The 57671-nt window shown below is 41.5% G+C and carries 52 protein-coding genes, 1 other RNA gene, 3 pseudogenes and 1 other annotated feature (1 of these 57 running past the window's edge); of the genes and pseudogenes, 30 read left to right on the top strand and 26 right to left on the bottom strand.

Annotated features, from left to right (window positions below):
• Positions 1–293: 293 nt before the first annotated feature.
• A complete protein-coding gene (locus F895_RS11095) occupies positions 294–1463 on the top strand; it encodes a patatin-like phospholipase family protein (RefSeq protein ID WP_005240789.1) in 1170 nt (389 codons plus the stop codon).
• A 30-nt stretch (positions 1464–1493) separates the two neighbouring features.
• On the opposite strand, the pseudogene F895_RS11090 reads toward F895_RS11095, so the two are convergent.
• Positions 1494–2162 (bottom strand): annotated as a pseudogene (locus F895_RS11090) (hypothetical protein); the annotation flags it as partial.
• A 38-nt stretch (positions 2163–2200) separates the two neighbouring features.
• Positions 2201–3420, bottom strand: a protein-coding gene (locus F895_RS11085; RefSeq protein ID WP_107114716.1) for an IS3 family transposase whose coding sequence is annotated in 2 segments (ribosomal slippage) — positions 2201–3144 and positions 3144–3420 — 1221 coding nt in all. Because the reading frame shifts where the segments join, the coding sequence is not laid out codon by codon here.
• Positions 3029–3145: a sequence feature (AL1L pseudoknot), on the bottom strand. (Overlaps the previous gene by 117 nt.)
• 49 nt (positions 3421–3469) lie before the next feature.
• On the opposite strand from F895_RS11085, the pseudogene F895_RS11075 reads away from it, so the two are divergent.
• The 5 genes and pseudogenes from F895_RS11075 to F895_RS11055 form a co-directional block, all read left to right on the top strand.
• Positions 3470–3835, top strand: a pseudogene (locus F895_RS11075) (SDR family oxidoreductase); the annotation flags it as partial.
• A 9-nt stretch (positions 3836–3844) separates the two neighbouring features.
• The gene (locus F895_RS11070) at positions 3845–4636 is read left to right on the top strand and encodes an aspartate dehydrogenase (RefSeq protein WP_005240792.1); all 792 of its coding nucleotides are present in this window, start codon (positions 3845–3847) and stop codon (positions 4634–4636) included.
• An 11-nt stretch (positions 4637–4647) separates the two neighbouring features.
• Positions 4648–6114 (top strand): aldehyde dehydrogenase, encoded by a 1467-nt coding sequence (locus F895_RS11065; protein ID WP_005240794.1) that lies wholly within the window; start codon positions 4648–4650, stop codon positions 6112–6114.
• Positions 6115–6152: 38 nt separating this feature from the next.
• A complete protein-coding gene (locus tag F895_RS11060) occupies positions 6153–7793 on the top strand; it encodes a thiamine pyrophosphate-binding protein (RefSeq protein ID WP_005240797.1) in 1641 nt (546 codons plus the stop codon).
• A gap of 149 nt (positions 7794–7942) precedes the next feature.
• Positions 7943–9136: a hypothetical protein gene (locus tag F895_RS11055; RefSeq protein WP_005240800.1), complete on the top strand. Its 1194-nt coding sequence runs from the start codon at positions 7943–7945 to the stop codon at positions 9134–9136.
• Positions 9137–9206: 70 nt separating this feature from the next.
• Here F895_RS11055 and F895_RS11050 read toward each other — a convergent pair whose 3' ends face one another.
• A complete protein-coding gene (locus F895_RS11050) occupies positions 9207–10202 on the bottom strand; it encodes an AraC family transcriptional regulator (RefSeq protein ID WP_005240801.1) in 996 nt (331 codons plus the stop codon).
• Between the two features lie 362 nt (positions 10203–10564).
• Here F895_RS11050 and F895_RS20250 point away from each other — a divergent pair.
• Positions 10565–10752: pseudogene (locus tag F895_RS20250) on the top strand (cyclohexanone monooxygenase); the annotation flags it as partial.
• Between the two features lie 124 nt (positions 10753–10876).
• Here F895_RS20250 and F895_RS11045 read toward each other — a convergent pair.
• From F895_RS11045 to F895_RS11035, 3 genes are all read right to left on the bottom strand, one after another.
• Positions 10877–11806 (bottom strand): metal-dependent hydrolase, encoded by a 930-nt coding sequence (locus F895_RS11045; protein WP_005240803.1) that lies wholly within the window; start codon positions 11804–11806, stop codon positions 10877–10879.
• A complete protein-coding gene (locus F895_RS11040) occupies positions 11796–12659 on the bottom strand; it encodes an alpha/beta fold hydrolase (RefSeq protein WP_005240805.1) in 864 nt (287 codons plus the stop codon). Before F895_RS11040 ends, F895_RS11045 begins: the two co-directional genes overlap by 11 nt.
• Positions 12660–12840: 181 nt before the next feature.
• Positions 12841–13698, bottom strand: coding sequence for a LysR family transcriptional regulator (locus F895_RS11035; protein WP_005240807.1), 858 nt, complete (start codon positions 13696–13698; stop codon positions 12841–12843).
• A gap of 169 nt (positions 13699–13867) precedes the next feature.
• Between F895_RS11035 and F895_RS11030 the strand changes: the two genes are divergently transcribed.
• From F895_RS11030 to F895_RS11020, 3 genes are read left to right on the top strand one after another with little or no spacing between them, the layout of a single operon-like run.
• Positions 13868–14542 carry an ankyrin repeat domain-containing protein gene (locus F895_RS11030; protein WP_005240809.1) on the top strand — a complete coding sequence of 225 codons (675 nt, stop codon included), beginning with the start codon at positions 13868–13870 and terminating at the stop codon, positions 14540–14542.
• 13 nt (positions 14543–14555) lie between these two features.
• A complete protein-coding gene (locus F895_RS11025) occupies positions 14556–15017 on the top strand; it encodes a nucleoside deaminase (protein ID WP_005240810.1) in 462 nt (153 codons plus the stop codon).
• Between the two features lie 19 nt (positions 15018–15036).
• Positions 15037–16212: a cyanate transporter gene (locus F895_RS11020; protein ID WP_026040222.1), complete on the top strand. Its 1176-nt coding sequence runs from the start codon at positions 15037–15039 to the stop codon at positions 16210–16212.
• Positions 16213–16318: 106 nt separating this feature from the next.
• On the opposite strand, the gene thiM is transcribed toward F895_RS11020, so the two are convergent.
• On the bottom strand, positions 16319–17134 hold the full coding sequence (gene thiM / locus F895_RS11015; RefSeq protein WP_005240813.1) for a hydroxyethylthiazole kinase: 816 nt from the start codon (positions 17132–17134) through the stop codon (positions 16319–16321).
• A gap of 24 nt (positions 17135–17158) precedes the next feature.
• A complete protein-coding gene (locus F895_RS11010) occupies positions 17159–18319 on the bottom strand; it encodes a hypothetical protein (RefSeq protein ID WP_005240815.1) in 1161 nt (386 codons plus the stop codon).
• 372 nt (positions 18320–18691) lie between these two features.
• Here F895_RS11010 and F895_RS11005 point away from each other — a divergent pair, with 372 nt between their 5' ends.
• Positions 18692–19168: a DUF2147 domain-containing protein gene (locus F895_RS11005; protein WP_005240816.1), complete on the top strand. Its 477-nt coding sequence runs from the start codon at positions 18692–18694 to the stop codon at positions 19166–19168.
• A 216-nt stretch (positions 19169–19384) separates the two neighbouring features.
• Positions 19385–19858, top strand: a complete 474-nt coding sequence (locus F895_RS11000; protein WP_005240817.1) for a DUF2147 domain-containing protein — start codon at positions 19385–19387, stop codon at positions 19856–19858.
• A gap of 60 nt (positions 19859–19918) precedes the next feature.
• Here the strand turns inward: F895_RS11000 and F895_RS10995 are convergent, their stop codons facing one another.
• Positions 19919–20176, bottom strand: a complete 258-nt coding sequence (locus F895_RS10995) for a hypothetical protein (protein ID WP_005053401.1) — start codon at positions 20174–20176, stop codon at positions 19919–19921.
• A gap of 339 nt (positions 20177–20515) precedes the next feature.
• On the opposite strand from F895_RS10995, the gene pepN reads away from it, so the two are divergent.
• The 8 genes from pepN to F895_RS10955 all read left to right on the top strand — a co-directional run bounded on the left by pepN (position 20516) and on the right by F895_RS10955 (position 32347).
• Positions 20516–23122 carry an aminopeptidase N gene (gene pepN, locus F895_RS10990; protein WP_005240818.1) on the top strand — a complete coding sequence of 869 codons (2607 nt, stop codon included), beginning with the start codon at positions 20516–20518 and terminating at the stop codon, positions 23120–23122.
• A 111-nt stretch (positions 23123–23233) separates the two neighbouring features.
• Positions 23234–23920 (top strand): dienelactone hydrolase family protein, encoded by a 687-nt coding sequence (locus F895_RS10985; protein ID WP_005240819.1) that lies wholly within the window; start codon positions 23234–23236, stop codon positions 23918–23920.
• A 64-nt stretch (positions 23921–23984) separates the two neighbouring features.
• The gene (locus F895_RS10980; protein WP_005240820.1) at positions 23985–24422 is read left to right on the top strand and encodes an RDD family protein; all 438 of its coding nucleotides are present in this window, start codon (positions 23985–23987) and stop codon (positions 24420–24422) included.
• Positions 24423–24753: 331 nt separating this feature from the next.
• On the top strand, positions 24754–25458 hold the full coding sequence (locus F895_RS10975) for a hypothetical protein (RefSeq protein WP_005240821.1): 705 nt from the start codon (positions 24754–24756) through the stop codon (positions 25456–25458).
• Between the two features lie 103 nt (positions 25459–25561).
• Positions 25562–28318: a magnesium-translocating P-type ATPase gene (gene mgtA / locus F895_RS10970; RefSeq protein ID WP_026040232.1), complete on the top strand. Its 2757-nt coding sequence runs from the start codon at positions 25562–25564 to the stop codon at positions 28316–28318.
• 15 nt (positions 28319–28333) lie between these two features.
• A complete protein-coding gene (locus F895_RS10965; RefSeq protein ID WP_005240823.1) occupies positions 28334–29053 on the top strand; it encodes an MgtC/SapB family protein in 720 nt (239 codons plus the stop codon).
• A gap of 139 nt (positions 29054–29192) precedes the next feature.
• Positions 29193–31025 carry a monovalent cation:proton antiporter-2 (CPA2) family protein gene (locus F895_RS10960; RefSeq protein ID WP_005240824.1) on the top strand — a complete coding sequence of 611 codons (1833 nt, stop codon included), beginning with the start codon at positions 29193–29195 and terminating at the stop codon, positions 31023–31025.
• Positions 31026–31414: 389 nt separating this feature from the next.
• The gene (locus F895_RS10955; protein ID WP_000743262.1) at positions 31415–32347 is read left to right on the top strand and encodes an IS5 family transposase; all 933 of its coding nucleotides are present in this window, start codon (positions 31415–31417) and stop codon (positions 32345–32347) included.
• A 29-nt stretch (positions 32348–32376) separates the two neighbouring features.
• Here F895_RS10955 and F895_RS10950 read toward each other — a convergent pair whose 3' ends face one another.
• From F895_RS10950 to F895_RS10935, 4 genes are all read right to left on the bottom strand, one after another.
• Entirely contained in the window at positions 32377–33561 is a 1185-nt protein-coding gene (locus tag F895_RS10950; RefSeq protein ID WP_005240827.1) for a benzoate/H(+) symporter BenE family transporter, read from the bottom strand.
• Positions 33562–33668: 107 nt separating this feature from the next.
• Positions 33669–34319 carry a leucine efflux protein LeuE gene (leuE, locus tag F895_RS10945; RefSeq protein WP_005240829.1) on the bottom strand — a complete coding sequence of 217 codons (651 nt, stop codon included), beginning with the start codon at positions 34317–34319 and terminating at the stop codon, positions 33669–33671.
• Between the two features lie 72 nt (positions 34320–34391).
• Positions 34392–35381 carry a transaldolase gene (gene tal / locus F895_RS10940; protein WP_005240836.1) on the bottom strand — a complete coding sequence of 330 codons (990 nt, stop codon included), beginning with the start codon at positions 35379–35381 and terminating at the stop codon, positions 34392–34394.
• Positions 35382–35490: 109 nt separating this feature from the next.
• Positions 35491–36384 (bottom strand): HTH-type transcriptional regulator AceR, encoded by an 894-nt coding sequence (locus F895_RS10935; protein WP_005240837.1) that lies wholly within the window; start codon positions 36382–36384, stop codon positions 35491–35493.
• A gap of 87 nt (positions 36385–36471) precedes the next feature.
• On the opposite strand from F895_RS10935, the gene aceI reads away from it, so the two are divergent.
• From aceI to F895_RS10910, 5 genes are all read left to right on the top strand, one after another.
• The gene (aceI, locus tag F895_RS10930) at positions 36472–36900 is read left to right on the top strand and encodes a chlorhexidine efflux PACE transporter AceI (protein WP_005240838.1); all 429 of its coding nucleotides are present in this window, start codon (positions 36472–36474) and stop codon (positions 36898–36900) included.
• 186 nt (positions 36901–37086) lie between these two features.
• Positions 37087–37482, top strand: a complete 396-nt coding sequence (locus tag F895_RS10925; protein ID WP_005240839.1) for a tautomerase family protein — start codon at positions 37087–37089, stop codon at positions 37480–37482.
• A gap of 168 nt (positions 37483–37650) precedes the next feature.
• Positions 37651–41109, top strand: coding sequence for a transcription-repair coupling factor (gene mfd, locus F895_RS10920; protein WP_010589956.1), 3459 nt, complete (start codon positions 37651–37653; stop codon positions 41107–41109).
• Between the two features lie 197 nt (positions 41110–41306).
• Positions 41307–41741, top strand: coding sequence for an HIT domain-containing protein (locus F895_RS10915; RefSeq protein WP_005240841.1), 435 nt, complete (start codon positions 41307–41309; stop codon positions 41739–41741).
• Positions 41742–41792: 51 nt separating this feature from the next.
• Positions 41793–43229 (top strand): adenylate/guanylate cyclase domain-containing protein, encoded by a 1437-nt coding sequence (locus F895_RS10910; RefSeq protein ID WP_005240842.1) that lies wholly within the window; start codon positions 41793–41795, stop codon positions 43227–43229.
• Positions 43230–43787: 558 nt separating this feature from the next.
• Here F895_RS10910 and fdx read toward each other — a convergent pair.
• The 8 genes from fdx to F895_RS10870 all read right to left on the bottom strand — a co-directional run bounded on the left by fdx (position 43788) and on the right by F895_RS10870 (position 49919).
• Positions 43788–44126 (bottom strand): ISC system 2Fe-2S type ferredoxin, encoded by a 339-nt coding sequence (gene fdx, locus F895_RS10905; protein WP_004652975.1) that lies wholly within the window; start codon positions 44124–44126, stop codon positions 43788–43790.
• 17 nt (positions 44127–44143) lie between these two features.
• Positions 44144–46003, bottom strand: a complete 1860-nt coding sequence (gene hscA, locus F895_RS10900; RefSeq protein ID WP_005240843.1) for a Fe-S protein assembly chaperone HscA — start codon at positions 46001–46003, stop codon at positions 44144–44146.
• Between the two features lie 38 nt (positions 46004–46041).
• Complete coding sequence (gene hscB, locus F895_RS10895) at positions 46042–46560, bottom strand: Fe-S protein assembly co-chaperone HscB (protein ID WP_005240844.1); 519 nt, start codon at positions 46558–46560, stop codon at positions 46042–46044.
• 83 nt (positions 46561–46643) lie between these two features.
• The gene (gene iscA / locus F895_RS10890) at positions 46644–46964 is read right to left on the bottom strand and encodes an iron-sulfur cluster assembly protein IscA (protein WP_005240846.1); all 321 of its coding nucleotides are present in this window, start codon (positions 46962–46964) and stop codon (positions 46644–46646) included.
• A 29-nt stretch (positions 46965–46993) separates the two neighbouring features.
• The gene (iscU, locus tag F895_RS10885; protein ID WP_004652980.1) at positions 46994–47380 is read right to left on the bottom strand and encodes a Fe-S cluster assembly scaffold IscU; all 387 of its coding nucleotides are present in this window, start codon (positions 47378–47380) and stop codon (positions 46994–46996) included.
• 91 nt (positions 47381–47471) lie between these two features.
• Positions 47472–48689 (bottom strand): IscS subfamily cysteine desulfurase, encoded by a 1218-nt coding sequence (locus F895_RS10880; protein ID WP_005240848.1) that lies wholly within the window; start codon positions 48687–48689, stop codon positions 47472–47474.
• A 1-nt stretch (position 48690) separates the two neighbouring features.
• A complete protein-coding gene (locus tag F895_RS10875) occupies positions 48691–49164 on the bottom strand; it encodes an Rrf2 family transcriptional regulator (RefSeq protein ID WP_005240855.1) in 474 nt (157 codons plus the stop codon).
• Between the two features lie 107 nt (positions 49165–49271).
• Complete coding sequence (locus tag F895_RS10870) at positions 49272–49919, bottom strand: hypothetical protein (protein WP_005240857.1); 648 nt, start codon at positions 49917–49919, stop codon at positions 49272–49274.
• A 210-nt stretch (positions 49920–50129) separates the two neighbouring features.
• On the opposite strand from F895_RS10870, the gene F895_RS10865 reads away from it, so the two are divergent.
• The 3 genes from F895_RS10865 to F895_RS10855 all read left to right on the top strand — a co-directional run bounded on the left by F895_RS10865 (position 50130) and on the right by F895_RS10855 (position 53037).
• Entirely contained in the window at positions 50130–50585 is a 456-nt protein-coding gene (locus F895_RS10865) for a phasin family protein (protein WP_005240858.1), read from the top strand.
• A 168-nt stretch (positions 50586–50753) separates the two neighbouring features.
• On the top strand, positions 50754–51026 hold the full coding sequence (locus F895_RS10860; protein WP_004639426.1) for an HU family DNA-binding protein: 273 nt from the start codon (positions 50754–50756) through the stop codon (positions 51024–51026).
• Between the two features lie 139 nt (positions 51027–51165).
• A complete protein-coding gene (locus F895_RS10855) occupies positions 51166–53037 on the top strand; it encodes a SurA N-terminal domain-containing protein (protein WP_005240859.1) in 1872 nt (623 codons plus the stop codon).
• Positions 53038–53100: 63 nt separating this feature from the next.
• On the opposite strand, the gene F895_RS10850 is transcribed toward F895_RS10855, so the two are convergent.
• The gene (locus F895_RS10850; protein ID WP_005240860.1) at positions 53101–53958 is read right to left on the bottom strand and encodes a YbgF trimerization domain-containing protein; all 858 of its coding nucleotides are present in this window, start codon (positions 53956–53958) and stop codon (positions 53101–53103) included.
• 323 nt (positions 53959–54281) lie between these two features.
• On the opposite strand from F895_RS10850, the gene ffs reads away from it, so the two are divergent.
• An RNA gene (gene ffs, locus F895_RS19445) (signal recognition particle sRNA small type) lies at positions 54282–54378 on the top strand.
• A 10-nt stretch (positions 54379–54388) separates the two neighbouring features.
• Here ffs and F895_RS10845 read toward each other — a convergent pair.
• The 4 genes from F895_RS10845 to F895_RS10830 all read right to left on the bottom strand — a co-directional run bounded on the left by F895_RS10845 (position 54389) and on the right by F895_RS10830 (position 57255).
• Positions 54389–54877: a regulatory protein RecX gene (locus F895_RS10845; protein WP_005240861.1), complete on the bottom strand. Its 489-nt coding sequence runs from the start codon at positions 54875–54877 to the stop codon at positions 54389–54391.
• A gap of 47 nt (positions 54878–54924) precedes the next feature.
• Positions 54925–55971: a recombinase RecA gene (gene recA, locus F895_RS10840; protein WP_005240862.1), complete on the bottom strand. Its 1047-nt coding sequence runs from the start codon at positions 55969–55971 to the stop codon at positions 54925–54927.
• Positions 55972–56141: 170 nt separating this feature from the next.
• On the bottom strand, positions 56142–56570 hold the full coding sequence (locus tag F895_RS10835) for an RNA-binding S4 domain-containing protein (RefSeq protein WP_004652990.1): 429 nt from the start codon (positions 56568–56570) through the stop codon (positions 56142–56144).
• Positions 56554–57255 (bottom strand): HAD-IA family hydrolase, encoded by a 702-nt coding sequence (locus F895_RS10830; RefSeq protein ID WP_005240863.1) that lies wholly within the window; start codon positions 57253–57255, stop codon positions 56554–56556. The genes F895_RS10835 and F895_RS10830 overlap by 17 nt, the downstream gene beginning before the upstream one ends.
• A gap of 11 nt (positions 57256–57266) precedes the next feature.
• On the opposite strand from F895_RS10830, the gene F895_RS10825 reads away from it, so the two are divergent.
• Positions 57267–57671, top strand: partial view of a 3'(2'),5'-bisphosphate nucleotidase CysQ family protein gene (locus F895_RS10825; RefSeq protein ID WP_005240864.1) — the 5' portion only. The gene runs 453 nt beyond the window's last position; only the first 405 of its 858 coding nucleotides appear in the window; it begins with the start codon at positions 57267–57269; the stop codon falls past the right edge of the window.

Consider the following 57671-nt stretch of genomic DNA (forward strand, 5'->3'; position numbering starts at 1 on the left):
CCATCATGCGGTATTGGGTCCACTGACCCTGGTGATGAAGGGTGAGAACATTCCAGCTAAATCGGCTTGGATTGGTTCACCTGCTGTGCCTTGGAAATATAAGTAATCTATGTTGAAAAAATGATGTTTCTAGACAAGATGAGCTAGGCTAAAGAGATAAGAGGATGAATTCTTCTTATCTCTTTTTTATTAAAATGGATTTGAGAAAATTTCTATACGATAAAAATCAATGCAAGGTCTTATAGTTAAAGTCTGGCAGTAAAAATCCTATTAATGATTTTAGGTGGTGGATTATGAATTTATTTCATCGGATTATTCAGGCGTTTAACTGGCACTCACGCCTTGAAGCTGTTCCAGAACGGATGACAGAAAAAGCAATTATTTCAGGTATTCCCAATGCACGCGTTTGGTTTGACCATGATCTGACACCTTTTATTGAAGCGATACTTCGAAATAGTCAGCGCGAGTTGGAATCGCTCAGGCATGTATCTGAAAAATTACCTCCATTATATGCCTTGGCAATCTCGGGCGGAGGTGAAAATGGGGCTTTTGCCGCAGGTGTATTATGTGGACTGACGGCAAGTGGTAAACGGCATGATTTTAAGGTTGTTACAGGGGTAAGTGCGGGTGCATTGATTGCGCCATTTGCTTTTTTAGGCCCAGAATATGATGATATTTTGAGTACAGTCGCGACCTCCGCTGGACCGAATACGATATTTCGATATCGTAATATTGTCATGGGTTTAGTCAAAGATGGTATGGCCAGTAGCGAGCCACTTACCCAGATTGTTGAAAAATACATAACACCTGAAGTTTTAGCTTTGATTGCACAAGAGCATGCCAAAGGTCGGATCTTACAAATTGGAACAACCGATATCGATGCCGGACGTCAATCGATTTGGAATATGGGAGAAATTGCATCGAGCAATGCACCGAATGCACTAGAATTATTTCGTAAAATTATTATTGCATCTACCAGTATTCCTGGAGTGGTTTCACCCGTGATGATTGATGTTGAAGTAGATGGGAAAAAATATCAGGAAATGCATGTCGATGGTGGGGTGGTCAATCAGGTCTTTTTATATCCCGCTTCACTAAAGAAACGATTAGAGCAAATTATGGGTCAATCCATCAATCGCGAAGTGCATTTGTATGTCATCCGCAATGGCCGTTTTCGGCCGAGTTGGAATCAGACCAAGAGGAAAACTTTAAGTATTGGTGGACGGGCTATTCGGGCATTGATACAAAATCAAGGCATAAGTGATGTATTGCATCTTTATCAAATTGCAAAGCAAGATCAGGTTGATTTTAATCTTGCTTATATTGATGAGGATTTTAAAGGAGAACATTTAAAACAGTTTGATACCGTTTATATGAGGAAATTATATGACTATGGCTATCAGTTTGCAGCGACGCAACAACAATGGCATAAAGATTTGCCGAATGACATTTTGATGAGATGAATTAAACGATAATGATAAAAAATATCGGGTTTAATTCATCCATGCCGTATTGATCTCATGGACTAAACGTCGGTTGAGCGCTTTTTGCTGTAATTGCCAATTCTCAATCTCAGTCAAGGAGGGCTCTTGTTGTCCATCTGAGGCGGCCAAGAAGCGCTTAAAATAATTTTTATAATGATAGGCCGAGATATCACCGGTAATATCTGCAGCGATTAGTCGACCCTGACATGCCTGAATCAAACTTTGTAAATGTTGTTCGAGAAACAGACCTTGATCCCAGTTGGTCATGACCACTTCACTGGAGAGTACGTCTTTATCAATGGATAAATAAATCGGGCTATCCTGATGGCTTATTTCGGCTAAGAAACTAGCGAGCAGGTCATCTGGATGGTTGAAATTATGCCAAACACCTTTAGCACCGATAAAGCGTGTCCATGAAGCATTTTTTTGTAAGCTCCAATAATGCAATTTACCTTTGCGTAACGGAGACCAATGGTTCTCCCAAGCATGTTGCCAGCCAATGTCATTCGAATGAATTCCAATAACATCGATACGTGCAATATGGGGCAATTGGCTTGCCCAGTACACCCATGAACCACAATGAATACCAAACGGATAGCGCATGTTATCTGGGTGATTATCACAGACAATGAGATGAATGGGTCTGGTTATGACTTGTCTTGCAAGTAACAGTTGAGTGAACCGTACCGGGTTTGTCGGAGACTTTTTTATTTAAGTTAGGCCACCTGACCTAACGGGTTAATCTTATCATAGTACATTGCTTCAAACTCAAAAGGCGATACATAACCCAGTGCACTGTGTACACGCTTTTTATTGAACCAATCTACCCAGTTTAGTGTCGCAAGTTGTACATCTGCTAAACCTTGCCAATCTGCTTTTAAATATTCAATCACCTCTGTTTTGTATAAGCCATTCACCGTTTCAGCCAGAGCATTATCGTATGAATCACCTGTCGTACCGACTGATGCTCGTAAATTTGCAGCATCTAAACGATTGGTATAGCGAATAGAAAGATATTGAACACCTCTATCGGAATGATGAATCACATTCTTTGGCATGCCTCGATCGTGCAATGCTTGCTCCAATGCATCGAGCACCATATCTGTATTCATCCGTGTAGATACTTTCCATCCAACAATTGCTCGTGAGAACACATCAATAATAAAGGCGGTATAGACCCAGCCTGAATGTGTTTGAATATACGTAAAGTCACTGACCCATAATTGGTCAGGTCGATCAGCACTAAAATTCCGTTTCACTAAATCATCTGCTCGTTTTTGATCATCTCGGCTACGGGTGGTTTGTTTATTCTTACCACGCCAAACACCTTGTATACCTAGCTTTTGCATCAATCGAGCAACTGTACAACGTGCAATAACATAACCCTCACGTTTCAATTTTTGCCAAACTTTACGTACACCATATCGACCTGAACTTTCTTTCCAAATACGTTTGATTTGCTCTGCATGATGTAAATCATGCAGAGCACGTTTCGCTCGATGTTCTGGGTTATCAACGAAATCTAAAGCCCGATAATAGGTCGAAGCTGCAATCGGTAAAATTCTACAAATCGCTTCAACACCATATAACGCCTTATTGTTATGGATAAAATCCACCATTATTTGTGTGGGCGGTCGAGCTCCGCCTGGGCGAAAAAAGCGGCTGCTTTACGTAGAATTTCATTGGCACGTTTTAATTCTTTAATTTCACGTTCCATTTGCTTCATTTTTTCTTGGTCAGATACCTGTTGTACTTTGGCGGGATTTTGTTGATCTAAGTATTTTTGATACCAAACACGAAGTGTTTCAGGAGTACAGCCAATTTTAGGAGCAATTGCGGAAACTGCTGCCCAATTCGATGGATAATCTTTTTCAGATTCAATTAGTAATTGAACCGCTCTTTCTCTAATTTCGGGGGTATAGTTTGGTTTTTTCATCGGAATAGTCTCTCAGAATATTGAGTCTCCGACAAACCCGGTACGGTTCAATTCTTTGCTGGCACTGCAACCTGAACCGCACATGATTGCAACCTCATCTGCGCGTGCAGCATTGCTGAATCTGACCCATTCATTGGCGCATGAATTTACCCAGTACGGTGTTCGTGTCAACTCAATACTGTTAGGTATGGTGGAATCAGCACAGTGGAAACGCCGTTTTGAAACCCGTTCAGACCCCAATGCGACTTGGGAACAGTGGACAGGCAATATTGCCAAAAATCGTGGCATTCCAATGCAACGTTTAGGCAAGCCAGAAGAGCCAGCACGTGCCTTGGTGTTTCTGGCATCGCCTTTGGCATCGTATACCACAGGTTCGACACTGGATGTTTCTGGTGGATTTAACAAACATTTATAAGGTGTGCACATGAAACAGTTGATGATGATTGGTTTTGGCGCGATGGCGGCAGAAGTGTATGCCCACATGCCACAAGACCTGCAACTTAAATGGATTGTGGTACCTGCTCGCAGTGTCGAAAAAGTACAGGCGCAAGTTGCTGCCGATGTACAGGTGATTTCTTCAATCGAGCAATGTCAGGGGACACCAGATTATGTGATTGAAGTGGCTGGTCAGGCAGCAGTGAAAGAACATGCACAAAAAGTCTTGGAAAAAGGCTGGACCATTGGTCTGATCTCAGTGGGTACTTTGGCCGATAACGAATTTTTAATTCAACTCAAAACCACGGCAGAACAACATGATGCACATCTGCACCTTTTAGCGGGTGCCATTGCAGGGATTGATGGCATCTCCGCAGCCAAAGAAGGTGGTCTGGAAAAAGTCACTTATAAGGGCTGTAAGAGTCCGAAAAGCTGGCGTGGCAGCTATGCCGAGCAATTGGTCGACCTCGATCAGGTCAGCGAAGCAACAGTTTTTTTCCGTGGTACAGCCAGAGAAGCTGCCTTGAAGTTTCCAGCCAATGCCAATGTAGCCGCCACGATTGCACTGGCTGGACTGGGTATGGATGACACCATGGTGGAATTGACGGTTGATCCAAATATCAACAAAAACAAGCACACCATTGTTGCAGAGGGTGTATTCGGTGCAATGACCATTGAACTGGTTGGTGTGCCATTGGCGAATAATCCCAAAACCTCAACTTTAGCCGCACTCAGTGTGATTCGCGCTTGCCGCAATAGTGTTGAAGCAATTCAGATTTAAAGGATTTGATCATGGTGAAGGAAATTTATATCGCAGGTGAATGGCGATTAGGTAAAGGCGCGACGATTCAAAGTTTATTTCCAGCAGATCAATCGGTGAATGCTGAAATTTCAACGGCGAGTCTGGATGATGTCAATGAAGCCATTGAAAAAGCGGATCTAGCATGGCGTAAGGTTGAGTGGCGTAACAGCATGCCGCATGAACGTGCCCGTATTTTATATAAAGTGGCCGACATTATTGAAGCGCGTGTGGATGAACTTTCAAAGCTGCAAACCCGTGATAATGGTAAGCCCTTGGCTGAAACCCGTGCCTTGACCCTAAGTGCAGCGGCAACAGCGCGTTATGTGGCAGCAGCTTGTGAAACCCTGAATGATGAGCTGACCACGCAACGTGCAGCAGATTTTATGACCATGAGCGTGCATGAACCTGTAGGCGTAGTCGCTGCAATTACCCCGTGGAACTCACCGATTGCCAGTGAAGTGCAAAAATTGGCACCTGCGCTTGCGGGCGGCAATGCCGTGATTTTAAAACCTGCGGAAGTCACTTCTTTGATTGCATTGGAACTCGCCAAAATCTTTGAAGAAGCAGGTTTACCGAAAGGTTTGCTCAGTGTCTTAGTTGGACGCGGTTCAGTGATTGGTGATGCGATCGTGAAGCATCCTTTGGTGCGTAAGATTTCATTTACGGGCGGAACCACCACGGGTCGTCATCTGGCACATCTTGCCGCAGATAAACTAATTACGACGTCTTTAGAGCTAGGTGGAAAATCCCCAACGATTGTATTGCCAGATGCAGATATTGAATTGGCAGCCAAAGGCGTGGCTTACGGTATTTTCAGTTCAGCAGGACAAGCCTGTATTGCCGGTTCGCGTCTGTTTGTACACAGCAGTATCTATGATCAATTCCTCAGTCGTCTGGTTGAAATTACCAAAGGCTTGCGTGTTGGACACCCTGAAACCGCAGGCGTACATCTTGGTTCTTTGATCAATCCGAAACATTTGGCTTCGGTTGATGACTATGTACAGCTCGCGAAACAAGAAGGTGGGCAAGTCCTAGTTGGTGGTCATGCCTTAACCGAAGGTGAGTTGGCCAAAGGTAGTTATTACTTGCCAACCATCATCACAGGTTTAAGTAATTCAGCACAAACCTGTCAGGAAGAGATTTTTGGCCCTGTACTGGTGGTGATGAAATATGACGATGAGCAAGATTTACTGGCACAAGCCAATGACAGCTGTTTTGGTCTTGCCGCAGGCATCTGGACTGAAAACTATCGCAAGGCATGGCAAATTGCGCGCGCTTTAGAAGTCGGTACGGTTTGGATCAATACCTATAAGAAATTCTCGATTTCTGCGCCATTTGGTGGCTTTAAAGAAAGTGGGATCGGGCGTGAAAAAGGTCGTTTAGGCATTTTGTCTTATATGCAACAAAAAAGCATCTATATGGGATTAAGCGAACAGCCAAATCCTTGGGCGAATTAATACATTCATGGAATGAACAGTTTTTAAGGAATATAGCAATGACAGAACGTGTAAATGTCGGCGAAGCCATCGCCCGTGTTTTAGAAGCACACCAAGTAGACAGTATTTATGGGGTGATCTCGATCCATAACTTACCGATTGCCGATGCAGTCGGTCGCCGTGAAAAAATCCGTTTTGTGGCGGCACGTGGTGAAGCAGGTGCGGTCACTATGGCAGATGGTCATTCACGCTTTAAAGGACTGGGTGTGGCGCTCACCAGTACGGGTGCAGGTGCAGGTAATGCAGTTGGTTCACTGATTGAAGCCATGAATGCAGGCAGTCCAGTGTTGCATTTAACTGGACAGGTGGAGCGTGAATATCTAGATCGTGATGCCAGTTTTATTCATGAAACTAAAGATCAGCTGACCTTCTTACGTGCATCCAGCAAAGCTGCATTTCGTATTACCAGCCCTGACAATGCGGTGGGTGTGATTCGTGAAGCGATTCGTGTGGCAACGACAGTACCGATGGGGCCAGTCAGTGTTGAGTTACCGATTGATGTGCAAGCAGCAGAAATCGATTTGCCGCTGAACTTAGGGCCAGTAAAAGCGCTTGAATTGCCACAAGCTGAGCAAGTGGAAGTCGATTTAATCATCGATGAACTGAAGAAAGCCAAACGTCCCGTGTTCTGGATCGGTGGTGGGACGTTGAATAGTGTTGCAGAAGTCAAAGCCATCGCTGATCTCGGCATTCCTGTAGTGTCATCAACACATGCGCGTGGGGTATTGGCCGATGATCATCCTCGTAGCCTAGGTGCATTCCATAACTCGGCTGGGGTTGAACAGTTGCTCAAAGAGGCTGATTTATTGGTGGTGGTCGGTTCACGCTTACGCAGTAATGAAACCAAAACCTATTCCGTGCAGTTCCCTGACAATATTATCCAGATAGATGCCAATCCTGTCGCACAACAGCGTAATTACAAAGTTCGTAATTTCATTTGTGCTGACGCCAAAGATGTGTTGCAACGTGTATTGACGGGCTTGCAAGGTATCTCAAAAGTCGATGCGGAATATGATGCAGCAGTGGTGAAGGCAAAACAGGCCGCAATCGAGGCATTACGTACGCAGCTGGATCAATATGCCTTGATCTGTGATCACTTACGTGCCGCATTACCGCAAGATGGTATTTTTGTACGTGACATTACCATGTCAGGGAGTACTTGGGGTAGCCGTCTATTCCCGGTACAGGCGCCAAACCAGAATATTCATTCTCTAGCAGGCGCGATTGGTCTAGGTCTGGCCACTGCGATTGGTGCGTCGATTGCCAATCCTGACAAGAAAGTGATTGGCTTGGTTGGTGATGGCGGTTTGATGTTAGGCATTGGCGAAATTGCCACCATGGCGCAAGAAAATACCAATATGGTGCTAATGATCATGAATGATGGTGGTTATGGCGTGATGCGTGGCATCCAGAAGAATTACTTTGGTGGTCGCCAGTACTTCAATGAGTTGCATACCCCAGACTATAAGGTCTTAGGTGAAGCAATGGGTGTGAAGAGCTGGAAAGTGGGCAGTGCTGATGAATTCAAAACGGTGATTCAGGACGCGGTTGCTTTCAAAGGTCCAAGCGTGATTGAACTGGATATGCATTCAATTGGGCCATTGAACTTTGCAGGTCCACCACAGAAAAAATTGTACTAATCCTACTGAGCATTGGCAGTCCGTGCTGATGTGAAGACCGCTTTATGGGCAAATTTTTTTGCCCATAAAACGATAAAAACTATGTTTTATAGGTAAAACAAAAAAGCTAGCCAACAGGATCGTTGGAACAAAAACCAAGGAATCAAGAAATGAAAAAGACCTCTATAGCTATGCTATGTGCTGCATTTTATTTGGGTAGCAGTGCAAATGTATTTGCACAAAGCTCAGCCCTGGAATGGAAAAGTGAAGACAGCAAGGATTCAGTACAAGTCGGCGGTGTGGTACGACTCAATCAGCGTTATGAAAATTGGCAAGGGCCGAATGGTGGATTTGGTAAACTGTATTTCGATATTTTTCGGGTGGATGTAAAAGGCAAATTTGACGATGCCTATTTCAATGCCAGTTATTTATTTCAAGATCAGGAAAAACGTTCGGTTGAGAAAGCCTATGTCGGTTATAACCTAGATGAAAATAACAGTATAGAAGCAGGTTTTGTCTATAAGCCCTTTGCCATTTATCCTTATCCGCAAAATGGCTGGACTTATCATATCCCATTCTTCTTGGGTTATGGCAATAACATTGCACCCGGTTTGAACTGGAACTTTCATAACAAGGATTGGGATGTGAAACTGGGCTATTATCCGCAAATGCTGGAGACCAACCTTCGTTATTCACCTGAAAGCGCCACCTATGATGATCTGAGGAACAATGCATTTCCAAACCAGAAAGCCTATCAAAATGAAAAGCGGCATCAATTGAATACGCGTATTGTACGTAAGCTGGAAACCGAATTCGGTAAGCAAGAGTTTGGTGTATCGGGGGCTATTGCACAATTGCATAATAAAACGACCGATAAAAATGGCCAGTATTATGCGGTCGGTTTGCACACGGATAATAATTACAAACGTTTTAATTTACAAAGCTCTGTGATTCATTACCAATATGATGCCAAAAATCCAGAAGGGATCAATAATGACATGACCTTGATGGGGAATAATGGTTTTACCCCTGCCTATTTCATTGCATCCGAAGCCACCGTCGCCAGTTTAAACTTGGCTTATACCTTACCCGTACAGGATATGGGCAAACTCAAAGCCATCCGTTTTTATAATGACTATAGTTATATGGACAAGAAACGTGATGATTGGTCAGCTTCACAAATGAATACCACTGGGATGATGTTTATCGCCTCACCATTTATGCTCTGGGCAGATTATAGCTGGGGTAAAAACGCCAATATTATTGGGGGTGCATCCAATGCAACGGGGTTTACCTCAACTGTTTCTCCATATAGTGATCAATGGTTGTATCGAATCAATTTAAATATTGGCTTTAGCTTCTAAATTTTTAAATCAGTAGCTTTTTGAAAGAGTGAGTCATATTGATGATTCATTCTTTTGCTTTTTGTAGGTGCTAGGCAAGCTGATTTTTTCGATATTCTGACGGGGTTTGGTGTTCCCACTGTTTAAAGGCCCGGCTAAAAGCACTTTGTTCTGCATAACCCAGTAACAGCGCAATTTCAGTGAGTGACAGCTCTGATTTGAGTAAATAGCTTTTAGCCAGTTCTAAACGAATGCTTTTTACCAGATCACTATACTGCAAATGATAGCTACTTAACTTACGATAAAAACTTCTTAACGATAGATTCATCTGTTTGGCGATATGCTCCGCCGAGGGTTCACCCATCTTGAGCATATTCACGATGAGCAACTGTAAGTCTTTTAAAAAGGTATCAGGATTTGGAATGCTCTTCAGCAAGGCTTCAGCCTGCTGATCCAACAGTTTTTTTAGATGTGGATCGTGACTAGGGATTGGAAAATGCAGAATCTCCAGCGGAAGCCATAATCGTAATATTTCTGAATCAAAACTGACAGGGCAACCATAAATTTGCAGATAAGGTGTGGTATCGGCAGGTGCAACAGCAGAGAACTCAATCTTTAAAGGCTGAATATCTGGTCGGTGTAAAATCTTTCGAATGGTACTCAATACACCAGAAAGCAATACTTCATTTGAAAGCTGAGAGTTTTTATGCACCACGGGTGTCCAGCACATACAGAAGCGATCTTCTTTCTGCACAATAGAAAATGAAGCTGAATTTTGTAAAAGGGGCTGGAAGTTTTTAAAACAATTCAAGAAACTGAGTAGATGAGGGCTGGATAAGGCCAAGTAGCCTAAAATATGAATATGATGGGGCTCTGAGAGTTCACCAATATAATGTCCTAACACAGGTGTTGGGTGTTGCTGGTGGATTTCTTCAAGCAAGTTCCACCATTTGTGTAAGGGCATTCTCGGTTGATTGGCGTACTGTTGAGTAAGTTGATTGAGCTGATGACTCGAAATATTCTGTTGCTTTAAATATTTATTGATGAGTTCTAATAGAACGGATGGAATACTTGGAAGATCAGTCATAATTGCTCTGCTAATTTCGAAGCCAAATCCTTTAACCCAATTAAAGATAAATCATTGCAGCATGATGCAGTTGATTTATAAGTTATCTTAACTTATTCAATTCAATCTCTGTGTATCATCAAAGGACAGAATCATGGACTTTGGTCTCTATATCTATGGTTAAAAAATTAATCAATTAAAACATGATTTAATCATTCATTCATTTGACTTTGATTCTTTTAAGATGATATTTCAGGTCAAATTTTAGGGCTGAATGTTAAACTTTCCAGAGAGATATCTTTGCGTCGGTGTAGATAGGATTGAAACATTTAACTGAAAAGGTTTTATGATTTGAGAGTAGAAGATCTCAGCGTTAAATCAAGATTGAGCTGAAACAGCAAAAAATCAATAATTTTATTATTGTTGAAAAATCAAATGAAGTGGATGGCGTTTGGCGGGAAAATACCTATCCTGGCTGTGAATGTGATGAGCCATCTTTGATTTATTCCTATTCATTTGCACCGCATCCGAACTAGTTCATATTTTCGTGAAACAAATAGAGACTTGGCAATCGTTATAGCTTTCATCGCTAAAACCTTAAAAAAGTTTATATTGATAGGGCTTTTATCTTGAATTCTGTTAAAACAAAAAAAGGCACATCATGTGCCTGGAAGTGGAAGGAATAATTGAGTGACTTAGCAAACCCGAAGTTGGGTTAGGGCTTTGACCGCAGGGGAGTTATTGATGACTTGCAAGGCTTTTAAAGTATCGCCTTCATAATATGGGTGATAGCTCGGTTTCAGCCAATGTTTTAAACTAAAGACCACCGAGAAAAAGCTTGGTACCTGTTTGCTACGGGCATTTTCAATTGCCATTTGAGCTAGGGAACGGAGCAGACCATAATTTTGATAGCGTTTGGTTTGAGTATCTTGTCGAGCAAGTTCCTTAAAGCATTGATAGATGGCAAAAGTAAATCCCGGTGCGACCGCCAGCATGATCATTTGGCGTTGTAAGTAGGCAAAGATTTTATTTTCTTCACCACATAAGTGCATATAGAGATCAAAAGCTACACTTCGATGCTCAACTTCTTCTGCCAAATGCCAAGTCATCAGATCAGACATCATTTTATCAGCAGTTTTATTTTGCCAAGGTTGGTTTTCGAGACACCAAGTTCCCAGCATCGTTGTAAAATGTTCAGCCGCAGCTGCGATACCGATGCGCATTGTGAGCCAACGATATGCCAGAGTACTGGATAAGGTTAAGCCAAAAGGTGCAACATTAATTTGTTTAAAGATATTGTCTAAAGATACAAGAAATTCATCAATATCATAATTATAGTGACGTAAATAATCTTGAGCGACCTTGTGTGCGGAGGCATGGTGCGCTTCTTGATGGACAAAACCTTTTACATCGGCACGAAGCTTTTCATCTTTGACATAAGGTAAGGCTTCATTAAATGAGCGACACATCCAGAGTTCGCCCACAGGTAAAATCAAATGCACTGCATTAACTAAATGAGTGGCAAAAGGATTGTCATAGATCCAATATTCTGGTGTATTGCTAAAATCGAATTGCACACGGCGCTGTTCAAGATAGTGATTTTCCAGTCGTTGTTTAGGATGCATAGTGTTCTCCCTCATTCACGGCATTGATAAAATAATGGCTAAGTTGCTCGGCATTCTGGGCAGGAATCCAATGTGTGGCATCCAGATAAATTTCCTGATATGCGCCAGTAAAAAACTGTTTATTCAACTGTACGCTTTTCTTACCAACTGCAATATCTTTATTGCCCCAGATAAATAAGGTAGGGACTTTTACCTTGTTAAAGGTCGAGTTGAAAGGTGCGAGTGGCATACTGCGATACCAGTTGATTGCTGTGCCGATGCGATTTTCTTGAATGAAATACTGCTGAAAATCCCTGATTTGTTCCGCATTCATCCCTGAGTTTTTTAGCAATAGCCGACTCAGTGATTTGGCCCGTTTAAACAGCAGTTCAGGAATAAAGGGCAATTGGAAAAAGCCAATATAGTACGAGCTAAAGATTTGCGTACTGCTAAGCATGGATTTCAGAAATGCCCCAGTATGTGGAACCGAGACCAATGTGAGATGCTTGACTAGATTGGGGAATTGCTGGGCCAATTCGCAGGCGACAATTGAACCCCAATCATGGCCAATGACGTATACCGGTTGGCCTAATAAATCGATGAAGGCTTTGACATCAGCAACCAGCTCTCCAATAGCATACTGAAAACGACCTTTGGGTGAGGCTGTTAGGCTGTAGCCTCGTTGTTCAATCGCAAACGTTCGAAAGTTTTGTTGATTGAGAATGGTGCTGGTGGCTTGCCAACTTTGTGCAGTCTCGGGGAAACCATGCAAAAGAATGACGGGTTTACCATCGATTGGACCCGAATCAATCACATTAAAAATCAGGTGATTACGATCATACTGGCGGTATCGTTTTTCTGTCTGTTTTGTCATGCTGATCTACTTGTCAAAGCTGCCTATTTCAATCGATAGTAATCAGCGCTATTGGTATAGTCTTGACAGTAAATCAGGTGTTTTAACTTTTTGTGCCATGCCCTCTATTTTTGGCACATCTAGCATAAGGCTTGGCACATAATGACGCATTGCCTGAGCTGTTAGGTGATTTGAGCAGAAATCATTCACGTTGTGATGCTTCAAAACGGTTGCTGAGTACGCTCGTCATTTGTGCTAAAAGATCAAACACCAGACCATCTTTATCCCAGGCATAGATCGCAACAGTCATTGCTTGAGCTTTACCCAAGGGCAAATATTCCTGTACTCGATGGCCTTTGGTGGTCGCTACAGGCAAGAGTGATAAACCCAGACCAGTTTCAACACCGACTAATACACTGGCTAAACTATTGCTGGTAAAGGCGATATAGCCATGTAGGCGCTCGCGCTCAATCCGTTCAAACATTTCATCACGATAGAGCCCACCTTGTGGGAAGGTCACCAAGGGTAGTGGATCAGACCAATCCCCGCCATGATCAATACTTTCAAACCACGCCATTTCTTCGGGGAAACAGGCATGATGATCAGAACTGGCCGCAGTTTCTTTGACAATCACAATATCAAGTTGTGCATTGCGATAACGTTCCATCAAATCGCGGCTGAGTCCTGCAGTCACATCTAGCCGTACCGTACGGTGTTGTTTGCTAAAGGCACTTAAGGCCAAAGCCATATCACTATTCATAATATCTTCAGGCAAACCAATCCGAATTGGAATCGTGCCTGATGGATCGCTCAAAATCATCTGTGCTTCTTGTTGCAGGGCTAAAATCCGCCGTGCGTAGCTAATCAGATATTCACCTGAACTGGTCAGTTGTAAGGGGCGCGCATTACGGTCAATCAAGCTCTTACCTACAGATTCCTCTAGTCGGGCGAGTTGTTGGCTGATTGTAGATTGTGTCATATGCAAATGTTCAGCAGCTAAAGTAAAGCTTCCTGCTTCATAAATACTGACGAAGGCACGAAGCAAGCGTGGATCAAACATATCGACTTACCCTTGAGGCAGTGGAATTTGGTGGTGTTGTTTATATGGTATTTATAATCTTAATAGATTTTATTAAATAATTTAATTTTTAAATAGCAATGAAGCTGATTATCCTAGTCATAGTGTTTATTTGTCATCTAATAACTTCGGCTGAGCCAAGGAGGATTTTATGCACAAATCATTATTATCGGTTATTTGTACGATGGCATTGACTGCATGCAGCCATGCGAGTTCGGGAGATGCGATGCAAGAAGATGCCTTACATACGGCGGCAGCACGCAATAATGTAGCACAAATCCAGCAGTTGCTCGCTCAAAATATTCAGATTGATGCCCGTGATGCCTTTGGTTCTACCGCTTTACTGGTTGCAACGCGTGCCAATAATCTCGATGCCGCACAAGCCTTGATAGATGCAGGCGCGGATGTCAATGCCAAAGATCGAATGCAGGATAGTGCTTATCTCTATGCAGGAGCGCGTGGTTATCTAAAAATATTAAAGCTCACGTTAAAGCATGGTGCTGATTTGAAAAGTACCAACCGCTATGGTGGCACAGCATTGATTCCTGCGGCTGAACGTGGCCATGTGGATACGGTTCGTACCCTGATTGACGCGGGTGTGGATGTCGATCATATCAATAACTTAGGCTGGACCGCTTTATTGGAAGCGATCATTTTAGGCAATGGTACGCAACCTTATCAACAGATTGTCGATGTGCTGATTGCAGCAGGGGCGAATGTCAATATTCCTGATGCTGATGGGATTACGGCACTCGAACATGCGCATGCACGTGGCTATAGCCATATCGAAAAAGCGTTACTGCGTGCAGGCGCAAAAGCAAAATAATTGGAGTATAGACGTGCAACAGAATACCGATTTTCTACGTCAGGCCATTGAACTGGCTTATCAAAATTGCGAGCAAGGTGGACGGCCGTTTGGTGCAATCTTGGTGAAAGATGGCCAAGTGATTGCGTCAGGTGTCAATGAAATATTGAAAAGTAATGATCCAACCGCACATGCAGAACTCTTGGCAATACGTGCCGCAAGCCAGCAATTGGGGACAGCCAATTTGGACGGTTGTGTTGTATTTGCCAGTGGGCAGCCTTGTCCTATGTGTATGGCAGCGATGCGTATGGCGGGCATTAGTGGCGTGACTTATGCACATTCCAATGAAGATGCTGAAGCCTATGGTTTGTCAACGGCTGCGATCTATGCTGACTTAGCCAAACCCTTTGCAGAGCAGTCGATGACAATCCGTTATGTGCCTGTACGCATTGAAACAAAGCCGGACTTGTACCGCTATTGGCAATCCATTACATGATTGATGTGCAGCTAAAACCATGAATAGGATAAATCAGCGATCTTTTTTGATTATAACCGTTGCTTTGGTGGGATTGAACCTTCGACCATTCATGACCAGTATTGGGCCCGTTGCCAATCAGATTCGAGCAACGACTGGATTGAGTTTACAAGGCATTGCACTATTAACTCTAGTGCCAATGGTGCTGATGGGGCTGATTGCTTTTATTGGGCCTGTAATACAGCGTGCGATTGGAGAACGGCGTGCCATTCTCGGGGCCTTAGGGCTGATTTGCTTAGGGTGTGGCTTGCGTTTCATTGTACCTAATGGATGGGCTTTAATTGGAACGGCAGCCATTATTGGTTTTGGTGTGGCGGTAGTTCAAGCAGCTTTTCCAAGTCTGATAAAAAGAGAATTCCATGCCCATCTAAGCCCGATGATGGGGCTTTATTCAGCGACGTTGATGGGCGGAGGAGCGCTTGGTGCTCTCATTGCACCAGTAGTAACAAATAGTAGCGGTAACTGGAAAATCGGGCTGGCTATTTTTGTTTTGCCTGCATTACTTGCTCTTGTATTTGCAAGTTGCTTTTTGACTGAAGCAGCGCGGCAGCATAATAAAATGCCTTCAATATTAACCCTGTTAAAACAGCCAAGAACTTGGCTGCTGATCTGTTGTTTTGGTTTAATCAATGGTGGCTATAGCTCGATTGTGGCTTGGCTGGCACCTGCTTTCCAAGCACAGGGCTGGACAGCAACTGCGAGTGGTAATTTGATGGCTGTGTTAACACTCAGCCAAGCGGCTGCCGCGTTGCTATTACCTTATTTAGCCCGAAACAATCGAGATCGCCGTGTTTGGATTGCGATCACCTTGATCTTGCAATTGATTGGCTTTTCAGGCTTGGCCTTTTTTGCTGATGCTTTGCCTTATCTATGGGCAATTACCGTGGGAGCGGGCTTAGGCGGATGTTTTGCCTTGCTGATGATTGTAGTGCTCGATCATTTAGCTGACCCAACGCATGCGGGGCAACTTTCAGCTTTGATGCAGGGTGGTGGCTTTCTATTGGCAGCGCTTGCGCCATGGTGGGTTGCAGTACTGCATGGTATGACGGACACATATCGTGCAGGATGGATTTGGCATATATTGATGGTCGTGATTGTTGCGGGGCTGATGATTCGTCTAAACCCTCGGCATTATGACAAGGTTATCCGTCTTTAGCTCAGAAAAGAAAATCAGTAGACTGCTCATTCAGCCCCAGAATAAACAGACATATCAGTGATGTGTTTGTTTATTCTGTACATATGAATATTGTGGAATGAAATACTTAAATGATTTCAATATCGACATATTGCTGAATCAGGTTGTCATCCAGCATATGCACATAATCTAAAAAGGCCACATTAAAGCTGCCAACGGTTTGCGCATGCTCATAAGCCAGTTTACCAGCAATGGCAAAATGAATGTGTGAGGCAAGTGCAGCGATGGTTGGATGACTGACTGAATGATAGGCTGCGGTTAATGCGCCTAAGGCACACCCTGTTGCGGTAATTTTGGGTTGTAAATGACAGCCACCATTGACTTGAATCACCGCATCGAATTGTTTCGAGATGATGAAGTCTGATTCACCTGAAATTGCAACACATTCAGTGTGCTGCAATAGGCTTTTGGCTTGTGCATAAACCTCATGACTATTTAAAGTGCTATCGACACCTTTAGATTGGATTTGGCTGCCCGCTAAGGTACTGATCTCCGAAGCATTGCCGCGAATAATGCTGGGTTGGAATGTTAACAGTTGATCGACCGTTGCACTGCGCCATTTTAACACTGCACCATAACCGACAGGGTCAAGTACCCAAGGCACTTGCTGCTGTTGAGCCGTTTGAGCTGAAATCAACATGGCTTGGGTCTGTTCGCTGGTGGGTGTACCCAGGTTGATACTTAAGGCGGCACTGATTTTAGTGAAATCTTCGGCTTCAAATGGATTATCAATCATGGCAGGAGATGCACCTGCTGCCAGTAAGATATTTGCCACATAATTGTTGGCAACGCTATTGGTCATGCATTGCACTAAAGGCGTTTGTTGTTGTAAGGCACGCCAAGCTTCGATGACTTGATCAATCAGTTGTTGTTTGTGTGACATGACATATCCTGAATAAGGTCTTTATTAGCGAGTGAAATAATGATCTTGATGCTTACATTGACGGCAAATTAATGACACATAATCTTCGGCATCATAATCCACAATTAAGTCATTTGAACCGCAATACATGCATCGCTTAACCGAGTAGAAACTTAAGCGAGGTTCGATTTTTCGCCAAGACTTCCAGACTGGCTGAATAAAAATGCTCTCGTCATAACCCAAAAATTTAAACAGCAGCACTTCACTCATTTTACTAAATGGAATGGTGTAAGGTCTGGGTAAGGTCGTGGTTTCCCAACGTTCAGTTAAGGCGCGCTCACGATATTGTTCCAATGTCTTTTTTAATAAATTGGTATTAATGAATTTATCATTTCTTGGCTGTAAGGCATTCTGTTTATGCAGATATTCTAATGCAGTTTGAATCAAATAAAAAATTTGGCCAACAGCGAGACCTTCCATTAAACGGTAGCAAAAAGCTTGGAATGGGCGGCTACCTGCAATCTGGATGCCCCAAGTTCGACAATAGAACTGCATGAATTGTACAATTTCTTGGTAAAGCACAAGATAGAGGGCATCCTTGACCTCATCGGTGTTTTTAAAGGGAATTCCTAGACTCAGGTTTTCATAAAACCAGTGCCGCAATTGTTGGGTGACACTAAACAAGCTCGGGTCAGAATAGCCATCCAGTCGAACATTCAAATAAAAATGTTCAGTTTCCAAGTTACTATCTTGTGACTTAAATACCCCGAGTTTCAGTAATTCTTGAACTAAATGATTCTGGAACAAATAGTTGGGTGTAAATTCTCGATATTTGATATTCTGCCAATGAATCAGCTCATCATGTTGTACGTCTTCGCGTGCATAATTATCTAACAGGCTGAGCAAAAATAATTTATGTAAAAAACTCAGTTGATTCAGACTATAAATGACTTCGTCTTTAACTTTGTTCTTTCGCTGTTCTTGTAAAATGGTTTGCTGGGTTTGTTTTTTCCGTTGAGCGGTACATTGACTACAATGACAATTCAGTTTGCTATCACTTTTAAAGACACGGTGCTGACAATGGCTGCATTCGTGAAATTGAAATTCTTGATTGTACTGTTCTGCCTCAATCCAGTACATCGACGCGCGGCACAACGGGCAATGGCTACTTTCATCTAACTGTTTTTGTAGAATCTGTAAATCCATCGATTTGAAACCTGCGACCATTAAAAACAGAATTATACATGCTGTATCTGTAGAGTGATGCAAAGTTTACAGCGAGATCAAAATTATAGGTGAGATTGTAGACACTCAAAGAGGTGAAGCTTCATACAGTCTAGGCAATCTAATCGTTGCTGAGATGCGGAACACTGTCTGAGTTTCTGCTTTAGGTCGAATCTTAAAGTGGATTTGTATGTGTAGTGCCAAGCCATAATCATTAATTAAAAATTCTGAGAATTACTTAAAACTTTGTTCAATTTTAAATAGTTAAATGATCTTTTGCTATGTTGATTGTTTCTGAACATTCGTATAAAAATGGAGCCATAGACGGATCGGTTTTGCATTACGGAGTTGATTATGCAAAAAAACACACTCATGAAAGGAATCATGGGCATCTCTTTCACTGTATTCACGACACTTAGTTTTGCTTCAACCCCAGAAGGGTTTTGGAAAAGTATTGATGATCGTACAGGGGAACAGCTTTCAATCGTGGAAATTAAAAAGAAACCCGATAATACTTATACAGGAACGATTGTCTATCGTTATCCCGTTCCTGGCGGTGCGACAGTATTGACCCATTGTGTTAAATGTCCTGAACCATTTAAAAATAAGCCAATTCTCGGATTGCAAATTGCGTGGGGGCTAAAAGAAGATCCGAAAAATCCGAATCAATATATTGATGGTCGAGTTCTTGAGCCTAAAACAGGTAATATTTATAAGGGTAAGGCGCAATTGAGTGCCGATGGCAAGCGTCTGCGCATGCGGGGGTATATGGGGATTTCTGCACTTGGGCGCACTCAAGTCTGGATTCGAACCGACAGCGCGAATCCTTAACGGATTCAATCGTTCTTTAGAAAGCCTAAACGACCAGTTTGGGCTTTTTTATTTGTACTAAACAGTAACGACTAGTGTTTTAAATTTGGCAAATAGATAACTCATTTCTTATACAAATGAACGCTAGCGTACAGTGTAACTTATTAAAAAGTGTGATAATTTCCGTGCATTAAACCTATAACGATGAATAGGTTTCTTTTTTTAGACGGGGTTAATATGCTAAATCGTATGCTCATGAACGGAATCATGGGACTCACTGTTGCTTGTGCAAGCGCAACGACTTTTGCAGCTTCAATTGAGGGCTACTGGAAAAGTATCGAAGAACGAACAGGTGAGCAACTCTCAATCGTAGAAATCCGTAAAGGAAATGACGGCCGTTATCATGGGAAGATTGTTTATCGTTATCCAAACTCACATGGCATTGCACTGACCAATTGCACTAAATGCGCAGCACCCAATACCAATAAACCGATTCTAGGTCTAGAGATTTTATCAGGCTTTAGGGAAGATCCAGATAAACCAGATTCTTATATTGATGGTCGAGTATTGGAGCCGACATCTGGCCGTATCTATAAAGGCAAAGGCGTGGTAACAGGCGAAGGTAAACGTTTACGTATGCGTGGTTATATGGGCGTTTCAGCATTGGGCCGTACAGTCGTCTGGTTGCGTACCGATAACGCGACCCCTTAATCAAATAGTTATAAAAAAAACCTCGAAATCGCTTCGAGGTTTTTTGGTTAAAGTGAATGATTAAACTGGGCATGGTAAGTTTTCGTCCTCCTGACCGATTTTTTTTGCAGCAATGAGTGCTTGTACTTTTTTACTCGGTAATTTTTCTTTACCAAGCGCGTCATAGGTGTTCACGATATTGGTCACTTCTAATGCGGTCAATTCAATTCCTTCTGCAGTTAAAAAAACGGAAATGACATGATGATCCACGCCTGCTTTTGCTAGATCGTGAATCGCCTTGATATTTTCTAAACGATATAAGTGTGCTTTTAATTCCATCGTCATACCCTCACATGTTTTATTGTATTACCTACATTGGCATATAAACTTAAGCAATAACCGTGCACAAAATGTAAAACGCCAGAAAAAAATGTAAGTTGAGCGATAAAACCCCTTCGATTCTGTAGCATTTATTTAAGAATGGAAAACCATGTTGTAATTTTGTCTAAACGGCACGTGATTTGCTCAATAAATTTGAAAAGATGAAAAGTAAACCCAATAAAATTCTTAAAACTGGTACGTGGCTCTAAAGACAGCTTTTGTAAGTTGGCGTATGATCGACTCATCAAGAGTCTTGCCAACAAGACCATCCGACATGATGAAAGATAAGGAATACTGATGAATATTGCGGCGCAGCCCCCTGTACAGGCAGATCAAACCATTTATTTAAAAGACTATCAAAAGCCTTCATTCTTGGTTGAATCCATCAATTTGGATATTCAGGTTTATGATGATCATACCGTTGTTGATTCTACACTGGTGATGAAACGTCAGACAGCAGGTGCATTGGTTCTGTTAGGTCGTGATCTGGAACTCAAATCAATTCAACTTAATGGTCAGACGCTGAGTGCCGAGCAATATGATCTGGACAGTGAACAATTGGTGATCACTGATGCACCAGATCAGGTCATTCTACAAACGCAAGTGATCATTCATCCTGAGTCGAACACTCAGCTTGAAGGTCTATACAAGGCAGGGGATTTATTTGTCACTCAAAATGAACCTGAAGGTTTCCGTAAAATTACCTTCTATCCAGATCGCCCAGATGTGCTTGCTGAATTTACAACGCGAGTAGAAGCAGACAAGAAATATCCAGTATTGCTTGCAAACGGGAACTTATTGGAAACGGGTGAGGCTGGAGAGGGCCGTCATTTTGCGATCTGGCAAGATCCAACCAAAAAACCGAGCTATTTATTTGCCTGTGTGATTGGTGATTTAGCAGTATTGAAAGATCGTTATACAACTTCCGAAGGCCGTGATGTTGCTTTGGAGATTTATGCGATTGAAAAAGATATCCCAAAATGTCACATCGCGATGGAAGCCCTAAAGCATTCAATGCGCTGGGATGAAGAACATTATGGGCGTCCTTACGATCTCGATAACTATATGATCGTGGCAGTAAGTCAGTTCAACATGGGGGCAATGGAGAACAAAGGTTTAAATATCTTTAATACCTCTTGTGTACTTGCCGATGAAGAATACACCACCGATGCTGCGATTATGCGAGTCCAGTCGGTGATTGCACATGAATACTTTCACAACTGGACAGGCAACCGGATTACCTGTCGTGACTGGTTCCAGTTGTGCTTAAAAGAAGGTTTAACGGTTTTTCGTGATCAGTCTTTCTCTGAAGACTTACAATCAGCGGCCGTACAACGCATAGATGATGTGGCCGTGTTAAAGTCGCATCAATTCCCGGAAGATGCAGGTCCATTGTCGCATCCACCACGCCCAGATCATTTTGTTGAAATCAACAACTTTTATACTGCTACGGTGTATGAGAAGGGTGCTGAAATCAATCGCATGATGGCCACTTTATTGGGCAAAGAAAAATACCGTCAAGGGACTGATGAATATTTCCTGCGTCATGACGGGCAAGCGGTCACAGTGGAAGACTGGGTGGCTGCATTAAGTGCAGGTTCTGGTGTGGATCTCTCTAATTTCCTGACTTGGTATAACCAGCCAGGGACGCCAAAGTTAGAAGCCAAAGGTGAATATAATGCCGCTGCACAGACTTATCGTCTAAGCTTCAAACAAAGCTTGAAAGCACATCCAAAATATCCAAACCTTAAAGCAGTGCCAATTCCTGTGGCCTTGGCTTTATTTAATGCCAATACGGGTGAGCAATATACTTTGCACAGCACAGACCTGTTTGTGAATCAGGTCAAAGATGGGGTGTATTTATTTGATCAAGATGAAGCAACAATTGAATTTACAGGGGTAACCGAGCAACCTGTCGTTTCCTTATTGCGTAATTTCTCGGCACCTGTGAATTTGGTATTTGACTATTCCGATGACGATCTGGCTTTTCTAATTCAGCATGAAACCAATGGTTTTAACCAATGGCAAGCCACACAAACCTTATTGGAACGGATTTTATTAGACGATCATAAGGCAGATATTTATATTCAGGCGATTAAAAATACCTTGCCTGAATTAGTGAATCAAGATCCGTTACTGGCATCGCGTTTATTTGATGTACCAAGTGAAAACTACTTGGGCAGCCGTATTGATCAGGACTATGAACCCGAACTGATTCGTGAAAAACGTGAAGCGGTACTGGATCGTTTAGCGCGTGAGTTGGGCTCATTCTGGAAAGACACCTATTTAGCCCTTGATCCAGCGCAACAGAAAGAGTTTTCTTTGGCAATGGGCGTGCGAGCATTGAAAAATATCATGCTCAACATGCTGGCACGTCAAGGTGATGAATCGGTCTTTGAGTTGGCTTATGCGCAATATCAACAAACGGGCAATATGTCTGAGCGTTTAGGGGCCTTACGTGTTTTGGTGTGGAACGATGCACCACAAGCGCAAGCAGCGCTCGCTGATTTCTATAACCGTTTTAAAGATGAAGCCTTATCTTTAGACCAATGGTTTAGTATCCAGGCATCGAACCCGTGTGCAACAGCAGAAACAATTGAGTATCTGACCAAACATGCCGATTATGATTTGGGAACACCGAATCGTATCCGTGCAGTGAGTGGTGGTTTGGCAGCAAACCCAGTCAATACCTGGAGTTTTGGTGTTGATCATTTCATCGAGCTTGCCGCTTATCTGGATGAGAAAAATCCAATTTTGGGTTCTCGATTATTGCAAGTATTGTCACGTTGGTACACCTTGGCTGAACCACAACGTAGCCAAGTGCAACAGGCACTTAAAGGCCTACAGCCTCAAGTAAAATCGAAAAATGTGGCAGAGACTTTGAACAGTTTATTAAGTATTTAACCAGCTGATTGAATGAATGCAAAAAGGATGTCGTCAGACATCCTTTTTTATTTGACAATTGATATTGTCACAAATAGGATGAAAATCATTCGAACGCAACGGATGACTGCAATGGAAATAAAAACAATCACATTACCGACACGTCAAATTGAAGTTGAAGTGTATGCACCTGCTCAAACCTTAGAAAAAGCACCTGCCATATTATTGCTGCATGAGTTATTCGGTATTTTAGATGTCTATCGAGAAGATGCCCAAGATTTGGCGGATCGTGGCTATTTGGTCTATGTCCCTAACTTATTTAGTGGTGGCGCAGTCAAATATTGTATTCGTGCTATGGTAAATAAGGCAGGACGAACCAATGCTGCGGATAGTGGGGTGAATCAGGAAATTCATGTATTACTGGATGCATTAAAAGCAGATCCACGGTCAAATGGACGTTTGGGGATGTTGGGGCAATGTCTTACAGGCGGCTATGTCATTCAGATGGCCAAACGAGACGATATGTTGGCGCCTGTGGTGTATCACCACTCATTAGGGATTGAAGGAGCAGGCGTACCGAAAAAAGAATCTTTAGATCAAGTTCGTATTTTACAAGGACATTGGTCTACGGTTGATCCATTTTGTCCAGCGAACAAACGAAATCAACTTATTCAACAATTGGGTGATCGTGTGGAAGCCTATACCTATAATATGCCGCATGGTTTTCGTAGCGTGAGTCGCGGTATGCCGGAAGCACAAGTGGTTTGGCAACGAACTATTGATTTTTTTGAGCGAGAATTACAACAAAAGATAATATAAATAAATGCTGCAACAGGTTATTATTTATTAATATTTTATAGAAATAATCAAAGAGAGGGGAAATATGTCTCAACAATATGAGTATGCGGGTTTCTGGATACGTGTTGGCGCAGCAATTATTGATTCGATCATTATCATTGTCGCATTAATTCCTTTAACCATGATCTTTGGGGGTGGTGATACTACTGTTGCCTCAGATGGGTTCTCATCATTCCAGTTTATGTCTACATGGGATTGGGTGTGGCAAATCATCACAGCAGCTTTTTACATTTTTTGCTGGATTAAATTCGCAGGAACGCCAGGTAAACGTTTACTTCGATTAAAAGTCTTGGATGAAAAAACAGGAGAAAAGATTAGTGTTGGGCAAGGGATTATTCGCTACATTGGTTATATTCCAGCTACATTAGTATTTTTTATTGGTTTAATTTGGGTTGCATTTGACTCCAAGAAACAGGGTTGGCATGACAAAATGGCCAAAACAGTAGTAGTGAGAGAGCTTTAAGCAATAAAACCTTGTCGCACTGAATTGTGTGTTGCAATAAAAAATTCATGAAAAGGGGCTTGTTAATCTAATAACTTCCCCTATAATGCCGATGAGTTTATTCAACGGAGATCCTAAATGGGAAGTTGTTCGAGGTTCGAGTTTAATTATCTTTTAAACCAAAGCGAATACTGAGCAAGTTAGCCTTTTAGGTCGGCTATCTTGCAAGGAGATAGCTTTGATAAAATGTATATAATTATTCCCTGACTTATAAAATTTTTACGTATTAGCAAAAATTTATTGTATTGACTACAGCCCGTTTAGTTTCCCACCTAAAAATGGGGAGAAGCCTATGTTTTTACACGCTTCCATTCAATGGTATTATACCCTCAGCGTATTTTTACTCTGTGGGGTATTGCTGCTCGCTCAAAAGAGCAAAGCAGATCCACTGTTAAATACAGATGATGCTTCAATAACCGCAGCACATCATTGTCAATTAGAATCGTCATATCTATTTTTAAAGGGCGGAGCCAGTTCCTATCAGATTACGCCAGCCTGTAATCTAGGCCAAAATTTTGAAGTCTCGCTTGGCTATCATGCGACCCAAGATCTGGATAATGTGCATGGTTTTTCTGTTCAAGCGAAAACTGTCTTAAAGCCAATGAGTAACCACTGGGGTGTTGCTACCAGCCTGATGTTGTCACGTGATGAACAATCTAAACAGCGCTCCGATCTAGATTGGTTTTTCAACGTACCGATGAGTTTTAATCTGATTGATCAACGCTTGGGCCTCAATACCAATATCGGTTATCAGGATGGTCCGGATCATGTCGGTTTAATCCGTTGGGGAGTTGCGACCAATTACTCTTTATCCGACCGTTTCGCCATAAGCGCAGAAACCTATAATCAAGACCGTCAATCACCCTTTGTGCAAGCTGCTGTGAATTACAGCCTCATTCCAAATATCCTCGTATTAGAAGCTTCAATCGGCGAACGTCTAAATGCCTTTCGACAGAGATGGTTTGGGCTTGGGTTAAGTTTTACCCCTTCATTCTAAGAATGCTCAACTTCTTTATTTCCTAAATTTATATTTTTTCAATCGACTTTATTGATGAAAATAAGGTCAAGGCCTTTGCATGCCTAAAAAAGAGGATTTCAATATGAAACTCTGGCAACGACTTTTTACTGCATTTCTTAAAAGATTCCACCTCATGCGCTTTTTTGGGCGGAGTCAATCATTTAAAGAATTACATCAATCAAGCTATGCACAAGAAATTGGTAAAACATTATCTGCTCGTTTAGTGGATGCTGCACAGCTTGATTCAGCACAGTTATTACAACAATTAAATAGTTCAAATTCGGGGTTAACTGAGCAACAGGCAAACGCACAACAGAAACTTGTTGGGTTAAATGAAATTGCACATGAAAAGCCATTAACCTGGTGGCAACATCTTTGGTATTGCTATCGCAATCCATTCAATATTTTATTGAGCTTGTTAGCTTTGGTTGCCTTTCTGACAGATGACCTAACCGGTGCCAGTATTATTAGTGTGATGGTGATACTTTCAACCTTATTACGCTATTGGCAAGAGTCAAAGTCTAATCAGGCAGCAGATGCATTAAAAGCCATGGTCAGTAACACAGCAACGGTGTTACGTCATCAGGTCAGCTATGATGATCTGACATTGATGCAACAACGTTATGGAATTGATGTAAAAAATCAAAAAAATACTCAATTTGAAATGCCGATTCAGTATTTGGTTCCAGGTGATGTCATCTTGCTTTCAGCGGGAGATATGATCCCTGCAGACTGTCGCATTTTAACAGCCAAAGATTTGTTTGTGTCCCAAGCTGCAATGACGGGCGAATCGATGCCTGTAGAAAAATTTGCATTGCAAAAAAATATGCAGGAGCAAAGTGCGCTTGAGTTGGAAAATATCGTATTTATGGGGACCAATGTGGTGTCTGGCTCAGCCCAAGCTGTTGTAGTCAGTACTGGTATTCAAACTTATTTCGGTGCTTTGGCACATCGTGTGACGGCGACAGATCGGGGGACCACATCGTTTCAGATGGGGGTCAATAAAGTAAGTTGGTTACTGATTCGCTTTATGTTGGTGATGGCACCGATTGTGTTATTTATTAATGGTTTCACCAAAGGCGACTGGACAGAGGCATTTCTATTTGCACTTTCAGTTGCGGTCGGCTTAACACCTGAAATGCTACCGATGATTGTGACTTCAACCTTAGCCAAGGGCGCAGTCTTCCTCTCTAAAAAGAAAGTAATTGTCAAACGGCTGGATGCAATTCAAAATTTTGGTGCGATGGATATACTCTGCACAGATAAAACGGGAACGTTGACACAAGATAAAATCTTTTTATCTCAGCATGTGGATGTACATGGACAAACTTCACATTATGTTTTAATGCAGGCTTTCTTAAACAGTTATTATCAAACTGGATTAAAAAATCTGCTTGATGTGGCAGTGCTGGAAGCGGTTGGCCAAGATATTAAAACGCAAAAGTTACACTATAAAAAAGTAGATGAAGTGCCATTTGACTTTGATCGTCGTCGGATGTCTGTGGTCGTGAAGACACCCGAAGATCGTGTCAGAATGATTACCAAGGGTGCGGTAGAAGAAATGCTGAAAGTTTGCCGTTATGTTGAGGTTAACGGAAAAATTGAAGCATTGACCCAGCAACGGCAAGTAGCGATTGAAGCGTTAACTCAGCGTTATAACAAGGACGGTTTGCGTGTTGTGGCGGTTGCATATCGCGAGTTTTCAAATGCACAGGAAAACTTTTCGGTCGTCGATGAAAGCGATCTTATTTTAATTGGTTATGTTGCTTTTCTTGATCCGCCAAAAGAGTCAGCAATGGCGGCAGTAAAAAGCTTACATGCACACGGTGTAACGGTGAAAGTACTGACAGGTGATAATGAATTTGTCACTCAAAAAGTATGCCGTGAAATTGGGATCGATTTTAAGCAGGTTTTATTGGGTAGTGTGATTGAAACCCTGACCGACCAACAGCTTCAAAGAGCGGTAGAGCAGTACCATATTTTTGCAAAACTCAGTCCCGTGCATAAAGAACGAATTGTCGAGCAACTTAAAGCCAATGGGCATGTGGTTGGTTTCCTAGGAGATGGTATCAATGATGCAGCTGCCATTCGTGCTGCGGATATTGGTATTTCTGTTGATACAGCGGTTGATATTGCAAAAGAATCGGCAGATTTGATTTTGCTTGAAAAAAGTCTGATGGTACTTGAGCAAGGTGTGATTGAAGGACGTAGAACATTTGCCAATATGCTGAAATATATCAAAATGACGGCAAGTTCAAATTTTGGTAATGTTTTTTCGGTATTAATAGCCAGTGCTTTTATTCCATTTCTACCAATGTTGCCTATTCACTTACTGATCCAGAACCTGCTTTACGATATCTCTCAAATTGCGATTCCATTTGATCATGTCGATGAAGAGTTGATTGCTCAGCCGCAACGTTGGCAACCTGAGGAAGTGGGGCGTTTTATGATCGTTTTTGGGCCGATTAGTTCAATTTTTGACATCCTTACATTTGCATTGATGTGGTTTGTGTTCTCTGCGAATACGCCAGAACAGCAAACTTTGTTCCAATCGGGATGGTTTGTTGTGGGATTGTTGACGCAAACCTTGATTGTGCACATGATTCGTACCGCTAAAATTCCATTTATTCAAAGCCGAGCTGCAACACCATTACTGGTCATGACTGCAATCATTATGTGTATTGGTATATTCTTACCAATGGGGCCTTTAGCTAGCTATTTGAAATTGGAAGCTTTACCGCTAAGTTATTTTTTCTATCTACCTTTCATCTTGATTGCCTATATGTGTGTGACACAATGGGTCAAAACAATGTATATCCGCCGTTACGGCTGGCAATAACACAATAGGTGTATAATGCAATTAAAATTTCTACAACATATTGATTTATCTAATATCGTTGATACATTAATTAGCCTTGTTACAGCATTCGCTTTAGGTGCATTAATTGGTATAGAGCGTCAGTATCGGCAGCGGACGGCAGGGTTAAGAACCAATGTACTGGTTGCCGTTGGCGCTGCGATTTTTGTAGATATTGCAATAAATCTCACGGGGGCAGATGGAGCTGTCCGAGTGATTGCCTATGTGGTTTCAGGGATTGGCTTTTTGGGTGCTGGTGTGATTATGCGTCAAGAAGGCAATATTCATGGTTTAAATACAGCTGCTACTCTGTGGTGTTCGGCAGCTGTGGGAGCTTCTGCGGGCGCAGACCTAATCGTAGAGGCTATTATCGCCACCTTATTTATTCTGGCGGCTAATACCTTGCTGCGTCCGATCGTGCATGTGATCGATCGTCGTCCATTAGACGATGACACCGAGGTTTTGCATGTGATTTATATCATTTGTGATCGTAGCCATAGCAAAGCTGTAATGGATGAACTGAATCTCACCTTAAAACATCATAATTACCCTGCAAAAGATATTGATGTCACGCCATTTGGGGAAAAAGAAGTTGAGATTGAGGTGACGCTAATCGCAACCTCAATTGATGCTGAAGAAGCTCAGCACATGATTAATCACCTTAATGCAATGCCTCAAATTCGACAGGCTTTTTGGGATAAAAATGCAATCAATTAAGCCTTGGTTTTATTCTTGAAAAAGTAGTGATTTAAAAGCTATTAAATGAATGAGTTGAGATACATTGTCTCATAAATGATATATAAAACGTGTAATGTTTCACATAAAATGAAAGCAGCTAGATAACAATGAGAACTGTATGAGTTCAGAAGCACATTCTATTAGTTTAATTGCACCAGTGGTGCTTCTCGCGGCAGCGGTTGTTGCCGTTCCTATTTTTAAGCGCATTGGCTTAGGTTCAGTATTAGGTTATTTAATTGCGGGTCTGATTATTGGGCCGTTCGGCTTTGCATTTTTCCATGATTCTGCCTCGATTTTGCATATTGCCGAATTAGGCATTGTGATGTATTTATTTGTGATTGGTCTGGAGATGCAGCCTTCGCATTTATGGAGTTTAAGACGTGAAATCTTTGGTTTAGGGACTTTGCAGATTGTTGCTTGTGCCTTAGCTCTCACAGGTGTTGGTTTGCTATTTGGTTTTAGCTGGCAAGTTGCATTCATTGGTGCCGCAGGTTTTGTTTTGACGTCGACAGCCATTGTGATGCAGTTATTAGGCGATCGAGGGGATATTGCTCAACCTCAAGGTCAAAAGATCGTTGCCATTTTATTATTCGAAGATTTATTGATTGTTCCTTTATTGGCAATTGTGGCTTTTATGGCACCCAACCATGTGGTTGAAACAACCTCAACACGTTTAGAAAGTATCGGTCTTGGACTTATTGCAATAGCGGGTTTAATTGCCGCAGGTTATTGGTTACTTAATCCATTATTCAGATTGTTGGCCGCTGCCAAGGCACGTGAAGTCATGACTGCCGCAGCACTTCTTGTGGTTTTAGGTGCCGCATTGTTGATGCAAGTAAGCGGTCTATCTATGGCAATGGGTGCATTTTTGGCAGGCGTGCTGTTGTCTGAATCGACCTTTAGACATCAAATTGAAGCTGATATTGAGCCTTTCCGTGGTTTACTACTGGGTTTGTTCTTCCTTGGCGTAGGCATGTCTTTAGATCTTTCCGTGGTTGCGCAAAACTGGCAGCTGATTCTCAGTGGCGTATTGGCGATGATGTTTGCTAAAGCCCTGATGATTTATATCGTAGCGCGAGTCACCAAAAGTTCGCATACGGAAGCACTGGATCGTGCACTGTTAATGGCACAAGGGGGCGAATTTGCCTTTGTACTCTTTGCAGCAGCGCTAAGTGCCCAAGTGATTGATAATTCGGTAAAGTCGAATCTTACTGCGATTGTGGTGTTGTCGATGGTGTTGACACCGATTTTAGGCATCATTTTCAAACGCTTCACGCAAGCCAAAGATCAAGTCAATTTGGACAATGTTCAGGTGGCCGAGGGTTTGAGTGGAAGTATTTTGATGATCGGTTTTGGTCGTTTTGGCCAAGTAACCAGTCAACTGTTATTAGCACGTGGCGTCGATGTCACTATTATTGACAATGACATTGATATGATTCAAAACGCAGAAAAGTTTGGTTTTAAAATTTATTATGGTGATGGTTGCCGTTTAGATATTTTGCATGCCTCTGGTGCTTCTTCGGCACAAGCCATTGTTGTCTGTGTGGATAGTAAAGAAACGACGAATCGGATTGTGGAGTTGGTAACACACGAATTTCCATTGGCAAAGCTGTTGGTGCGTTCGTATGACCGTGAGCATTCACTCTACTTAGTGAAACAGAAAGTCGATTATATGATCCGTGAAACCTTTGAATCAGCAATCAAGTTCGGTGGAGTGATTTTACATGAATTGGGTGTTGACGAAGACGAAGTACAACGGATTACCGATGAAATTCGAGATCGTGATGAAGAGCGTTTTGAAACTGAAATTGCAGCGGATGATGTCTATGCAGGCGTCGGCTTACAGTATACTCATACGCATCCACGACCAACGGCGCCATTAATTCGCCCTCAACAGGCTGCCCGAATCCTCAATGATGAAGAAGCGCAGAAAGATTTAGAGGAAAAGTAGTCCACAATTTTCCTCTCTAGTGTTGAATAAGCCTTAGGGTCTGTTGATATTTCACAGATGCTTGCGACAGAAGACATTTTTAGACGATACGAGGCATGACTTATGAGATTTAGTTATTCTAAATGAATAAGGCATAACGTAGTAGCGACAAAAAATGTCTCTGTCCCGTAGGGTTATAGCTAAAACTTCCCTAAACTGCGTTATGAAACTTGGCAAGGGGACTACCATTACCTGCGTTTCATGCCTTGTTTATGTTGTTTTAGCTAATAACGCAAGACATGGCTGAAATGTCAACAGACCCTAGTCAACTAAGGCTTATTTTTTTGCTTTAAATCGGCTTTGTTGCACAAACCTATCTGTAAAGGCTTTTTCAGCGATATAATTTTCAAATGAAGAAGCCTACACACAAAATCTACCGCACAACCAATTGGCCCGCATATAACCGAGCACTCATTAATCGCGGAAATATTGCCCTTTGGTTTGATCCTGCTACGCAATGGTATGCTCCATCAAAAGGCAAACAAGGGCGAAATCAAACCTACTCCGACGCAGCCATCCAATGCTGCTTAATGATTAAATCCTTATTCCGTCTATCTTTACGTATGGTCACTGGCTTTGTGCAAAGTCTGATTAAACTTTGCGGATTAAATTGGACCGCACCAGATTACAGTACGCTTTGTAGAAGACAAAAGCATATTGATATTGCAATCAGCTACCAAAAAAGTAGCGATGGGCTGCATCTACTCGTAGACTCTACAGGGATGAAGTTTCTAGGTGAGGGCGAATGGAAACGCAAGAAACATGGAGCTGAATATCGTCGCCAATGGCGTAAACTACATATTGGTATAGATGCCAAAACCCTACAAATACGCGCTATTCAGCTCACAACCAATAATGTCTGTGATTCACAGGTGCTTGGTGATTTACTTAATCAGATTCCACAAGATGAGCAGATTGACTCTGTTTATACCGATGGAGCTTATGACACCAAGCAATGCCGTCAGGTCATTGCAGATCGGCAAGCACATGCGGTGATTCCACCTAGAAAAAATGCGAAACCATGGAAAGATACAAAGAGTAGCTCGCTAGAGCGAAATGAATTACTTCGAACAATTAAACGTTTAGGTAGGACACTATGGAAAAAATGGTCAGGCTATCATCGCCGAAGTTTGGTTGAGACTAAAATGCACTGCATCAAATTATTAAGAGATAAACTCAGTGCAAGGAGCTTTGATAGCCAAGTCAATGAGGTTCATGCACGTGTAGCAGTCCTCAACAGATTTACGGAATTAGGTCGACCACTTACCCAAGTTACGCCTTAAATTTGGCTCAATTAGGGGCGCTTTGCCTTTCAAATCTTTGTGCAACAAAGCCCTTTAAATCTAAAGAGCAGCAATACCAAGATACCCAATAACAGGCCCCAAAATGCAGAGCCAATGCCCCAGAATTGAACACCAGAAGCGCTACATAAAAAAGTTAATAATGCTGCTTCACGCTCTTCTACATTTGAAAAAGCCACCGCAATGTTATGACTTATCGTTGCAAATAGCGCAATTCCTGCAAGTGCCACAATAAAAATCTGCGGAAATGACATTAATAAACTGACTAAGGTTGCTGCAAAAAGTCCCATCAAAATATAGAACAGACCACAACTGATACCTGCAATATAACGTTTGCTTGGATCAGGATGCACTTGATCATCTAAGCTCACTGCTGCACTAATTGCTGCGAGGTTGATTGAAAAGCAGCCAAAAGGCGCGAAAACAGTATGTGCAACACCTGTCCAACCCACCAATTGATTGACATGTGGATGATAGCCATAACTTTTAATCATGGCGATGCCTGGTAAGTTTTGTGAGGTCATGTTGATCACAAACAGAGGTAACGCCAAACCCAAGATCGCAGACCACGAAAATGAAGGCTGCATCCATACAGGTTGAGTTAGAGACCATGTGATGGCTTGGAGTTGAAAATCAATAAACAGGGGACAAATGGCCGCACCTAAAATGACGGTCAGTACAATGCTATAACGTGGGAATAAGCGTTTTGACACCAAGTAAATCACGAGCATACTTAAAATAAAGCCGAGATGACTTTCTAAGCTGCTAAAAATCTGAATACCGAACTTTAATAGAATCCCAGCAAGCATCGCGCAAGTTAAGCTTTGTGGAATATGGGCCAATAGTTTTTGAAAAATCCCTGAAAAGCCGACCACAGCAATGGCAATACCACAGATCAGGAAGGCACCAATCGCTTCATAAAGATCGTAATGTCCAGTCGATGCAATAATTAGTGCAATACCGGGTGTAGACCATGCCGTGGCAACAGGATATTTATATTTCCAAGACAAGATTAAGCCAGAGAGGCCAATGGCAAGCCCCAGAGCCCAGAACCAAGAACTGATTTGGGCGGTATTGGCACCTAAAGACTGTGCACCTTGAATAACAAGGACGGCGGAAACACTAATCCCGATTAAGAATGTAATAAAGCCAGCGAAAACTGCTGGAATGGAAAAATCCTGAAGGAGACGTTGCATCTATGCATCTATACTTGTTTAAAATTTGTTGAAAAGTATATCGTTAATGCGTATTAAATCGTAGTTCTAAAATGATTGAATAAATTGATCATTCGGTTAAATCTAGATTAAGTTAAAGTCGAGGTAGCCAATCTTAAACCGAAACCAAAGAATAAAATGCCGACCAGACAGATACCAGAAGCTGCGAGCTTATAATTATGTTTGAAAAAGCCAGCAAGTTTTATCCCTGAAAAAATGAGGGCTGTTAAATAACTGAAACTCACGATTTGTAGAATAATTGCCAAAATTAAAAAGCTGAATGCTGGGTAAGCATAACTTGGTTCAACAAACTGAACAAAGAAGGAGAGGAAGAATAGAATCGCTTTGGGGTTTAGCAAGCTAATGCTGAGTGCGGTACGATAGGGATGAACCTGATCAAGGTTCGGCAGTTCGGCCATTTCTACATGATGCGGTGGTTTATTCCACGTTTGATAAGCGCCTTGCAGTAATTTAAAGCCTAAGTAAGCGAGGTAACATGCACCTGTCAATTTGAGAATAATAAATAAGATCGGGAAGGCTTTGAGTAAAGAGGCCGCGCCCAATACGGTACACAGAATTAAAATAAAATCGCCAGTAAATACACCACATGCAGCGGCATAACCAGTGCGAATGCCATAACGCGATGCTACGGACATGACATAGAGTGAATTTGGACCAGGTAATAACACAATTAAGATTGTACCAATAATATAAGTGGTTAAATCTGTTATACCGAACACAATAAACTCATTAAAAAACCGATTTTCGCTAATATAGCAAAAATCGGTTTTTATTGGTGAAAAATCGACTAATTAGGGTTGGATTTCAGCATCAATTCCAAAAGATTGACGCAGCAATAAACTCAACTGGTCACGCGCTTTGATAAAGCCATCAATGCCGCCTTGCAGCAATTGGAAAGCCATCAGATCTTGCTCAAGCTCAGCTTTAAAACTTTCTTTTGTTTGTGCAGGACGTTCGATTTTTTCTGCTTGTCGGGCAAACTCGGTGCTGAGCTGAGCTTCAACACGCTGTTGGTCTTGCTCCAACTGTGCCAATAGATTAGGGGCAATCGTGAGTAAGTCACAACCGGCTAAACCCAGTACTTGTGCCGTACTACGGAAGCTCGCACCCATGACTTGGGTTGGGATACCATGCTGTTTGTAATAGTTATAAATTTTCTTCACCGACAGTACGCCCGGATCTTTGGCAATTGGATATTGCTCAACACCTTCGGCTTTTTTATACCAATCCAAAATACGTCCCACAAAAGGCGAGATCAGTGTGACCTTGGCATCAGCACAGGCTTGAGCTTGATGTAAACCAAACAATAAAGTTAGGTTACAAGGAATTCCTTCAGCTTCTAGAACTTTGGCTGCCTGAATCCCTTCCCAAGTGGAAGCAATTTTAATCAGGATACGCGATTGTTCGATGCCATAACCTTGATAGAGTTGAGACAACTCACGTGCTTTGTTAATCGTTGCTTCAGTATTATATGACAGAGATGCATCGACTTCAGTAGAGACACGACCGTCAATCAATTTTAAAATTTCGACACCAAATTTGACCGTCAAAATATCAATGGTACGTTCAATCAGTTCATCACTTTGATAGCCTTCTTGCTTTGCTTGGGTATAGGCGTCTTCAATCAGTGTTCGGCTTTCCGGTTGTTCTGCCGCTGCTGTGATGAGTGATGGATTGGTTGTTGCATCTAAAGGACGAAACTTTTCAATTGCTTCGAGATCACTACTATCAGCAACAACAGTAGTTAAATTTTTTAATTGGTGTAATGCAGTCTGAGTCATTGATATCGCATTCTTAATAAACAATATTATTGGTAACTTCTGTTATAACACAATCTGCATGAAAGCAAAGCCCCGCTTTTGTTGGTTGTATTGTTCATCTGAGTAAGTCTCAGGATTCATTCTGCTGACGTTGTAAGCGAATATGATCAATCAAATATTTTGCAGCCAGACCCAATTCGCTTTCACGGCTCCACACCAGATCGACATAATATTCAAATTTTGGTGTGAAATCATACATCTCCAAAATCTTAAGTTTCTTTTTAAGTTCTGGGTTTTCATTAAACATCTGTAAAGGCAGAACGCCCCAACCTAAGTTACGAATAATCATCATACAGGCCGAATGGTGATTATCCGTACGCCAATAGTCTTTTGAATAGAGTAACTCTGGCTTGATGCTGTAATCACGACTTGCTACGACAATCTGACGTGTTTGTACAATTTGCTCAAAAGACACATGAGTGAGTTGCGCTAAAGAGTGATTTTTAGCAATGACAGGGACAAGCGCCTCTCTTTTTAGTTCCACGAATTGTTCGCGGCTATCCAGTTGCTCACGTTCGAACATCAGGGCCAGCTGTGCCGATTGATCCAGCAACATTTGTAAAGCATCTTCTTGAGGAGCAGAGAAGATATTAAGGGCAAGACTCGGAAAGCGCTGTTCAAGCAGGGTAATGTAGTCGGTCCAATTGGTATAAAGCAGTTCAGATACCACTACAATATTCAGGGTTGACTCCAGGCCTGTACTCAGTGCGTGGGCATGCTGCTTCCATTGATTCATCTCAATCAATAATTGCTGGGTTTTCTCATAAAGTACGATTGCCTCGGCGGTTGGTATAGGCTCACGTCCAGATCTTTCAAATAGATTAAGATTGAGATCAATTTCCAAATTGGCAATCGACATACTTACCGCTGAAGGAACCTTGCCTAATTTACGTGCTGCGGCTGAGAAAGAGCCGGTTTCAATAACGGCTTGAAACATGATGAGTTGTTCTTGATTAATATTCATCTGTCAAAAAAACTGAAAGAACCTGATTGGATTAATCAAAATTATAAAAATAAAATAGCGACTATCCAAACAAAAGAGTGTTATTAAATGTTGATTTCCAAAAGAAGACTCATTCATGCAATTAGCTATGAAGTGATTTTATTGGTCATCATCGCAATTGCGTTAAGTTTTATTTTTAGTATGCCGCTTGAAGTGACAGGTGTTCTTGGCACGATCATGGCTGTCATTTCCGTGTTCTGGAATATGATCTTTAATCATTACTTTGAAAAAGTAGAACATAAATATCAGTGGAAAAGAACGATTCCTGTGCGTATTCTTCATGCGATAGGTTTTGAAGGCGGTTTAATGTTGGCAACAATTCCAATCATCGCTTATATGATGAAGATGAGTTTTCTTGAAGCTCTGATCCTGGATTTTGGGTTGACGATGTGTATTTTGGTTTATACATTCATTTTCCAGTGGTGTTATGACCTTATTGAAGGCCGTTTCTTCCCAAATGCAAAATTCGCATCATAAATAATGATGAATGATGAGAAAAAGCATTTTTCGGAATTTTCTGAAGAATGCTTTTTTATTGTCTTGGCAAAAATGACTCGATTACAGTATTGATAAAGTCAGGACAATAAAGTTTATTTAATATCGTGATTGAAAATAGTAAAAATAAATAGATATCACCATGTAACATCGTAGGAGAATAACAATATGCCTAGTGTACTTATTGAGGTCAGGCAACAATATGCTGTAGATGTAGAACTTGAGATTATGGAAGCCGTTCATTCAGCACTCAGAGATGCGTTTAAAATCATGCACGGTGATCGAAATGTCCGTTTAATTGTTCATGAAGCACATCGGTTTCAATGTCCGCCAGAAAAGGCCAAACCCGAATGCTATACCTTGATCAGTATTGATGCATTTCTTGGGCGCTCTTTAGATGCAAAGCGAAAGCTGTATAAAATGATTGTGCATAATCTTGAGCCGATTGGCATACCTAAAGACCATGTGAAAATTATGCTTCGTGAACTGCCCTCGGAGAACTTCGGTGTTCGTGGGGGACAAGCGGCTTGTGATGTTAATTTAGGTTTTAAAATTGATGTATAGATTGATGTTATTCAGCAGAAGGCTCTATATGAGCTTTCTTTGCTAAATTAAATAACAAGAATAGCCTAAGTAAAATTAAATTGTTTGAATAAGGGGAATTTGCTCTTCAACTAAAAAACATCATGCTAAAATAGGGTACTTATGTTTTTAGATTGCATGATTTTCTCTATGTTTCAACAAGAAATCTCTCAATTAAACTTACAACAATTTAAAGCGGGCGAAAAACGCTGGATTGGTTCATTAATGGGCTCATCCGCAGCATTATTATTCAAAGAAATTGCTTCACAAAGTTCAAATCTATATGTCATTGTCGCAAGGAATAATCAACATCTTGCTCAGCTCGAGAGCGAACTCGAATTTTATGGTATCAAGCCGATAATTTTCCCAGATTGGGAAATCTTGCCTTATGACCGTTTATCTCCACATCAAGATATTGTTTCTGAGCGCTTGGCAATTTTATCAAATATGCCACAAAAAGGGATTTTACTGGTTTCAGCCAGTACTTTAGCGCAACGCGTTGCGCCTTATTCGTGGGTGGTGGGCGAACACTTTGATATTAAAGTAGGACAGAAACTTGACCTTGAAGCGCAAAAGAAACAATTGGTTCAAGCAGGCTATCGCTTAGTTGACACGGTTTATGATCACGGTGAATTTGCAGTTCGCGGTAGCATCATGGATATTTTTGCATCTGGACAAGATCAACCGATTCGAATCGATTTATTTGATGATGAAATTGAAAGCCTAAAATTCTTTGACCCAGAAACACAAAGAACCACAGAATCCTTAAAAAACTTTACTGTTTTACCTGCAAAAGAATTTCCACTCAAAGAAGGGCGTTCTACCTTTAGAGACCGCTATGCAGAAAGCTTCCCAACTGCAAATCCCAAGAAAAATCCGATTTATCAGGATGTATTAGAGGGAATTGCAACGCCAGGTTTAGAATTTTACTTGCCATTATTCTTTGAGAAGAAGGTGATGGAAGCACAAAGTATGTTGACGACATACTTACCAAATAATTGCGTTGTCATTACAAATAGTGAAATTGAAGATGATTTAATGAACTTCTGGAAAGAAGTAATGCGTCGTTATGAAGATCGACGACATAACATTGATCAACCAATTCTACCGCCAGAAGAATTATTTTTAATGCCCAACCATGTTTTACAGGCATTAAATCAATTTCCTCGAATTTTGGCTTCAGCAGAAGTTTTTGAGACCAAAGCCGGCGTACTCAATATCGCCGCTGAACAACCGCCTAAACTGGCAGTTGATCCGAAAAAAGAACAACCTTTTGAAGCAGTAAAACATTATATCGACCAAGCCAAGCATCCTGTTTTATTGGTGGCTGAGAGCGCGGGTCGTCGTGAAACTTTGAAAGATGCCCTGCGTGGGGTGTTGGGTGAAATCCAGAACGTAGACAGTTTTGTTCAATTTCAAAAAGACCGGTTACAGGTTGCGATTACCAGTGCACCGCTGGATCGAGGTCTATTACTGAGTCATCAATTATCGGTTATTTCTGAAAATCAGCTTTATGAACATCGTGTGGTGCAGCGTCGCCGTAAGCGTCAGCAAGAAGTATCTGAAGAGTTCTTGATTCGTAGTTTAACCGAACTGAGTATTGGTGCACCTGTGGTGCATATTGATCATGGTGTAGGGCGTTATGCTGGTCTGGTTACCTTAGAAATCGACGAGCAGGATCATGAATTCTTGCAGCTTGATTACGCTGATGGTGCGAAAGTCTATGTACCTGTGACCAATTTACATCTGATCAGTCGTTATAGTGGTGGCGATCCAGATCTTGCACCATTGCATAAATTAGGTACAGATACGTGGAGTAAGGCAAAGCGTAAAGCTTTAGAGCAAATTCATGATGTGGCTGCTGAGTTATTACATATTCAGGCACGTCGTCAATCCAAACCGGGTTTTGCTTTTGAACTGGATCATACAGGGTATATGCAATTCTCCAGTGGTTTTGCCTACGAAGAGACTTTAGACCAAGCCAATGCCATTGAAGCAACTCTGCATGAAATGCAACTTGCCAAGCCGATGGATCGTTTGGTTTGTGGTGATGTGGGCTTTGGTAAAACAGAAGTGGCGATGCGAGCGGCTTTTGTCGCAGCGCAGAATAATAAACAAGTTGCAGTATTAGTCCCAACGACACTGTTAGCCCAGCAACATTATGAATCTTTTAAAGATCGTTTTGCTGATACGGCAGTACGCATTGAAGTATTGTCTCGTTTTGGCAGCAATAAGACCCATTTGAAAACCATTGAAGACTTAGCCGAAGGCAAAGTTGATATCGTGGTGGGAACCCATAAAATCCTGCAAGAAAATATCCAATTCAAGAATCTTGGACTCATGATTGTCGATGAGGAGCATCGTTTTGGTGTTCGCGATAAAGAAAGGATTAAAGCCCTGCGTGCCGATGTGGATATGTTGACCTTAACCGCGACCCCGATTCCACGGACTTTGAATATGGCATTCTCTGGGATGCGCGATCTGTCGATTATTGCAACACCACCAGCACGCCGTTTAGCCGTCAAAACCTTTGTACAAGAACATACTGATGATTCGGTCAAGGAAGCAATTCTGCGTGAGTTATTACGTGGTGGTCAGGTGTATTTGTTACACAACGAGGTGGATACTATTGAGCGTGCTGCTGAAACCATTCGCAATTTAGTTCCCGAAGCACGCGTGGCTGTGGCACATGGTCAAATGCGAGAACGTGAACTTGAGCAGGTGATGCAGCAGTTCTACCACAAAGAATATAACGTGCTGGTATGTTCGACCATCATTGAAACAGGTATTGATGTACCCAATGCCAATACCATCATCATCGAGCGTGCAGATAAACTAGGGTTGGCACAACTGCATCAATTGCGTGGTCGTGTTGGACGTTCGCATCATCAAGCCTATGCTTATTTGTTGGTTCCGTCTATTAAACACTTGAAAGGCGATGCAGAAAAACGTCTAGATGCCATTCAACGTGCTTCAACTTTAGGAGCAGGCTTTATGCTAGCGACGGAAGATTTGGAAATTCGCGGTGCGGGTGAGTTATTGGGTGAACAACAAAGCGGTTCAATGCAGGCAATTGGTTATAGCCTGTATATGGAAATGCTTGAAAAAGCGACCAAAGCAATTCAAAAGGGTAAGACCCCAAACTTTGATGCACCACTTTCGTTAACTGCTGAAATTAATCTGCATATGCCTGCCTTGATCCCAGATGATTATCTCGGTGACGTACATCAGCGTCTGTTGTTCTACAAGCGTATCAGTAATACCGATAGTCAGGAGAAGCTTGATAATATCCGTATGGAGTTGATCGACCGTTTTGGTATTCCGCCACAACCCGTGAAGCAATTGTTTAGTGTCCATCAACTGCGTTTGCGTGCAGAGCAGTTGGGGATTACTAAGATTGATATTAATAGTAATGGCGGTTATATCGAGTTTGCTCCTGATACACCTGTGCAGGCGATTAGCATTATTCAGTTGATGCAAAAAAATCCAACCTACTATCGAATGGAAGGCGGACAACGCTTAAAAGTCATGGTGCAATTGGCCGAGTACGATAAGCGAATTCAGTTCATTGTTGAGCTATTGAATAAGTTATTGAGTGAGTTAAATTGAGGTTTTTAAGCACATAATGTGGTGATTAAATGAGCATGTACTTTTTTTTAGTAGATGTGATCATGTTTTGATCCGATGTTCATGCAATAAATGAGGAAAATCATTGTTATTTGTAAGCAAACGGGTTACTAATAATATTCACATCAAAACTGATGTGATAGTATTGATCATCATTATTCTGCATCATTTATAAAGATATGTTTAGTTTGCATCCACAACTTGCTCAAGATACATTTTTTGTAGGCGACTTTCCGCTTTCAACATGTCGTTTAATGAATGATATGCAATTTCCTTGGTTAATCCTGATTCCACGTGTTCCAGGTGTAACAGAATTATATGAATTAAGCCAAGCAGACCAAGAACAGTTTTTACGTGAGTCAAGTTGGTTATCAAGCCAGCTGTCACGTGTGTTCCGCGCTGACAAAATGAATGTTGCAGCTTTAGGCAACGTTGTTCCGCAGCTTCATTTTCATCATGTGGTGCGTTATCAAAATGATGTTGCATGGCCGAAACCTGTATGGGGAATGCCAGCTGTGCCATACAGCAATGACGTGCTTGCGCATATGCGTCAAACATTGATGTTGGCATTGCGTGGACAGGGTGATATGCCATTTGATTGGCGTATGGACTGATCCAGAAAAATAGAAGAAATACAGTATTCTATAATAAAAAAGGAGGATAGGGTGCCACTAGATAGGTTGATTGATAAAGAACCTAGACAGTTCGCTTATTTTCATCGTTTGATGGGATATTCGATTCTGTCGCTGATCTTGGTAATTTATACATTTACCTCAACCAGTGCTAGCTATCAACTCTATCTCCTTCCTCTGTTACTTGTCTATTTTTTGCTTTGTCCCCGTTTAGAAAAATGGTTGCAATATAAATTTGATAAAAAAATAGAAAAAAATGTTCTTTTTGCCAATGAGGCAGTTGTTGTAGCGCTTGTACTAGCTGCTATCCATTTAAGTTTAGTTCCTACTTTTACTATTTTATTTGGATTGCTTTACGTCGGCTTGAATAACAGAATTTCTCTACCTGTTGCATGTTTAATCGGCCTGATTGGCGTTATTATTTTCTATTTTAGTACCTTCGTAATTTTTGGCGCAGAGCAATATTTTGAGCCAACGAATCCTGAATTGACCGTGGTCAGTCTGCTTGGATTAATGATGTTTATTGTGATTGGTAATTATTACCAACACCGTCGTTTAAATATCCTCGGGCAGCAACGTCAGCATTATCATAATCAGATGACACGCTATATTGCATTTGCAAATCAGTTGAGTCGTTATGCGCCACTGCAATTGTGGCAATCGATTATGCGTGGTGAAGCAGAAGCAAAAATTGAATACAAACGCAAAAAATTAACGGTTTTTTTCTCCGATATTCAGGGTTTTACCGAACTTTCAGAAACTTTGATTCCTGATGATTTGGCTTTCTTGCTGAATGATTATTTGAGTCATATGACTGAAATTGCCAAGCAGTACGAAGCGACCGTCGATAAGTTTATGGGCGATGCGATTCTTATTTTCTTCGGCGATCCAAACTCGCAAGGCGTTGAGCAAGATGCCAAGTCTTGTGTGGAAATGGCAATTGCGATGCGTCAGCAAATGAAGCTGTTGCGCGAGCGTTGGAAGAAAATGGGTTATCCCGCTTTACATATTCGTATGGGCATCAGTACGGGTTATTGTCACGTAGGCAATTACGGTGCCTCACATCGTATGGCCTATACCATTGTCGGTCGCGATGTAAACTTGGCGGCACGCTTGCAATCTGCAGCTGAAGTCGATGAAATTTTAATTGCCGATGACACTCATCAATTGATTAAAAATGAGTTTTTGTGTGTACCGAAAGTGCCTATTTATTTAAAAGGCATTCAAGGTCCGGTTAAAACATGGCAAGTGATGGAGAAATTCACAGGCAAGAAATCAGATACGCAAAAATGGTTTGATTTCGATTATAAAGGCTTCCATTTGGTTCTGAATCTGGAAGAGGTACAGAACTACGAATATCCTGAACTGGTAGAAATCCTGGAAAATATGGTTCAGAGGATCAAGACCCAGCAAAAAATTACCAATGCACAGGGTATTCCTAAACTGACTTTAGATGATGAAGTTAGATAATAATTAGCATTCTATTTTCACGTTCATTATGAATGTGCATGAATTTCATATAAATGATCAAATTCACTAGCTAATGAGGTCAGTCGTGGCTTTGAGTTGTTTTGTCAGAGTGGTTTGTACATATTAAATCGTATGATTCAAAGTAGTATTCATGACTCGTTCGACTCAGTATTCTGGATTTTCAATCTCATAAATAATCGCAAAAATGGTCAGTTTAGCTACGGCTGACAAATATTCCAAAGCAGCGTAATTTTTAAATTGCCATTGAATGACTAACTACCAAATATTGGGGCAGGAATAGACTCTTCTGTTGGGTGGTGAGATAGAGTAGAACGCAATGGGTGAGGCGATTAAACTCAATACCATGAAAGAAACTTTAATCACAGGGGCTTGTGGCGATGTGGCTTGATCGGGGAGCTCGGTGTTCTTGTCTGTTGGAGATGGCATCATGGCTGGCGCTGCTGCGCATCAATCTTTAATTTTTACAGCACGATACAGTGAGAAATAAAAAAGCCAGAGATTAACTCTAGCTTTTTTATTTTAAACTATCATTTAAGCTTAATGATTTTCTGAAGCGTGGTTGATGGTGTATTTAGGAATCTCGATTTCTAAATCCTCATCCACAATTTCAACTTGGCAAGAGAGGCGAGAGTCAGGCTCTAAGCCCCACGCGCGGTCAAGCAAATCTGCTTCAACGTCATTCATTTCCTCAAGGCTGTCAAAGCCTTTACGCACAACCACGTGACAGGTGGTGCAGGCTGCAGACATGTCACAAGCATGTTCAATTTTAATACCATTTTTTAATAAACTTTGGCATAAATTGGCGTTATGTTCGACTTCAAATTCTGCACCTTCAGGGCAAATTTGTGCATGAGGAAGAACTTTAATACGTGGCATATTGATCACCTATACCTTTAGTTTGAGTTTGACCAATCTTCAAGTTTTGTACCTTTTAAGGCATGGTCAATATGTCGGTTCATACGCAATGCAGCAAAGGCATCGCTATGAATTTTAAGTTGCTGAACTGCATGTTCAATCGCTGCAAGCTCATCGGTTTTCAGACGGGCTTTTAATGCTTCAGCGGCAAGGATTAAATCGCGAGCCTGTTGCTGAGAAAGTAAATCCGTATCTGCTTTCAATGCTTGTTCGAGTGCTTCTAGCTCGCGTTGTGCTTCGACTTTGGTTTCTTGCAAATGACGAAGATGTTTGTCTTCTTCGGCATATTGGAAACCTTCAACCAATAAACGCTCTGTGTCTGCTGAAGATAAGCCATAAGATGGTTTAATATCGATTTGCGCCTGAACACCAGAGGTGGTTTCTTTGGCTGATACGGTCAGTAAACCATCGGCATCGATTTGGAACGTTACTTCAATACGTGCTTGACCCGCAGTCATTGGTGGAATGCCATGTAATACAAAACGGCCCAATGAACGACAATGCTCGACTAAATCACGCTCACCTTGCACCACATGAATTAACATGGCGGTTTGACCATCTTGATAGGTGGTAAATTCCTGACGGCGTGCGACAGGAATAGCAGTGTTACGTGAAATCAAGCGCTCAACCAAACCGCCCATGGTTTCTAGACCAAGTGAAAGTGGTGTGACATCAAGTAATAACGAGCCATCCTGACTATTACCAATCAGCTGATTTGCTGTAATTGATGCGCCAATCGCAACCACTTCATCAGGGTTGATGGTACATAATGGCTCACGTTCAAATAATTCGCGTACCGCTTTCTGTACGGCATACGAACGGGTTGAACCGCCGACCAGGACCACATGTTCAATTTCATCAAGTTCAAGTTTGGCATCGCGTAATACGCGTTTGCACACACTCATACTTTTATCGAGCGCAACTTGAATAATGGATTCAAAAGTAGGTCGATCTAGCGTTAAACGGTCATCCAGTAATTTTAATTCAGCAGATTCGTGATCTGTTAAATATTCTTTGGCTTGACGAGCTGCAATCACAAAAACGGCATACTCTTCATCGCTTAAAGTCTCGATGTTGAGCTGTTTTTTGGCCCATTTTACGATTAGGCGGTCAAGGTCATCACCCCCGAGAGCAGTGTGGCCACCAGTTGCAAGAACTTCAAAGACACCTTGCGAAAAACGTAAGATTGACACATCAAAGGTACCACCACCTAGATCGTAAATCACATAGTTACGATCTGTGCTGAGGTTGGTCTCTTGATCAAGACCATAAGCAACAGCCGCGGCTGTCGGTTCGTTCAGTAAACGTAAAACGTTCAAGCCTGCGAGTTGTGCAGCATCACGTGTTGCTTGGCGTTGTGCTTCATCAAAATAAGCTGGAACAGTAATCACCGCACCATTCACAGGATTATTCAGGCTTGCTTCAGCGCGGTCTTTTAACTGTTTTAGAATTTCTGCAGAAATTTCGACAGGTGTTTTTCGACCCGCAGCAGTTTCAAATGCTGGCATTTCATTTTCTGCACCAACAAGCGTATATGGATGCTGGAATTTGATATCTGCTTGCGAGCGACCCATAAAGCGTTTGACCGAAACCACTGTATTTTTTGGGTCAGTCAGCATAAATGGCTTGGCTTCATAACCAAACGTGGTTGCATCCTTTGCGTAATGAACAATTGATGGAAGTAAAACCCGGTCTTTGTCATCTTGTAGAACTTTCGGTTTTGCCGATAGCACTGTCGCCACTAAAGAGTGGGTTGTCCCCAAGTCAATGCCAATCGCAATACGATGTTGATGCGGGGCAGTAGATTGACCAGGTTCAGCAATTTGCAAAAGTGCCATGCGTACGGTATCCCTTGAAAATAATTGGTAACAGCGGATTAGAAATCATCATCGAGGTCGAAGCTATCTTCTTCGTCCAACATGCGATCTTCAGCTTTATCAATATCATTCATAACACGTTGGAAAAAACGTAACTTACGAACAGTATCACGTGCTTCAGCCCAGTCTTCGTCGGCAAAATCGAGTTTAAATTCACGAATTAGACCGTCAATCCATTGCTGAATTTCAAGCTTTAATGTGCGAAGTTGCTCTGTTGAGGTCGCTTCATCTAGTTGCTCGCGCATTTCGAGTGCAGATTGAAGAAACTCAAAATCGCTAATGGATTGATCCAGATGGTGATCTTGTTTTTTTAACGCAAGTAAATATGCTGCACGACTATCAACCTGTGAGAGTACTTTATACGCTTGGTTGATTTCACTTGACTTGATCAAGGCCTGATCTTTGTCAGCAGCTTTATCTGGATGATATTGCTGTTGCAAACTTAAAAACTGTTTTTTTAAAGCAGCTAAATCTATATCGAGTGCTTCGGGTAATTGGAACAACTCAAAATGATTCATGGGAGATGAATTCCGCTATTGATAAATACGTTAAAACAGTGCGGAACACACTGTTTTGACGAAAAGAAAGAGGGTGGTTGAGGTTAAACAGTAAATGATTCACCGCAACCACATTCACCTTTTTGATTTGGGTTATTAAACTCAAAGCCTTCGTTCAGACCGTTTTTCACGTAATCCATCTCTAAACCATTGAGATAAACTAGGCTTTTAGGATCAACAAAAACTTTAACACCGAGCTGTTCAAACACTTGATCATGTGCATCGATATCATCGACAAATTCAAGTACATAAGCCAACCCAGAACAACCCGAAGTTTTCACACCAATGCGAATGCCTTCACCCTTACCGCGGTTTTGCAGGTAATTGCTGATGTGAGTCGCAGCATTTTCAGTTAGATGGATCATGAAAACTCCAATGTTATTTCGGTCATCAATTAAGCTTTCGCTTTTTTACCACGATAATCTTCGATCGCAGCTTTAATTGCATCTTCAGCCAAGACAGAGCAGTGTACTTTTACTGGTGGAAGTGCAAGTTCAGTCGCAATATCAATATTCTTGATTGATTGAGCTTCATCAAGCGTCTTACCTTTTAACCATTCAGTTACCAGTGAGCTTGATGCAATTGCAGAACCACAGCCATAAGTTTTGAAGCGAGCTTCTTCAATTACGCCATTGTCATCGACTTGAATTTGCAAACGCATTACGTCGCCACACGCTGGTGCACCGACCATACCTGTACCTACGTTTTCTGCATTTTTGTCTAAAACACCTACATTACGAGGGTTTTCGTAATGATCAATTACTTTTTCGCTATAAGCCATATCGCTTCTCCAAACCTCGGGGTCAGCCTAATATTAATATGAGGGTTAAAAACACGTTTTCAATGAACTGCTCAATTGAGCGTGCAATGAATTAGTGTTCTGCCCATTCAACTGTTGAAAGGTCGATACCTTCTTTGTACATATCCCAAAGCGGAGAAAGTTCACGTAATTTCTCAACCGCAGCTTTGGTAATTGTTAACACATGGTCAATATCAGCTTCAGTGGTGTATTTACCAAAACTGAAACGAATTGAACTATGTGCCAACTCATCAGATAAACCTAAAGCACGTAAAACGTATGAAGGTTCTAAAGTTGCAGATGTACATGCTGAACCACTTGAAACAGCAACATCTTTCAGTGCCATCATCAGTGATTCACCTTCAACAAAGTTGAAGCTGACATTTAGATAGTTTGCAACGTTTTGTGTTGGGTGGCCGTTCAAGAATACTTGTTCAAGATCTTGTAAACCATTCCAAAGTTTGTCGCGTAATTTACGGATGCGCTCTTGTTCTGCTTGCATGGTTTTGCCCGCAATTTCAAACGCTTCACCCATACCAACAATTTGATGTGTCGCTAAAGTACCAGAACGCATACCACGCTCATGACCACCACCATGCATTTGTGCTTTTAAGCGAACACGTGGGCTACGACGAACGAAAAGTGCACCAATGCCTTTAGGGCCATAAACTTTATGACCAGAGAAACTCATCAAATCAACTTTCATTGTTGAAAGATCAATCTCTACCTTACCAACAGCTTGAGCTGCATCGACGTGGAAGAATGTTTTGTTGGCACGAGTTAATTCACCAATCGCAGCAACGTCTGTTACGGTACCGATTTCATTGTTTACCATCATGAGGGAAACAAGAATTGTATCTGGACGTAGGGCTGCCTGAACCATTTCTGGGGTAATTAAACCGGTACGTGGTTCTGGTTCTAAATAGGTAATTTCAAAACCTTGTTCTTCCAGCTCACGGCAAGGATCTAGCACAGCTTTGTGTTCGATTTTACTTGTAATGATGTGTTTGCCTTTTGAACCGTAGAATTGAGCAATCCCTTTTAATGCAAGGTTGTCTGACTCAGTCGCACCTGAAGTCCACACGATTTCACGCGGGTCTGCTTTGATAAGATTTGCAACCTGCTCGCGCGCATATTCAGCTTTTTCTTCGGCTTGCCAACCATATGCATGTGAACGTGACGCTGGGTTACCAAAAGTTCCCTCGAACGTTAAACATTCCATCATACGTTCTGCAACTTCAGGCAGTACAGGAGTGGTTGCTGCGTAATCAAGATAAATTGGACGTTTCATGTCAAATACCTGTAACCGATAGAAGGGCTGAATCTAAACTTGAAGAATTTTGGCGTAAAGCAACAGTTTGGACGTTGTCACGCGCAATTAAATCAGCAAGCGTGATTTTTGCGAGATAATCGGCAATATGGTGGGAGAGTTCTTGCCATAAGTCGTGCGTTAAACACATCGCACCGTTCTGGCAGTTGCCTTTGTGGTCACAACGTGTTGCATCAACGGTTTCATTTACAGCTTCAATAATTTCTAGCACAGTAATTTCACTTGCATTACGTGCAAGGTGATAGCCACCATTTGCACCACGAACGCTTGAAACTAACCCATGACGTTTGAGTTTCGCAAATAACTGTTCTAAATAAGCGACTGAGATGGATTGGCGTGCTGCTATTTCCGCAAGCGTGATCGTTTGTTCAGTTGGCTGCAAAGCTAAATCAAGTAGAGCAGTCACTGCGTAACGACCGCGAGTTGTAAGACGCATGATTCGGTACACATGGTTAGACTAGATGCTTAAATTTTATGAATTCCGACTAAAATAGTCAAGTTTTAAATTGCCATAATCAGCGTGAAAAGTGAAATATGTTGGAATTATTGTATCCACGTATTATAAACAAAAAAGGCAATGAAAATAAAGCTCAATACAGCAAAGCTAATGTTGATCAAGCGTTGACGTTTTTGCAGGCGATGAATGCGGTTCTGATATTGCTTAACTTCTACTAGCAATGTATTGATTTCAGAACGTTGTTGATCGATTTTTTCCAATAGTGGAGCAATACGCTGTTGGGTTGCAATGACTTCTGCTTCATCATTAAACAGGTTAAACCATTGTTTCCAGTTTGCTAAAATACTAGAGAGGGTTAGATGAGGAACTAAATCTAGAAACTCTTCTACAAGGGCTGCATCACCTAAAATGCGCATATTTGTAATGCTACGCTGATTGTTTAACACAAATATCTTAATCAAATCGATCAATGTGCTATTAATTTCTAGATCGATATTTCGATCCAGCGCTTTCATATCAAATAAAAGACCTTTTTCGGTAAATTGGATATAAAAGTCAAAGAAAGGAATATAACTATTGATTCGAATAGTCATTTTTTTGTCGATCAACTTTTTTGCTTGTAGGCGTAGGCCAGCATCATGCGTCAAGATGAAGGAGAAAAAAGTTTCTAAAACAATGATGACAATGTTTAGCAACAAATGGGGATGTTTATGTCTTTGTTGCGTATCACTCATAGATCTCTTTTTCCTTACCAATAACGTTGCGAAACAATAAAATCTGTAAACCTGAGCATCCGTACTCAAATTATTAAAAATAATTTACATGACTTTATTGCTTTGTAGAACAGTTTTTTAAAACGATCAAGTCTTAACTTTGATATTATAAAAACATTTTTATGGTTAAATACGACATACTGTTTGTAAAGTGCTTAGGAGTAATGGTCAATGGATAACTCAAATATAGAAAATCCTAATGAAGAAGCTGAAGTAAAAACTAAGCCAAAATCAAAGAGTTCTAAAAAATCTGCACTTGATTTCAAAAAATATACACAACAAATTTGGCTGGCTGGTTTGGGTGCTTTTTCACGTGCTGAAGAGGAAGGCAATAAATTGTTTGACTCACTGGTCAAGGTGGGTGAGGAGCTGGAGTCTAAAACAGTCGATTTTGCCGATAACACTGTCGGCAAGGTGACAGAAAAAGCCAAAGAGTCTGTAACAGACACCAAAGACAAGGTTGAAAAGATTTTAGATACGAGTGTCAACCACTCGTTGAATCGTATTGGCTTGGTCACGCCAAAGGATCTACAGCATATCGAACAGTTACTGGTGCAACTCCATATTAAGGTTGATGCGTTGATCGAAGAAAATGATCAATTGAAGGCTAAATTGAATAAAAAGTAAAAAAATGGCAGGTAACTCGTCCGTTTATGTCGTATTTCAGTATTTATTTTAATTAAAAGGTCCTTCTAGTATTGCGTTCTCCCCCAAAGCATTGCTATAAAGGCGTCATGGCCTTTTAAACTATAGCCTTGGATCTTAACAAACGATATTAAGAGGATATTTTTTATCATGAATAAATCAGAATTAATTGATGCGATTGCTGAAAAAGGGGGAGTGTCTAAATCGGATGCTGGTAAGGCACTCGATGCGACAATTGCGTCAATCACTGAAGCACTTAAGAAAGGTGACACTGTTACTTTAGTTGGTTTCGGTACTTTCAGCGTGAAAGAACGTGCTGCTCGTACAGGTCGTAACCCTAAAACTGGTGAAGAGCTGCAAATCAAAGCAAGTAAAGTACCTAGCTTCAAAGCTGGTAAGGGTTTAAAAGATTCGGTTGCGTAATCTTTTTAAATCAATAAACGCACCATTTAGGGTGCGTTTTTTATTTATTGAATGAAAAAGTTAATTTGATTCTTATTCTGCATTCATTCGCCTTTGTTTTTCAGTTAAAATTGCCCCGAAATAAAATATTGGAATTCTTATGGAATCGTTTCGTACTCTCATTAAGGGTTGGCTTGGCAAAGTCCTGTTAGTTTTGTTTTTGACCCCTTTAGCACTTGTAGGTATTGAAGGATATTTTAGTGGCAGCAATAAAGCAGATGTTGCGAAATCGGTAAACGGTCAAGATATTTCTAATAAAGAATTAGAAAGTGCCACCAAAAACTATAAAGACCAATATCTCTCTTTGGTGAAAGGTGATGAGTCGCTTTTAAATTTACCTGTTATTCAGGAGAAAGCTTTAGATGCATTAGTTGCGCGTAGCTTATTACAGCAACAAGCTGAAAAGTTGGGTATGACTTTAAGTGATGTGCAACTTGAACAAATGCTGGCGCAGCAACCGAGCTTTCAAGAAAATGGTCAATTCTCTAAGACCTTATATGAAAATTATTTGCGTTCAGTGGGAATGACCAATCAAGCTTTAATTGCAAGCTTGCGTCAGGATCATGCATTGAAAATGATTTCAACGTCTTTAATGGATTATGCATTGGTTAGTAAGTCAGATGTGCAGCAATTGGCAAATCTACAAACTGAACAACGGACCTTGCATTTGGCGAGTATCAAGCTAGATAATTATAAAAAGGGTGTAACTGTATCAAATCAGGAAATTACCGACTACTACAACAAGCATAAAAATGAGTTTAAGCAAGTTGCGAGTGTTGATGTTGATTATGTGGTATTGACGCCAGCATTGCTTCCTAAAACAAATCTTGCAGTAACAGAAGCAGATTTACAGCAGGCTTATGCGGCATTTGTTGATGAACAGAAAAAAGCAGTTAAACGTCAAGTTAAGCATATTTTAATTACTACTGATGCACGTGATGCTGCGGCTGCTCAAAAGCTTGCCAATGAGGTGTATGCAAAAATTCAGGCAGGTGAATCATTTGCACAGGCTGCTGCTCAGTTCTCTGAAGATCCGAGCTCTAAAGCGAATGGTGGTTTGGTTGAGTCATATGCACCAGGTGTCTTCTCGGCTGATTTTGACAACGCAGTGAATGCATTAAAAAATGGTGAGATTTCAAAACCAGTAAAAACCCAATATGGTTATCACATTATTGAAGCTGAATCACCAATGGTGAAATTACCATCGTTTGAAGCTGAGAAAGCTCGTTTGACGGCTGAGGTTGAAAAGTCGAAAGCAGCGAATTTATTCAGTGATACGGTTAACAATCTCAATGAAATGGTTGTTGGAGGTGATTCATTAGATGTGGTTGCACAAGAAGTGAAAGGTGCACGTATTGAATCTGCAAATGCTGTGACCCTTACAACAAATAATCCATATTTAGGTGATTTAAGCGTTAAAGCAAAATTGTTTAATGATGATGTGAAAAACGGTGACCGTAATGCATCTTCAAATATTCAATTGGCGAATGGTGATACGATCTGGATTAAGGTTCGTAATTATCATGCAGCAGGAGTCAAGCCTCTAGATCAGGCAACTGCGGAAGTGAAGGCTAAAGTCATTGAAGCAAAGGCGTATAAAGCTGCTCAAGCCAAAATTGCAACGATTCTTGCTGACTTTAAAACTCAACCTGCGGCACAAGTGGTTGCAAAATCACAAGTGACTTTTGAAAATGCGGGTACCTTTGCACGTTCACAAGGCTTAAAACGTGCGATTGAGCGTGCTGCATTTAGTATTCCAGCGCCAGCTAAAGAGGGTTTATGGTCTGCAACCACAGCGAAATTGCCAAATGAGTTGGTGATTGTTGCGGTTTCAAATGTGAATAATAGTGTTGCAAGTACTTTGCCTGCTGAACAGTTGCAAGAGCTGAATAAGCTTTATCAACAGTTCCGTGGCCAGCAAGTCTTAGAAGACTATACTGAATACTTAAAATCACAGGCAAAGATCAAATAAGTTTGTTCTAAGCAATAAAAAAGCCAGTTCTGATCGACTGGCTTTTTTATTGCAAAAAGAAAACTACTTTTTCTGAATGAATTTCGCTTCTTCTGATTGCGGATATTGGCTTAAGAGTTTACTTCTGTATTGATTGGCTAAGGCGGTATTCTTATCCACTTCTTTGGCAATACTATAGAGTTGATAGACCGCACGAGATGCTTTTGCTGAGTTTGGATAGCGAGTCGCAACAATATTATAGTTTTGCTTTGCAGCTTTATAATCTACAGGCTCAACCGCTAAATAAAACTCAGCTAGCCAAAAGTAGGCATTACCAACATAAATTCCATTGGGATGGTTTTTGATGAAGTTCTGCATTGGCTGGATGGCTTTTTTTGCACCGCCTTGTTTATAAGCGTCGAGTGCAACGGTATAGGCTGCTTTTTCGAGCTCGATTTGATTGGTGGTATTGTTTGTTGTCGCTGTATTGGCAGGTGGTTGATCTGCAGCAGGTTCTGCTTTCGATGGAGCGGCCTGTTGCTGTTGCGCTGGAGCTGTTGGTGCAATCACGGGTGTTGCTGTCTCAGCATTGGCGGTTGCTGCAGGAGCAGTTCCATCTTGGGCTTCTGGATGATCTTCTGGTGGATCAATTTTTTGCGAAAGCAGTTCTAAGCGTTGATCTAGATCAGTGTAGCGATTGCTCAGTTCTTTTTTTAATTGCTCAATGGTATTGTCATGTTCTTCAAGCTGACCACGGAGCTTGCGAATTTCTTCTTCAAGCTTCTGGTTCTTTTGCATGATTTCCCAGTTTAGGCTAGGAGTACCAGCAACAACATTATTGGCTTGTTGTTGACTCAAAGAGCGGGATTCAATTGGAACATTGGCATATAAATGCGCACTACTGAGCAGGGCAATAAAAAGTACGGAATGCTTTTTTAGCATAAAAATTCATCCATAAGTTGAAAAATAAAGCTGTGGTCGAAAAGTCTTCACTTTTTACTTGCAACACACTAGATATAGATTTTTGATTAAGCCATTAAAACAGCAACTCATTTAAATGCAATAAGCATTTACAATCTTCAAGCACTTTTGCAGGGAATTGCGAGGTTGTTGTTTAATGTTTGTTCGTATTGAAAGTGAATAGATAACAAATATATAGCAGTTGACGAGGAATTAGGCAGTTGAATGCAAAACTTGCGGAAAAACAGCGAGAAGTCTTGCAACTCAGGTAAAAATCTCTATACTTTGTCAGGCAATGGTAGCCCTGCTGGTAGCTTCGCAATTGTACTCTACGAACCCCGCCAGGACCGGAAGGTAGCAACGGTAGTAGAACTATGATGTGCCGAAGTCATGCTGGTAGGGCTGCCACCATTTATTCTTCTCCGCTCGTTCGAGCAACCGCTTTCATAATAACTCCCATATCAAAGCCACGGTATTGTAAGAACCGAATTTGTCTTGCCTTGATTTTTGGATCAGTTGCCACTTCCTCTCCAAATTTTTTAACTTTAAGCTGATAGGCTTGATCAAGCCAATCGACCTCTTCAAGTTCTTCAGTAATTAGGTCGGTATCTAACTGCTTCGCTTTCAGTGCTTGTTTAATGCGTTGCAAACCTTTGCCTTTTCTGAGTTGGCTCGCTAGGGTGAGTTCGGCCACGCGTTGATCGCTTTGATAATTGTGTTGCGCTAACTCTTCGACCAGTTTTGCGACTTCCTCTGGGTTGATCGCATATTGATTCAGCTTGGAAATTAATTCAGCTTGGGAATAATCGCGGCGCGTGAGTAGGGCAAAGGCATAGGAGCGTAATCTCGAGCCAGTGAGTGTTTTAGGCTTTTCAGTTTTTTCATTGTTAAAGTTAAACAAAATTTATTTCCTTCATTAAAGAAAAACGCCCCGAAGGGCGTTTCAGTTTAGCTCTCTAAGAAATCTGGTTCTTCTTCTTCAATTTCTGTATTTTCAGTTGGTTTGTTTTTGGTGAGTAGTTGTTCGCGAATCAGCTTTTCAATTTCTTGAGCCATTGCTGGATTTTCTTCAAAATGACGAATCACATTGTTCTTACCTTGGCCAATTTTATTGCCTTGATAAGAATACCAAGCACCCGCTTTTTGTACGATATCTTGTTGAACTGCAAGATCAACCAGTTCACCGAGCTGATTAGTTCCTTTGCCGTACATAATTTGGAACACTGCTTCTTTGAAAGGAGGTGCCATTTTATTTTTTACAACTTTAACGCGTGTTTCGTTACCGGTAATCTCGTCACCTTCTTTGACTTGACCGATACGACGAATGTCTAAACGTACAGAGGCATAGAATTTAAGTGCGTTACCACCCGTTGTGGTTTCTGGGCTACCAAACATCACACCAATCTTCATACGGATCTGGTTAATGAAGATCACCATACAATTCGAGCGCTTTGCATTACCTGTAATTTTACGTAAAGCCTGACTCATTAAGCGCGCTTGTAAGCCCATATGTGAGTCACCCATTTCGCCTTCGATTTCAGCTTTTGGGGTCAATGCTGCCACAGAGTCGACAACGATTAAATCGATTGCACCAGAACGCACCAGCATATCTGCAATTTCAAGTGCCTGCTCACCGTGGTCTGGTTGTGAAACCAAAAGATTATCAATATCGACACCAAGCTTGCGTGCATATTCTGGATCTAATGCATGTTCCGCATCGATAAAGGCACAAGTACCGCCATTCTTTTGACATTGAGCAATCGCCTGTAATGTCATGGTCGTTTTACCTGATGATTCAGGACCGTAGATTTCAATGATACGGCCTTTTGGTAATCCGCCAATCCCTAATGCAATATCAAGTGTTAAAGAACCTGTAGAAACCGCTTCAACGGCTTGTACTGTGTTATCACCTAAGCGCATCACTGTATTTTTACCAAATTGTTTTTCAATCTGGCTTAACGCAGCTTGTAACGCCTTACTTTTATTATCATCCATCTCAAAACCTCAAAACTTTATTTCTTAACGACTAACCCAAGTGGATGTATTGAATCTCAACTTGTTGGGACTTGAGTATAGTGGCAGATTCTCGTTGTTTATTCTACATCTGATCTGTGTCTATGCGACACAAAATGACGCATCCAAAATTGAAAAATATCCATCAAAATCTACTCATCATGATAAGACCATGATTGGACATTTTCCTGTTTAAAACGATTGATATCACGACGATCTTTTTTACTTGGTCGGTGATCTGGTCGGGCTAGATTATGCAATTTTCGCTGAGATGCATGCAACTCTCTGCGCGCAATACTTTCTGTTGTTTCTTCATAAAGTAACTGGGCTGCCGGAGCGCCACCCCGGACGGCGGAAAGTGCCTTGACCACTACAGTTTTTTTCTCGAAACCTTGTTGAATGGTCAGTTCCATTCCAATACGGACATCTCTGGAAACTTTCACCCGATCATTGTTGTGGTGAACTTTACCACCTTCAATGGCGGCCTTGGCAATCGAGCGTGTTTTAAAAAAACGTGCTGCCCAAAGCCATTTATCAATGCGCATGGCATCCATGCTGTCTGGTTCATGCTGTTTTGGCATCTGTTACCTGTAAATTGGTTTCAAGATAATCAACGAGTTCGGTTAATTGATCAAGTGCGGGATAGGGTAGCTCTGTTGCCATTCTGGCGGATTTTCCGCTAGATGGCTGTAAAATGCTAAAGAGTTGAGTGATCCCAAAATCTTCAGCACTTTTGAGCACAGCAACAGTATCGTCTATAAAGACCGCTTGTGCAGGATCGAATGGATGAAGTTGTTGTAACTTTTGCCAAAATGCGATTTCTTCTTTGGCGTGCCCAAGTTCTTCGCTACTGATCATAAGTTCAAAGTAGGGGCTTAGTTCGACATTTTCAAGTTTAAGTTGCAAACCTGCCTGATCCGCATTGGTCAATAACCAGCACCGATAACCTTGTGCCCTAAGTTTTTCTAGGAGTTGGTGACAACCTGAACGGGCGCGAATTTTTTCACGATGCTCGTATTGTAGTTGCAACACATCAACACCTACTTTAGCTGTCCAGTACGCCGAAGAGTACCAAGATAGTGTATGCTTATGTTGTTGGTAAAATTGAAATAAGGTCTGCTGGCTTTGTGCAAGTGTGCATTGATGCACTTGAGCATGTCGTTCAGGCAAACAATGATTCCAAATCAAATCATCAAAGGCTAAATCGAGTAATGTGCCGTCCATGTCAAACATGGCAATCGGCTGCTGTAAATCTGAATATGACATAAGGTTGGTCTATGTTTATAAAAACGCTTGCCCCACAAGATCAGTTAATTACACAACTTGTTCCAATTATGGCGCAGGCTAGTCAAATATTGTTGGAAGAATACCAAAGTTATTGTGCGGGTTGCGAATTTAATATTCAGGAAAAAAGTGATGATTCTCCAGTTACGCAAGCCGATTTAAAAGTAAATCACTTTTTATTGAAGCATTTAGCAACAGTGACACCACAATTACCCGTGTTGTCAGAAGAAAGTGATTATTCTGCACGTGCGGCATGGCAGCGCTGCTGGATGCTAGATCCACTGGATGGAACTAAAGAGTTTATCCATGAGCGCGATGAATTCACCATTAATCTTAGTTTGATTGAAGAACATCAAACCACTTTTGCGATTATTGCAGTGCCGTGCGAACAGGTGATG

This window comes from Acinetobacter sp. CIP 64.2 (assembly GCF_000369645.1).
In the GTDB taxonomy this organism is placed as follows: Bacteria; Pseudomonadota; Gammaproteobacteria; order Pseudomonadales; family Moraxellaceae; genus Acinetobacter.

Excerpts from the sequence above, each read along its gene's own strand:
- F895_RS11095 (WP_005240789.1), top strand. The coding sequence starts at position 294 with ATGAATTTATTTCATCGGATTATTCAGGCGTTTAACTGGCACTCACGC.
- F895_RS11070 (WP_005240792.1), top strand. The coding sequence starts at position 3,845 with ATGAAACAGTTGATGATGATTGGTTTTGGCGCGATGGCGGCAGAAGTG.
- F895_RS11065 (WP_005240794.1), top strand. The coding sequence starts at position 4,648 with ATGGTGAAGGAAATTTATATCGCAGGTGAATGGCGATTAGGTAAAGGC.
- F895_RS11060 (WP_005240797.1), top strand. The coding sequence starts at position 6,153 with ATGACAGAACGTGTAAATGTCGGCGAAGCCATCGCCCGTGTTTTAGAA.
- F895_RS11055 (WP_005240800.1), top strand. The coding sequence starts at position 7,943 with ATGAAAAAGACCTCTATAGCTATGCTATGTGCTGCATTTTATTTGGGT.
- F895_RS11050 (WP_005240801.1), bottom strand. The coding sequence starts at position 10,202 with ATGACTGATCTTCCAAGTATTCCATCCGTTCTATTAGAACTCATCAAT.
- F895_RS11045 (WP_005240803.1), bottom strand. The coding sequence starts at position 11,806 with ATGCATCCTAAACAACGACTGGAAAATCACTATCTTGAACAGCGCCGT.
- F895_RS11040 (WP_005240805.1), bottom strand. The coding sequence starts at position 12,659 with ATGACAAAACAGACAGAAAAACGATACCGCCAGTATGATCGTAATCAC.
- F895_RS11035 (WP_005240807.1), bottom strand. The coding sequence starts at position 13,698 with ATGTTTGATCCACGCTTGCTTCGTGCCTTCGTCAGTATTTATGAAGCA.
- F895_RS11030 (WP_005240809.1), top strand. The coding sequence starts at position 13,868 with ATGCACAAATCATTATTATCGGTTATTTGTACGATGGCATTGACTGCA.
- F895_RS11020 (WP_026040222.1), top strand. The coding sequence starts at position 15,037 with ATGAATAGGATAAATCAGCGATCTTTTTTGATTATAACCGTTGCTTTG.
- thiM (WP_005240813.1), bottom strand. The coding sequence starts at position 17,134 with ATGTCACACAAACAACAACTGATTGATCAAGTCATCGAAGCTTGGCGT.
- F895_RS11010 (WP_005240815.1), bottom strand. The coding sequence starts at position 18,319 with ATGGATTTACAGATTCTACAAAAACAGTTAGATGAAAGTAGCCATTGC.
- F895_RS11005 (WP_005240816.1), top strand. The coding sequence starts at position 18,692 with ATGCAAAAAAACACACTCATGAAAGGAATCATGGGCATCTCTTTCACT.
- F895_RS11000 (WP_005240817.1), top strand. The coding sequence starts at position 19,385 with ATGCTAAATCGTATGCTCATGAACGGAATCATGGGACTCACTGTTGCT.
- F895_RS10995 (WP_005053401.1), bottom strand. The coding sequence starts at position 20,176 with ATGGAATTAAAAGCACACTTATATCGTTTAGAAAATATCAAGGCGATT.
- pepN (WP_005240818.1), top strand. The coding sequence starts at position 20,516 with ATGAATATTGCGGCGCAGCCCCCTGTACAGGCAGATCAAACCATTTAT.
- F895_RS10985 (WP_005240819.1), top strand. The coding sequence starts at position 23,234 with ATGGAAATAAAAACAATCACATTACCGACACGTCAAATTGAAGTTGAA.
- F895_RS10980 (WP_005240820.1), top strand. The coding sequence starts at position 23,985 with ATGTCTCAACAATATGAGTATGCGGGTTTCTGGATACGTGTTGGCGCA.
- F895_RS10975 (WP_005240821.1), top strand. The coding sequence starts at position 24,754 with ATGTTTTTACACGCTTCCATTCAATGGTATTATACCCTCAGCGTATTT.
- mgtA (WP_026040232.1), top strand. The coding sequence starts at position 25,562 with ATGAAACTCTGGCAACGACTTTTTACTGCATTTCTTAAAAGATTCCAC.
- F895_RS10965 (WP_005240823.1), top strand. The coding sequence starts at position 28,334 with ATGCAATTAAAATTTCTACAACATATTGATTTATCTAATATCGTTGAT.
- F895_RS10960 (WP_005240824.1), top strand. The coding sequence starts at position 29,193 with ATGAGTTCAGAAGCACATTCTATTAGTTTAATTGCACCAGTGGTGCTT.
- F895_RS10955 (WP_000743262.1), top strand. The coding sequence starts at position 31,415 with ATGAAGAAGCCTACACACAAAATCTACCGCACAACCAATTGGCCCGCA.
- F895_RS10950 (WP_005240827.1), bottom strand. The coding sequence starts at position 33,561 with ATGCAACGTCTCCTTCAGGATTTTTCCATTCCAGCAGTTTTCGCTGGC.
- tal (WP_005240836.1), bottom strand. The coding sequence starts at position 35,381 with ATGACTCAGACTGCATTACACCAATTAAAAAATTTAACTACTGTTGTT.
- F895_RS10935 (WP_005240837.1), bottom strand. The coding sequence starts at position 36,384 with ATGAATATTAATCAAGAACAACTCATCATGTTTCAAGCCGTTATTGAA.
- aceI (WP_005240838.1), top strand. The coding sequence starts at position 36,472 with ATGTTGATTTCCAAAAGAAGACTCATTCATGCAATTAGCTATGAAGTG.
- F895_RS10925 (WP_005240839.1), top strand. The coding sequence starts at position 37,087 with ATGCCTAGTGTACTTATTGAGGTCAGGCAACAATATGCTGTAGATGTA.
- mfd (WP_010589956.1), top strand. The coding sequence starts at position 37,651 with ATGTTTCAACAAGAAATCTCTCAATTAAACTTACAACAATTTAAAGCG.
- F895_RS10915 (WP_005240841.1), top strand. The coding sequence starts at position 41,307 with ATGTTTAGTTTGCATCCACAACTTGCTCAAGATACATTTTTTGTAGGC.
- fdx (WP_004652975.1), bottom strand. The coding sequence starts at position 44,126 with ATGCCACGTATTAAAGTTCTTCCTCATGCACAAATTTGCCCTGAAGGT.
- hscA (WP_005240843.1), bottom strand. The coding sequence starts at position 46,003 with ATGGCACTTTTGCAAATTGCTGAACCTGGTCAATCTACTGCCCCGCAT.
- hscB (WP_005240844.1), bottom strand. The coding sequence starts at position 46,560 with ATGAATCATTTTGAGTTGTTCCAATTACCCGAAGCACTCGATATAGAT.
- iscA (WP_005240846.1), bottom strand. The coding sequence starts at position 46,964 with ATGATCCATCTAACTGAAAATGCTGCGACTCACATCAGCAATTACCTG.
- iscU (WP_004652980.1), bottom strand. The coding sequence starts at position 47,380 with ATGGCTTATAGCGAAAAAGTAATTGATCATTACGAAAACCCTCGTAAT.
- F895_RS10880 (WP_005240848.1), bottom strand. The coding sequence starts at position 48,689 with ATGAAACGTCCAATTTATCTTGATTACGCAGCAACCACTCCTGTACTG.
- F895_RS10875 (WP_005240855.1), bottom strand. The coding sequence starts at position 49,164 with ATGCGTCTTACAACTCGCGGTCGTTACGCAGTGACTGCTCTACTTGAT.
- F895_RS10870 (WP_005240857.1), bottom strand. The coding sequence starts at position 49,919 with ATGAGTGATACGCAACAAAGACATAAACATCCCCATTTGTTGCTAAAC.
- F895_RS10865 (WP_005240858.1), top strand. The coding sequence starts at position 50,130 with ATGGATAACTCAAATATAGAAAATCCTAATGAAGAAGCTGAAGTAAAA.
- F895_RS10860 (WP_004639426.1), top strand. The coding sequence starts at position 50,754 with ATGAATAAATCAGAATTAATTGATGCGATTGCTGAAAAAGGGGGAGTG.
- F895_RS10855 (WP_005240859.1), top strand. The coding sequence starts at position 51,166 with ATGGAATCGTTTCGTACTCTCATTAAGGGTTGGCTTGGCAAAGTCCTG.
- F895_RS10850 (WP_005240860.1), bottom strand. The coding sequence starts at position 53,958 with ATGCTAAAAAAGCATTCCGTACTTTTTATTGCCCTGCTCAGTAGTGCG.
- recA (WP_005240862.1), bottom strand. The coding sequence starts at position 55,971 with ATGGATGATAATAAAAGTAAGGCGTTACAAGCTGCGTTAAGCCAGATT.
- F895_RS10835 (WP_004652990.1), bottom strand. The coding sequence starts at position 56,570 with ATGCCAAAACAGCATGAACCAGACAGCATGGATGCCATGCGCATTGAT.
- F895_RS10830 (WP_005240863.1), bottom strand. The coding sequence starts at position 57,255 with ATGTCATATTCAGATTTACAGCAGCCGATTGCCATGTTTGACATGGAC.